This is a genomic window from Cupriavidus sp. GW823-FHT06D04, assembly GCF_058795055.1.
This window is the reverse complement of record NZ_JBXAHL010000010.1, coordinates 133,020-190,224: the sequence shown is the minus strand read 5'-3', so window position 1 is coordinate 190,224 and position 57,205 is coordinate 133,020. Positions and strand designations below refer to the sequence as shown.

Here is a 57,205-nt window from a genome sequence, read left to right as displayed (position 1 = left end):
TGGGGCCGCGCCCACGGTATCCGCCACGCGCTGCTGGCGCCGGGGCTGGTGGCAGGGCATGGCGGCGCGCCGCCGGGCTTCAGGCCGCATGGCAACGGCATGTGGCACCGCAGTTTGGTGCCGGCGGCCAAGGTGCTGGGCTGAACCGGCGCCGCCCGGCTGCCCGCACCGATCTCCTCCGATCTTTCCCTTTTCGCTTCCCCTGCTTCCTGCAATGACGGAATTCGCATTCCTGGCGGTTGCCGCCTTTCTCGCCGGCCTGATCGACGCGGTCGCCGGCGGCGGCGGCCTGGTACAGATCCCGGCAATGTTCTCGGCCTATCCCAATATCGCGCCGGCCACGCTGCTGGGCACCAACAAGATGGGCTCGATCGCGGGCACCGCCAACGCGGCGCTGCGCTACGGCCGCAGCGTGCGCATCTACTGGGGCGCGACCGCGCCCGCGGTGGTGGCGGCCCTTATCTTCTCGATGGCCGGTGCCTGGGCGCTGACCAGGATCCCGGCGGAGCCGCTGCGCAAGGCGCTGCCGTTCGTGCTGGTGGTGTTGCTGGTCTACACCGTGGCCAAGAGGGACCTGGGCACGGAACATGCGCCGACGTTGTCGGGGTCGCGCGAGCGCGTCGCGGCGCTGCTGGCTGGGGCTGCCATCGGCTTCTATGACGGCGTGTTTGGCCCGGGCACCGGCAGCTTCCTGATGATCGCGTTCGTGCGGGTGTTCGGCTATGACTTCCTGCACGCGGCGGCCTCGACCAAGGTGGTCAACCTTGCCACCAACCTGGCGGCGCTGCTGTTGCTGGCCAGCAAGGGCCATATCTGGTGGCAACTGGGCCTGGTGATGGCAGTGGCCAACATCGCCGGCAGCCAGGTGGGCAGCAAGCTGGCCCTGCGCCACGGCAGCGCCTTCGTGCGCAAGGTGTTTATCGTGGTGGTGAGTGCGCTGATCCTGAAGACCGCCTGGGACGCGTTCCTGCGCTGACGGCAGGCGGCGGGCGCGATGCGGGTTAATCCTCCCTTTTCGCACTAGGTCGCTGTGCTAGACTCGATCCGCATTCCCGACCGAGCGGTCGGTGAATAGCCGGAGCGCGCCTATCCGGGGGAGTGGTGCGGACGGGGAAATTGGGGAGCGGCCTCGCGTCGTTCCTGGTTGTAGCGCAGGTGCCGGCGATGTGCCTGCGTTGACCCGAGGGGTCGATCCAAGAACGGGCATCCGCCGGTGGACGCCGGACGGATGCCTTTCCGTTTCAGGAACCGAAGGAGACAAGATGGATTTCAAGCGCGCCAGCCTGCTGGCAATCGCTGCGGCGAGCCTGGTTGCCGGTGCAGCCCAGGCACAGGTCAAGGTCGGGGTGACGGTGTCGGCGACGGGTCCGGCGGCATCGCTGGGTATTCCGGAGAAGAACACCTTCACGCTGATGCCAAAGGAAATCGCGGGCAAGAAGATCGAGTACATCGTGCTGGACGATGCCTCCGACACCACCACCGCGGTCAAGAACACCCGCAAGCTGATCAGCGAAGACAAGGTCGACGTGGTGGTGGGTTCCACCGTGACGCCAAACTCGCTGGCGATGGTTGACGTGGTGGCCGAGAACGAGACGCCGATGATCACCATGGCCGCCTCGGCCCGCATCATCGAGCCGATGGACGCCAAGCGCGCCTGGGTTTTCAAGACGCCGCAGAATGACTCGCACATGGCGACCGCCATTGCCGAGCACATGACCAACAACAACGTGAAGACGGTGGCCTTCATCGGCTTCGCGGACGCCTATGGCGACAGCTGGGCGCAGGAATTTGCCAAGGTGGCGGAGCTGCGCAAGATCAAGGTGGTCGCCAACGAGCGCTTTGCCCGTACCGATACCTCGGTCACCGGCCAAGTGCTGAAGATGATGAGCGCCAACGCCGACGCCGTGCTGATCGCAGGCTCGGGTACGCCCGCGGCGCTGCCGGCCAAGACGCTCAAGGAGCGTGGCTACAAGGGCAAGATCTACCAGACCCATGGCGTGGCCAATGCCGACTTCCTGCGTGTGTGCGGCAAGGATTGCGAAGGCACCTTCCTGCCGGCTGGACCGCTGCTGGTGGCTGAGCAATTGCCGGACAGCAATCCGGTGAAGAAACCGGCCATGTCCTACAAGACTGCTTATGAGAAGGCCTTCGGCGGCCAGGTCTCGACCTTCGGCGGTCATGCCTGGGATGCGGGGCTGATCTTGCAGCATGCCATTCCCGAGGCGCTGAAGAAGGGTCAGCCGGGTAGCAAGGAATTCCGTAAGGCGTTGCGGGAGGCGATGGAGCAGACCAAGAATCTGCCGGTGTCGCATGGGATCATGAACATGAGTGCTACCGACCACCTTGGCTTCGATCAGCGGGCGCGGGTGATGGTGCAGATTGTTGATGGGAAGTGGAAGTTGCTGACTAAGTGACGGTTGGGGGCGGCGTGGTGCGATGCGGTTGGGTGTCGCTCGTGGCAAGCGCTGCTGTTTCGCCGGCGTAGCCGGCGAGTCACTTTTTGCCCGAGCGACAGAAAGTGACCAAAAAACGCGTCGCCTATGCGGCTCAATCAATTCCAGGGCGTTGGTCGTTCGCACGGTGGTGCTTGCCGTTGGGGCGTGGTTGCCCGTTCGACCCTGCTGCGCCATGTGAGTGTGGCGCAGTGCCTGCGTTAACCCACTATTGAACGATCCCCATGCAGGGTGTAGGCCGCCTGCTGCTAACGGCATCGCGGGGACGCCTACGGCTGCTACGCAGGCCCAAAATGCGGTGACGGCATTGGGCGCTTGCGCGGAGCGCAGCCGAAGGCGTTGATGCGATATCGCTGGACAGCCCACGCCCGCCACACGCCTCTCGTTAGGGCTTGTCCTGTACTTCCACAATGGACAATCCGTTTACTATTGCGTAAATCCCAAAGCGCATAGCACCCTGTCGGCCCCCATATGATGCAGGCAGGTATTTCCAAAAGACGGGGAGACAATGGACTTATCAATCGCTGCCATCCTGGCCCAGGACGGCATCACCTCGGGCGCGATCTACGCGCTGCTGGCGCTGGCCCTGGTGCTGGTGTTCTCGGTGACCCGGGTCATCTTCATCCCCCAAGGGGAGTTTGTTGCCTACGGTGCGCTGACGCTGGCGGCGATGCAGGCCGGGCACGCGCCGCAGACCAGCTGGCTGCTGCTGGCGATGGGGGCGCTGACCTTCGTCTATGAAACCGTCGCGGTGCTGCGCAGCGCTGAGTTGCGCCGCACGCTGGGCCAGCGGCTGGCGGTGCTGGCCGGCAAGTACCTGGTATTCCCGCTCGCGGTGCACTGGCTGGCGCAGCAGTATGGCGCGCAGCCGCTGCCGATGCTGGCGCAGATCGCGCTGACGCTGCTGATCATCATCCCGCTGGGGCCGATGTTGTACCGGCTCGCCTACCAGCCGCTGGCCGAAGCCAGCACGCTGGTGCTGCTGATCGTCTCGGTCGGCGTGCACTTTGCGCTGGTGGGGCTGGGCCTGGTGATGTTCGGCGCGGAGGGCTCGCGCACCAATGCGTTCTCGGACGCGCGCTTCGACGTGGGGGCGCTCAGCATCTCGGGCCAGAGCCTGTGGATCGTGGGCGTGTCGGCGCTGCTGATCGGCGCGCTGTACTTCTATTTCGAGCGCACGCTGCAGGGCAAGGCGCTGCGCGCGACCGCGGTGAACCGGCTGGGTGCGCGCCTGGTCGGCATCGGCACCACGCAGGCGGGGCGGCTGTCGTTCACGCTGGCCGCGGCGATGGGTGCGCTGTGCGGCATCCTGATCGCGCCGCTGACCACCGTGTACTACGAGTCGGGCTTCCTGGTGGGCCTGAAGGGCTTTGTCGGCGCCATCGTCGGCGGGCTGGTGAGCTACCCCGTGGCGGCGCTGGGTGCGCTGCTGGTGGGGCTGCTCGAATCCTATTCGTCCTTCTGGGCCAGCGCGTTCAAGGAGGTCATCGTCTTCACACTGATCATTCCGGTGCTGCTGTGGCGCTCGCTGACGAGCAAGCATGTCGAGGAGGAGGAATAAGCCATGACCATGCTGACCGACAAGCAGGCGGCGGTGACCAGTGCCGAGGCAGGCAGCCGTGCGCGGCTGAACCGCAACCGGGTCCTGGTGCTGGCTTTCATTGTGGTGCTGGTGTTGCTGCCGGCGCTGCCGACGCCGGAGTTCTGGATCACGCTGGGCAATTACATCGGCCTGTACAGCATCGTCGCGATCGGGCTGGTGCTGCTGACCGGGGTGGGCGGCATGACCTCGTTCGGGCAGGCGGCGTTCGTGGGGCTGGGCGCATACAGCACTGCGTACCTGACCACGCAGTTCGGGCTGTCGCCGTGGTTCGGGCTGCTGGTGGGGCTGGTGATCACGATGGCATCGGCCTATGTGATCGGGCTGATCACGATGCGCATGTCTGGCCACTACCTGCCGCTGGCGACCATTGCCTGGGGCCTGTCGCTGTTCTTCCTGTTCGGCAACCTGGAGTTCCTGGGCAAGTATGACGGCCTGAACGGGATCCCGGTGCTGTCGTTCTTCGGCATCGAACTGCAGTCGGGCCGCTCGATGTTCTACCTGATCTGGGCGGTGGTGCTGCTGGCCGTGCTGGCGATGCAGAACCTGCTGAACTCGCGCCCGGGCCGCGCCATCCGCGCGCTCAAGGGCGGAGGCGTGATGGCCGAGGCCATGGGTGTGAACACCGCGTGGATGAAGGTGGTGATCTTCGTGGTGGCGGCAGTGCTGGCGTGCGTGTCGGGCTTCCTGTACGCGCACCTGCAGCGCGCGGTGAACCCGACGCCGTTTGGCCTGAACTACGGCATCGAGTACCTGTTCATGGCCGTGGTCGGCGGCGTGGGCCATGTGTGGGGCGCGGTGCTGGGCGCGGGCATCCTGACCATCCTGAAGGATGTGCTGCAGGGCGTGCTGCCCAAGTTGCTCGGTGCCAACGGCAACTTCGAGATCATCGTCTTCGGCGTGCTGCTGGTATTGCTGCTGCAATACGCGCGCGATGGCATCTGGCCGTTCCTGCGGCGTCTGGTTCCTTCGGGTCCGCCGGTACTGGCGCCGGCGCAGGCCGAGGCCCTGGCCGTGCGCCAGAAGCCCGACGCCGGCGAACTGATCCTGGATGTGCGCGCTGCGCGCAAGGAGTTCGGCGGGCTGGTAGCGGTGAACGATGTCAGCTTCCAGGTGCGCGCGGGCGAGATCATCGGGCTGATCGGTCCCAATGGTGCCGGCAAGTCCACCACCTTCAACCTGGTGACGGGCGTGCTGCCGGTCACGCGCGGGGAGGTGCGTTACCGTGGTGAAGTGATATCGGGCCTGCCGTCGCGCGAGATCGTCAAGCGCGGCATCGGCCGCACTTTCCAGCACGTGCACCTGCTGCCGACCATGACGGTGCTGGAGAACGTGGCCATCGGCGCGCACCTGCGCGGCGATTTCCGCGCACAGGGCGGCGTCTCGGCCGCGATCCTGCGCATGAACAAGGCCGAGGAAGAGAAGCTGCTGTTCGAAGCGAAGCGCCAGCTTGAACGCGTGGGGCTGGCCGATTGCATGTATATGGAAGCCGGCAGCCTCGCGCTGGGCCAGCAGCGGATTCTTGAAATCGCGCGTGCACTGTGCTGCGACCCGGCGCTGCTGTTGCTGGACGAGCCGGCAGCGGGTCTGCGCTACAAGGAGAAGCAGGCGCTGGCCGAGCTGCTGCGCAAGCTCAAGGGCGAGGGCATGAGCGTGCTGCTGGTCGAGCACGACATGGACTTCGTGATGAACCTGACCGACCGGCTGGTGGTGATGGAATTCGGCACGCGCATTGCCGAGGGCGTGCCTGAGGAAGTGCAGAAGAACCCCGCGGTGCTGGAAGCCTATCTGGGTGGCGTGGAGTAAGGACCGGACATGAGCCTGATTCTCGAAGTGAAGGACCTCCACGTCCGCTATGGCAAGGTGGAAGCGGTGCACGGCGCCAACCTGAAGGTGGAGGCCGGCAAGATCGTCACGGTGATCGGCCCCAATGGCGCCGGTAAGTCGACCATGCTCAATGCGATCATGGGTGCGCTGCCGGTGACGGGGTCGTCGAACGGTTCGGTGAGCTACCTCGGCCACGACATGGCCGGCATTCCGGTGGAGGGGCGCGTTGCGCGCGGCATGTGCCTGGTCCCGGAGAAGCGCGAGCTGTTCGCGTCGATGACGGTGGAGGACAACCTGCAGCTGGGGGCCTTCCGCCGCAAGCGCGCCGGCGAGAAGAACTACCTGGACCAGATGGACGTGGTCTACGACCAGTTCCCGCGCCTGCGCGAGCGCGCACGCCAGGACGCCGGCACGCTCTCCGGTGGTGAGCGCCAGATGCTTGCGGTGGGCCGCGCGCTGATGGCAAAGCCGCAGTTGCTGATGCTGGACGAGCCCAGCCTTGGCCTGGCACCGCTGATCGTGAAGGAGATCTTCCACATCATCAGCAACCTGCGCCAGACCGGCGTGGCCACGCTGCTGATCGAGCAGAACGCACGCGCCGCGCTGCAGGTGGCGGACTACGGCTATGTGATCGAGACCGGCGATATGGCGATGGAAGGGCCGGCCGACGAGTTGGCGGCGAATCCGAAGGTGATCGAAACATACCTTGGATTGGCAAAAAAGGCGGCTTGATCCGCTCGGTTTTCGCCAGAGGAATGAGGGCCTGCGGATGCAGGCCCTTTTCTATTGGTGGTGTGAATAACTTTGGGGATAACCCAATTCCGAGGCGCTTCGGACGGGTGTCGGCACCGGTGCGCTGATGTAGGTACGCCAATATCCATTGGAATGATTTTTGCCAATCCAATTTACGGAATAACATCCATACAGATAATAATTTGCGGAATTTTATCTGTGGGATGAATGCAATTTTGCAGAATTTTTGTTCTGCAAGTCATCTGGTGAATAAAGTATTGGTGCCGCTGCCTGTATCTTTCGCTGCGGTCTCCAGCAGCCAATCCCGGAAGCAGGTCAGCGCCGGATGATCGCGCCGTTCCTTCGGCGCACACAGGAAATAGCCCCGTTGCAGCGAAATTGGCAGGTCAAACGGCGCCGTTACGCGTCCGGCGGCAATTTCGTCGCGTACCAGGCACCGCTGCAGCACGGCGACGCCCATGTCGGCGCGCACCGCCTGGATCAGGATCGAGACCTGGTCGAACGCTGTGGATAACCTTGGCGCAGCGTTGGGTACGCCGGCGGCCTGCAGCCAGTTTTGCCAGTTCGCCGGCGCGGTGGTGTGGTAGAGCAGGGGCTCGTCCAGCAACTCCGCGGGAGACTGCCAGCGGCCGGCCTCGCGCCGTGCCCGCGCGCGGTCCGGATGGCAGACCGGCACCATTTCACGTCCCACCACGTAGTCGACCTGCAGGCTCGGCCACTTGCTGGCTTCACCGGCCAGGATGGCGGCGTCCGGTGACGGGCCGGAGAGGTCCTCGTCGCGCTGGTACGGGACGAAGTCCAGCCGGATTTCCGGATGGCGGCGGTGGAAGTCCGGCAGGCGCGGCACCAGCCAGACGCTGGCCAGCGTGGGCACGATCGATAGTGTCAGGTGGTGCCGGCGGTCGCCGGCGCGCAAGGCGGCGCTGGCGTGCTCGATCGCGGCCAACGGCTCGGCCACGGCATCGAGCAATTGCTGGCCGGCATCGGTCAGCATCAGGCGGTGCGCATTGCGTTGCAGCAGCGGCTGGGCGAAGTGCGCTTCCAGCCGTGCAATGGCGCGGCTGACAGCACCTTGCGTCACGCACAGCTCGTCGGCTGCGCGCGTGAAGCTGCCCAGCCGTGCCGCGGCGGCAAAGGCGTGCAGTTCGGACATCGATGGGGAATGCAGCCGCATGGCGGGGAGGGCGGGGCCGGGGGGAAGTTACTACCGGAGCGGACGCCGCAAGAATGATCTTTGGTAATGCAAACGTGCAATATAGTCGTTTGTGCACAGCCGGTAAACGGCTGACACTCGCCCGGTTCATGCACATAACCAACAGGAGAAACCCCATGATCCGAGCCCGGATATCCCGCCGCCAGCTGCTGCTGTCCGGCACCGCTGCCGCGGCCACGCTGGCCTTTGCCGGCAGCGCCTTCGCGCAAGGCAACTACCCGACGCGCCCGATCCGCCTGATCGTGCCGTTTGCGGCAGGCGGCTCCACTGACCTGTCGGCGCGCCTGGTGGCCGAGTTTGCCGGCCGCGAGCTGGGCCAGACGATCGTGGTCGAGAACAAGGGTGGCGCCGGCGGCTCGGTGGGCATGGAGCAGGTGGCCAACGCCGCGCCGGATGGCTACACCATCGGCATGGCCACGGTCAGCACGCACGGCTCTAACCCCGCTGTATACCCGAAGCTCAAGTACGACCCGATCAAGGACTTTGCCCCGGTCACCAACGTGGTGTCGATGCCAAGCGTATTCACGGTGCACCCGAGCGTGCCGGCGAAAACCATGCAGGAGTTCATCGCGCTGGCCAAGGCCAATCCGGGCAAGTATTCGGTTGCCTCGCCGGGCACAGGGACCCTCGGCCACGTAAACCTTGAGAACTTCCAGATGCTGGCGAAGATCGAGCTGCTGCATGTGCCGTACAAGGGCGCCGGCCTTGGGCTCAATGATGCGGTGGCGGGGCAGGTCAATGCCATCTCGGACAACCTGGCTTCCGCGCTGCCTCACGTGAAGTCGGGCCGCCTGCGCGCGCTGGCGGTGCTTGGCGCCACGCGCTCGCCGCAGTTGCCAAACGTGCCCACCTATGCGGAACTGGGCTACAAGGAGATGGGCGACGGCGGTTGGTTCGGCATCGTCGCGCCCGCGGGCACGCCGCCCGCCATCGTGGCAAGGCTGAACCAGGCCATCCACAAGGCCATGCAGAACCCTGAATTCAAGCGCAAGGTGGAAGAGTCCGGCGGCACATTGGTGCCGACCACGCCGGAGCAGTTCAAGGCCCAGATCCAGCAGGCCATGGCGCGCTATGCCCGCGTTGCCAAGGCCGCCAACATCCAACTGGACTGACGCATGGCTGAAGCGAACCACCTGGCCGCCGCGCTGCCGCCGGTCATTGTGCGCCTGCCGGAAGGGGAGGTGCTACCGCTGGTGTGCGACTCGCCGCACAGCGGCACCGCCTACCCGGCCGACTTCGGCGCGGCGATCCCTGCCGCGCGCCTGCGCGGGGGCGAGGACACACACGTCGACGCTCTGTGGGAGGCCGTGCCCGCAGCAGGCGGTACGCTGCTGGCGGCGACTTTCCCGCGCGTCTATATCGACCCGAACCGGATGGCCGACGATATCGATCCGGCCCAGCTCGACGGCGTCTGGTCGACAGCGCTGGCCCCAGGGCCGAAAACGCAACTGGGCTACGGCCTGATCTGGAGCCGGATCGATGCCAGCACGCCGATCTATGACCGGCGCCTGTCCGTAGCGGAAGTGCAGGGCCGTATCGACGGCTACTACCGGCCGTACCATGCGGCGCTGGCCGAGGCCGTGGAGAGCGCCTACCAGCGCTTTGGCGCGCTCTGGCACCTGAACCTGCACTCCATGCCCAATAACGCCTACGAGCGGCTCAAGATCGACAGCCCACACCCGCTGGCGGACTTTGTGCTGGGCGACCGGGACGGCACCACCTGCGAGCCGGGGCTGGTCGACCTGGTCGAACGGGAACTGCGCGGCATGGGCTACACGGTGGCGCGCAACGACCCATACAAGGGCGTGCAGCTAATCGCACAGATCGGCCGGCCGGCCGAGCGGCGCAATAGCCTGCAGATTGAGATTCGGCGGCCGCTGTATATGGACGAGGTGACACGCGAGCGCAATGCCGGGTTCACCACCTTGCAGCGCGATCTTGGCAAGCTGACCGAGCAGGTTGCGGGCTACATCCGCGCGCAACTCTGAGGCGCTTGTTCCACGTGAAACATCCGGCCGGGCCATGTGCCCGGCCTTTTTGTTTCACGTGGAACATAACGTCGCTTTCAAGCGACTCGCCGGGTATCGCCAACGCCATGTTTCACGTGAAACATGGTTACCGTCGGAAAGCGGCTTGTCGATTGCCGCTATAATTTCGCATTCCCGTATTTTCCCGCCAGCCTCCCGGAGGAGGTGTCCCATGCTTTACCCAAAAGAATTCGATGTCATCGTCGTCGGCGGTGGCCATGCCGGCACTGAAGCTGCACTCGCCGCGGCCCGTATGGGCTGCCAGACGCTGCTGCTGACTCACAACATCGAGACGCTGGGCCAGATGAGCTGCAACCCGTCCATCGGGGGCATCGGCAAGGGGCACCTGGTCAAGGAAGTGGACGCCATGGGCGGTGCCATGGCCGCAGCCACGGACGAGTCCGGCATCCAGTTCCGCATCCTCAACTCCAGCAAGGGCCCGGCGGTACGCGCCACGCGCGCCCAGGCGGACCGCGTGCTGTACCGCAAGGCGATCCGTACGCGGCTGGAGAACCAGCCGAACCTGATGCTGTTCCAGCAGGCCGTGGACGACCTGATGGTGGAGGGCGACCGCGTAGTCGGCGCTATGACGCAGGTCGGCATCGCCTTCCGCGCCCGCGCGGTGGTGCTGACCGCCGGCACCTTCCTGGACGGCAAGATCCACGTCGGGCTGGACAACTACACCGGCGGCCGCGCCGGCGACCCGGCAGCGGTGTCGCTGTCGGCGCGCCTGAAGGACCTGAAGCTGCCGCAAGGCCGCCTGAAGACAGGCACGCCGCCGCGTATTGACGGCCGCACCATCGATTTCTCGGTGATGGAAGAGCAGCCTGGCGACCTGGATCCGGTACCGGTGTTCTCCTTTCTGGGCCGTCCGGAGCAGCACCCGCAACAGCTGCCATGCTGGATCACCCATACCAACAGCCGTACCCACGACATCATCCGTGGCGGGCTGGACCGCTCGCCGATGTACACCGGCGTGATCGAAGGGGTAGGGCCGCGCTACTGCCCGAGCATCGAGGACAAGATCCATCGCTTTGCCAGCAAGGAAAGCCACCAGATCTTCCTGGAACCCGAAGGCCTGACCACCAACGAGTTCTACCCCAACGGGATCTCGACCAGCCTGCCGTTCGACGTGCAGCTGGAACTGGTGCACTCGATCCGCGGGATGGAGAACGCGCATATCCTGCGCCCCGGCTATGCGATCGAGTATGACTACTTCGATCCGCGCGGGCTGAAGGCATCGCTGGAGAGCAAGGCGATCCGCGGCCTGTTCTTTGCGGGGCAGATCAATGGCACCACCGGCTATGAAGAAGCCGCCGCGCAGGGCCTGCTGGCCGGCATCAACGCTGGCTGCTATGTGCGCGAACGCGATGCGTGGACGCCGCGCCGTGACCAGGCCTACCTGGGCGTGCTGGTCGACGACCTGATTACCCGCGGTGTGACCGAGCCGTATCGCATGTTCACCAGCCGCGCGGAATTCCGCCTGAGCCTGCGAGAAGATAATGCCGATATGCGCCTGACTGAGGTCGGCCGTGAACTGGGCGTGGTCGACGATGCGCGCTGGGATGCCTTCAACCGCAAGCGCGACGCTGTTTCACGTGAAACAGAGCGCCTGAAGAGCACATGGGTCAACCCGGCCATGCTGCCAGCCGAAGATGCCATGCCGCTGCTGGGCAAGCCGATCGAGCGCGAGTACAGCCTGGCCGACCTGCTGCGCCGGCCCGAAGTCCGCTATGAAGCACTGATGGCGCTGCAGGGCGGCCGCCATGCCCCGGAAACGCCGCTGGACGCCGAGCCGATGCTGGCGGAGCAGATCCGCGAGCAGATCGAGATCGGCATCAAGTACCACGGCTATATCGCCCGCCAGGCGGCCGAGGTCGACAAGCTGGAAGCCAATGAGTCGACCCGCCTGCCGGAAGGGCTGGACTACACCGAAGTGCGTGGCCTGGGCTTCGAGGTCAGTCAGAAGCTGAACCAGCATCGTCCGGAAACGCTGGGCCAGGCCTCGCGCATTTCCGGCGTGACGCCGGCCGCGATCTCGCTGCTGCTGGTGCACCTGAAGAAGAAGGGGCTGGGGCGCATGCGCGCTGAGTCGGGCGCACCTTCCGGCAACTCCGAAGAGGCCGCCTGAGTGCCCGGTCCGCGACACACCATGACCGACGACGCCGCGCAGCGTCGTCGCCTTGAAGCCGGTCTGGCCGAGATCGGGCTGGCGCTGGCGCCGGCCCAGATCGACACCTTGTTTGCCTACCTGGCGCTGCTGCGCAAGTGGAACGGCGTCTACAACCTGACCGCAATCCGCCACCCCGATGAGATGCTTACGCATCACATGCTGGACTCGCTTGCCGCCGTGCCGGCACTGGCCGAAGCCGCGCGCGCCGCAGAGGTAGGCACGCCGGCGCGGGGCAGGGTATTGGACGTGGGCTCGGGCGGCGGCATGCCCGGCCTGCCGCTGGCCATCGCCTGTCCCGACGTGTCGGTGCTGATGGTGGACATCGTGCAGAAGAAGACCGCCTTCCTGACCCAGTGCCGTGCGCAACTCGGGCTTTCCAATGCCGCGGCGCATTGGGGGCCGGTAGAGAAGCTGGACGATGACGATGGCTTTGCCGTGATCACCTCTCGCGCGTTTGCCGAGCTGACTGACTTCGTGAACCTGTCGGGCCAGCTCCTCGCACCGCACGGCAAGCTGATCGCCATGAAGGGTGTTTATCCACAGGCCGAGCTGGACCGCATGGAAGCTGCCGGGCTGATGGCGCAATGGCAGGTCGATGCGGTGCCCCACATCACTGTGCCCGGGCTGGATGCCGAGCGCCACCTGGTGGTGCTGTCGCGGCGCGCAAGCGCCAACGCATGACGTACGCCGTGGCGCTGCGTGCAGCGCCACGAACTGCCAGCCCCGCGCTGGCCGGATGAATTGAAGCAGGAGCCTCAGTAGCTTATGGCCAAGGTATTCGTGATCGCAAACCAGAAGGGCGGGGTAGGCAAGACCACCACCACGGTGAACCTCGCCGCCGGCCTGGCCGCGCAGGACCAGCGCGTGCTGCTGGTCGACCTGGACCCGCAGGGCAATGCCTCGATGGGTTCGGGCATCGACAAACAGGCGCTGGAGCACAGCGTGTACCAGGTGCTGGTGGGCCTGGCCAGCATCAAGCAGGCGCGCCAGCGTTCCGAGACCGGCAGGTACGACGTGCTGCCCGCCAACCGCGAACTGGCCGGCGCGGAAGTGGAGCTGGTCGAGCTGGACCAGCGCGAGCGCCGCCTCAGGCAGGCCATCGAAGAGGTCAATGACGAATATGACTTCGTGCTGATCGACTGCCCGCCGTCGCTGTCGCTGCTGACGCTGAACGGCCTGTGCGCCGCGCACGGCGTGATCGTGCCGATGCAGTGCGAGTACTTCGCGCTGGAAGGGCTGTCGGACCTGGTCAACACCATCAAGCAGGTGCACGCCAACCTGAACCGCGACCTGCAGGTGATCGGCCTGCTGCGCGTCATGTTCGATCCGCGCGTCACGCTGCAGCAGCAGGTGTCGGCGCAGCTGGAATCGCACTTCGGTGAAAAGGTCTTCAAGACCCTGATTCCGCGCAATGTGCGCCTGGCCGAGGCGCCGTCCTATGGCATGCCGGGCGTGGCGTTCGATCCGTCATCGAAGGGCGCAAAAGCGTACCTGGATTTCGGCGCCGAGATGATCGCGCGCGTCAGGCAGCTGGGCTGAAGGAGAGGGCAAGCATGAGCACTGCAAAGAAAAAGGGCCTGGGCCGCGGCCTCGAAGCGTTGCTGGGCGGGCCGGCCGAAATCGTTGAATCGGTGAAGCAGGAGGGTGCGCCCACGGTGCTGCGCCTGAGCCAGCTGCAGCCGGGCAAGTACCAGCCGCGCACGCGCATGGATGAAGGCGCGCTGCAGGAGCTGGCCGCCAGCATCCGCGCGCAGGGCCTGATGCAGCCGATCCTGGTGCGCCGCGTGGCCGAGCCGGACCGCTATGAAATCATCGCGGGCGAGCGGCGCTTCCGCGCGTCCAAGCTCGCCGGCCTGGACAAGGTGCCGGTGCTGGTGAAGGACGTGGCCGATGAAGCCGCGGCCGCGATGGCGCTGATCGAGAACATCCAGCGCGAAGACCTGAACCCGCTGGAAGAAGCGCAGGGCATCATGCGCCTGATCCGCGAATTCAGTTTCACGCATGAGCAGGCGGCCGAGTCGGTCGGCCGTTCGCGCAGCGCGGTGTCGAACCTGCTGCGCCTGCTGAACCTGGCCGCGCCGGTGCAGACCATGCTGATGGCGGGCGACCTCGACATGGGCCACGCGCGCGCGCTGCTGGCGGTGGACGGCGCCAACCAGATCACGCTGGCCAACCAGATCGTGAACAAGCGGCTGTCGGTGCGCGAGACCGAGAAGCTGGTGGCCTCCACGCTCAAGCCGTTCGACCTGAAGTCGCTCAAGCAGAAGGGCGCCAACAACGTGCGCGACGTGGCACGGCTGGAAGAAGAATTGTCCGATGCGCTGGGCCTGGCGGTACAGATCAAGCTGGGCATGCGCGGCAAGGGCCAGCTCACCATCCACTTCAGCGACAACGACGCGCTGGAAGGCGTGCTCGTGCGCCTGCGCGAATCCACCGAAAAGCAGAAGGTCGCCTGAGGCAAGATGCGAAGGCGCACGTAACTTCGCGTGCGCAATTCGGTGCGATTAACGGACATTGCGGCGATGACTGTTGCGTGTACGCTGCAGTGGTCGTTCCAAGGGCAGGTATACGTACGGCGTGCCCGGTAATCCCTCATCATGCGCAGGGTTCGCTGCGCAATCCAATTACGTCAAACATCATTGCTGCGCAATTTTTGCGCGGCCATCATGCCATCGTGATGGCAACCGTTGTGCACAACGCACTGCAAGGTAAATGTAAGCGGATTGACGCCAATCAGTAGTTCCCCTTAAAATCGTGCGGTTTGAATTCTGGTCGGGCCGAAAAGTTCCGGCCTGGAATGAGGCAGGCAGGTAGTGGTTCAAGACCGTCAGCAGCGAGGCGCCGGGTCCCGTCAGGAAGATGACTGGGATGACTGGAAAGAAGGCGCAGAACGTGAGGAAGAGGCTGTCGATCCGCTGTCGCACGCCGAGGCGGTGACGCTGTTTGGCGAGCGCGCGTTGCGCCCTTCGCGCATGACCCCGGGCAAGGTTGTCCTGGCGCAGGTGTTGGTTTCCCTGCTGTCGGCACTGTGCTGGGCGCTGTTCGCGAAAGAGGCGGGGCCGTATGGGTGGTCGGCGCTGTTCGGCGGCATGGTGTGCTTCGTGCCGAGCGGATTCTTCGCCTTGCGCCTGTGGCTGGCGCGCGACCGGGCGTCGGTCGGCGGGCTGGTGCTGGGTGAGGCGATCAAGGTCTTCGGCACCGTGGCACTGCTGGTGCTGGTCGTGGTGCTGTACCGGGATCTGCGCTGGGTGCCGATGCTGGTCACGTTCCTGCTGGCGCTAAAGACATATTGGGTGGTGGCCCTGGCGATGCGCTAGGCCAGCCGCTCGAAAACGGTGCTTCACCCGGAGGTGGGGCACCGAAACGGAATATCAAGAGTTTTCCGTGACGGTTTCACCGCGGGTTTCATCGCAGTGACACCGGACACGGCCAAGGTTGGACCCCGCTTGCATCGCGGTGACCGGCGAATCCGCCGAAGGCAATGCAAGACGCGTACCGGGCGTTTGCCAGACAGTGGCGGCGCGCGGCCTGAAGATTTCGCAATATACCGTTCGTATCGACATGTCTGATGCTACCCAAGGCGCCGAACACGCGCTGACACCCTCCGGCTATATCGCCGAACACTTGCAGAACTTGAACTCGGTCGGCGGCAAGCAAGCGTCGGTGGTCGATTTCTCCGTGCTCAACTACGACACGGTGTTCTGGTCCGTGCTGTGCGGCGCCATCGCCGTGCTGTTCCTGTATGTCGCCGCGCGCCGCGTCACCGCCGGCGTGCCGGGCCGCTTCCAGGCCTTCGTCGAGATGATCGTCGAGATGGTCGACGACCAGGCCAAGGGCATCATCCACGGCGACCGTTCGTGGATTGCGCCGCTGGCGCTGATGGTGTTCTGCTGGATCACCATGATGAACGCGATCGACCTGATTCCGGTCGACTGGGTCACCGGCCTGAACAGCCTGCTCGGCGTCTTCCACATTCACCTTCCCCACCACCGCGCAGTGGCCACGGCCGACCTGAACGGCACGCTGGGCATGTCGTGCTCGGTGCTGGTCCTGATGATCTACTACAGCTTCAAGATCAAGGGTACGGGCGGCTTCATGCACGAACTGTTCTCGGCCCCGTTCGGCGCCAAGTGGTACCTGGCCCCGTTCAACCTGGTCCTGAACCTGATTGAATTCCTGGCCAAGGCCGTTTCGCTCGGCATGCGGTTGTTCGGCAACATGTACGCCGGCGAACTCGTGTTCCTGCTGATCGCGCTGCTGGGTTCCATCTGGACGTTCAGCGCCGACCTGTCCGCGCTGGGCTTTGTCGGCCACGTGGTGGCCGGCACGGTATGGGCGATCTTCCACATTCTGATCGTCCTGCTCCAGGCCTTCATTTTCATGATGCTGACGCTGGTGTATATCGGCCAGGCTCACGATCACCACTGATTTCCGGTTTTTGGTTTTTTGGTTTTTTGGTTCTAAGTCTCTCTAAATTAAAGGAGTCATCATGCAAGCATTTCTCGCCAACATCCAGGGTCTGACCGCCATCGGTATCGGCATCATCATCGGCCTGGGCGCTATCGGCGCCTGCCTGGGTATCGCCCTGATGGGTGGCAAGTACATCGAAGCCTGCGCACGTCAGCCTGAGCTGATGAACCCGCTGCAAACCAAGATGTTCCTGCTGGCTGGCCTGATCGACGCTGCATTCCTGATCGGCGTGGGTGTTGCAATGCTGTTCGCCTTCGCCAACCCGCTGCTGGCTGTCATCAAGTAATTCTTTTCGGTCTGCATGATGCTGACGGGCGGCGCGGGCCACTAGCCTGGCCGCCCTTGCGCATTTATCTGTAGTTTGATTACCGAAAGGAACACACCATGAATCTGAACGCAACGTTTTTTGCGCAGATGGTCGTGTTCTTCATCCTGTGGTGGGTTGTTGCCAAATTCATTTGGCCGCCGCTGGTGAAGGCGCTCGACGAACGCGCAAAGAAGATCGCCGATGGCCTCGCCGCTGCCGAGAAGGGCAAGGCCGAGCTCGAACTCGCCAACAAGCGTGTGGACCAGGCTATGGCCGAAGCCCGCACCGAGGGTGCACAACGCGTCGCTGACGCCGAGAAGCGCGCCCAGCTGACGGCGGACGAGATCAAGCAAAACGCCCAGGCAGAAGCCGCACGCATCATTGCCCAGGCCAAGGCCGAAGCAGACCAGCAGGTTACCCGTGCACGCGAAGAACTGCGTGACCAGGTTGCCGTGCTGGCCGTCAAGGGTGCCGAGCAGATCCTCAAGCGTGAAGTGAACGCGCAGGTCCACACCGACCTGCTCAATCAACTCAAGGCTGAGCTCTAATCATGGCTGAAACCGCAACCATTGCCCGTCCCTACGCTGAGGCGCTGTTCCGCGTCGCCAGCGAATCGAGCGCAGGCAATCTGGGTGCATGGTCCGAGCTGGTGTCGGAGATGGGGCAGGTTGCTGCCAATCCCGACATGAAGGCGGTAGCCGGCGATCCGAACGTTCCCGGCGAGAAGCTGGCCGAACTGTTCCTGTCGGTGCTGAAGTCCCCGCTGAATGACGAGGCTCGCCGCTTCGTCAAGCTGCTGGTGGATAACGGCCGCCTGACGGTGATGCCGGAAATCGCCGAGCAGTTCCATGTGCTCAAGAACGCCCGCGAAGGGTCGTCGGATGTCGAGATCACCAGCGCATTCCCGCTGGAAGGTTCGCAGTTGAACGACCTGGTCGCTGCACTCGAACGCAAGTTCGGCCGCAAGCTGTACGCGAAGGTGGCGGTGGACCCGTCCCTGATCGGCGGCGTGAGCGTCAAGGTCGGCGACGAAGTGCTCGACACCTCCGTGCGTACGCGCCTGGCTGCCATGCAAGCCACGCTGACCGCCTGACCGCACCGGCCGACGGATTGAAGAATTAGGAGCATTGTGATGCAACTGAACCCCTCAGAAATCAGCGAGCTGATCAAGACCCGCATCTCGGGCCTTGGCGCTGAAGCTGAAGTGCGCAACACCGGCACGGTGATTTCCGTGACCGATGGCATCTGCCGCGTGCACGGCCTGTCCGGCGTGATGCAGGGCGAGATGCTGGAATTCCCCGGCAACACCTTCGGCCTCGCGCTGAACCTCGAGCGCGACTCGGTCGGCGCCGTGGTGCTGGGTGACTACGAACACATTTCCGAAGGCGACACGGTCAAGTGCACCGGCCGCATTCTGGAAGTGCCGGTGGGCAAGGAACTGCTGGGCCGCGTGGTCAACACGCTGGGCCAGCCGATCGACGGCAAGGGCCCGATCAACGCCAAGGAAACGGACGTGATCGAGAAGGTCGCCCCGGGCGTGATCGCGCGTCAGTCGGTGAGCCAGCCGGTGCAGACCGGCCTGAAGTCGATCGACTCGATGGTGCCGATCGGCCGTGGCCAGCGTGAGCTGATCATTGGCGACCGCCAGACCGGCAAGACCGCCGTGGCTGTCGACGCGATCATCAACCAGAAGGGCAAGGGCATGTACTGCGTGTACGTCGCCATTGGCCAGAAGGCTTCGACGATCGCCAACGTGGTGCGCAAGCTGGAAGAGCACGGCGCGATGGAATACACCGTCGTCGTGGCCGCCGCCGCTTCGGACTCGGCCGCCATGCAGTACCTGGCTGCCTACGCCGGCTGCACCATGGGCGAGTACTTCCGCGACCGCGGCGAAGACGCGCTGATCGTCTATGACGACCTGACCAAGCAAGCCTGGGCCTATCGCCAGGTGTCGCTGCTGCTGCGCCGCCCGCCGGGCCGTGAAGCGTACCCGGGCGACGTGTTCTACCTGCACTCGCGCCTGCTGGAGCGTGCCGCGCGCGTGAACGCCGAGTACGTCGAGAAGTTCACCAACGGCGCCGTCAAGGGCAAGACCGGTTCGCTGACCGCGCTGCCGGTGATCGAAACGCAGGCCGGCGACGTGTCCGCGTTCGTGCCGACCAACGTGATTTCGATTACCGACGGCCAGATCTTCCTGGAAACCGACCTGTTCAACGCCGGTGTCCGTCCCGCCATCAATGCCGGTATTTCGGTGTCGCGCGTGGGTGGTGCTGCCCAGACCAAGGTGGTGAAGAACCTGGCCGGTGGTATCCGTACCGACCTCGCCCAGTACCGTGAACTGGCTGCTTTCGCGCAGTTCGCTTCGGACCTGGACGATGCCACCCGCAAGCAGCTGGAGCGCGGCCGCCGCGTGACCGAGCTGCTGAAGCAGCCGCAATACCAGCCGCAGCAGGTGTGGCAGCTGGCCGCGTCGCTGTTCGCCGCCAACAACGGCTTCCTCGACAACGTGGAAGTGAAGGACATTCTGCCGTTCGAGAAGGGCCTGCACGACCATCTGAAGACCAAGTACGCCGACCTCATCAACCGTATCGAAGAGACCAAGCAGCTCTCGAAGGAAGATGAACCCGCCCTGCGTGCCGCGATCGAGGATTTCAAGAAGTCCGCCGCGTTCTAACCGCGCAATTCTCCGATACCGCCGCCGCGCCTGGCTAACGCCGGCGCGGCGCTGGTTCGGACGGAGAGGAAAGTATGGCCGGAACGAAAGAGATTCGAACCAAGATTAAGAGCGTGCAGAACACGCGCAAGATCACCAAGGCGATGGAGATGGTCGCCGCATCCAAGATGCGCAAGGCGCAGGAACGGATGCGCAATGCCCGTCCCTATGCCGAGAAAGTGCGTAACATCGCGGCGCACCTGGCTTCGGCCAACCCCGAGTTCAAGCACCCGTTCATGCAGGAGCGCGAAGTCAAGCGCGTCGGCATGATCGTGGTCACGACCGACAAGGGGCTGTGCGGCGGTCTGAACACGAACGTGCTGCGTGCGGTGACCAACGAGCTGAAGAGCCTGCAGGGTCGCGGCGTGGCTGTGCAAGCCACTGCCATCGGCAGCAAGGGCATGCAGTTCCTGAGCCGCATCGGCGCCAAGGTGGCCTCGAATGTGGTGCAGCTCGGCGACACCCCGCACCTGGAAAAGCTGATCGGCGCGATCAAGGTCCAGCTCGATGCATTCACCAATGGTGAAGTCGATGCGGTGTACATCGCGTACACCAAGTTCATCAACACGATGAAGCAGGAACCGATGGTTGAGCAACTGCTGCCGCTCGCCGCCGACAAGCTGTTGCAGACGGAAGAAGAGAAGCGCGCCTACTCGTGGGACTACATCTACGAGCCTGACGCGCAGACCGTGGTGGAAGAGCTGCTGGTTCGCTACGTCGAGGCGCTGGTGTACCAGGCCGTGGCCGAGAACATGGCGTCCGAACAGTCGGCGCGCATGGTGGCTATGAAGGCGGCATCCGACAATGCCAAGAACGTGATCGGCGAACTGCAGCTGGACTACAACAAGACCCGGCAGGCAGCGATCACCAAGGAATTGTCAGAGATCGTCAGCGGTGCGGCAGCGGTCTGAAGCGTTAAGAATTCAAGCTATCGGAGATACGAAATGAGTATCGGAAATATTGTGCAGTGCATCGGCGCCGTGGTGGACATCGAGTTCCCACGCGACGCGATGCCGAGGGTGTACGACGCGCTGGTGCTGGAAGACAGCGGCGAAACGTCGTTCGCCGAAAAGGGCCTGACGTTCGAAGTCCAGCAGCAGCTGGGTGACGGCGTGGTCCGTACCATTGCCCTCGGTTCGTCGGACGGCCTGCGCCGCGGCATGCCGGTGAAGAGCACCGGCGCGCCGATCTCGGTGCCGGTGGGTCAAGGCACGCTGGGCCGCATTATGGATGTCCTGGGTCGCCCCATCGACGAAGCTGGCCCGATCGCTTCCGACGAGCGGCGCGCGATTCACCAGAAGGCGCCGAAGTTCGACGAACTGTCGCCTTCCACCGACCTGCTCGAAACCGGCATCAAGGTGATCGACCTGATTTGCCCGTTCGCCAAGGGCGGCAAGGTGGGTCTGTTTGGTGGCGCAGGCGTGGGCAAGACCGTCAACATGATGGAGCTCATCAACAACATCGCCAAGCAGCACAGCGGTCTGTCGGTGTTCGCCGGCGTGGGCGAGCGTACCCGTGAAGGGAACGACTTCTACCACGAAATGAAGGACTCGAACGTGCTCGACAAGGTGGCCATGGTGTTCGGCCAGATGAACGAGCCGCCGGGCAACCGTCTGCGCGTGGCACTTTCCGGCCTGACCATGGCCGAGAAGTTCCGCGACGAGGGCCGTGACATCCTGTTCTTCGTCGACAACATCTACCGCTACACGCTGGCTGGTACCGAAGTGTCGGCACTGCTGGGCCGTATGCCTTCCGCCGTGGGCTACCAGCCGACGCTGGCTGAAGAAATGGGCAAGCTGCAGGAGCGTATTACGTCGACCAAGACTGGCTCGATTACGTCGATCCAGGCCGTCTACGTGCCTGCGGATGACTTGACCGACCCGTCGCCGGCTACCACCTTCCTGCACCTGGACTCGACCCTGGTGCTGTCGCGTGACATTGCCGCTCTCGGTATCTACCCCGCAGTGGACCCGCTCGACTCGACCTCGCGTCAGATGGACCCGCAAGTGGTTGGCCAGGAGCACTACAACGTTGCGCGCGCCGTACAGCAGACCCTGCAGCGCTACAAGGAACTGCGCGACATCATCGCGATTCTGGGCATGGACGAACTGTCGCCGGAAGACAAGATGGCCGTGAACCGCGCTCGTAAGATCCAGCGTTTCCTGTCGCAGCCGTTCCACGTGGCCGAAGTGTTCACGGGTTCGCCGGGCAAGTACGTGCCGCTGAAGGAAACCATCCGTGGTTTCAAGATGCTGGTGGATGGCGAGTGCGATCACCTGCCCGAGCAGGCGTTCTACATGGTCGGCTCGATCGACGAAGCCTTCGAAAAGGCCAAGAAGCTCCAGTAAGCGGCGTCTTTCGCCTTCATGCGTCGTTGCGGCTGCCTTGCCGTAGTTAATCTACTGTCTGCGGCGGCCGCGCCTGGCACGAAGGCGAAATACTTGCTTCCCGGAAACGGGAAGCCAAAGCTTTCAGGAGAAAGGATCTGATATGGCAACCATTCTTGTAGACGTCGTCAGCGCGGAAACGTCGATCTTCTCCGGCCAGGCGAAGTTCGTGGCGCTGCCGGGCGAGTCGGGTGAACTGGGCATTCTGCCGGGTCACACGCCGCTGATCACGCGCATCCAGCCGGGTGCGGTGCGGATCGAGAAGGAAGACGGCAGCGAAGAGTTCGTGTTCGTTGCCGGCGGCATTCTCGAAGTCCAGCCCAAGCACGTCACCGTGCTGGCCGACACCGCTATCCGCGGTGGCGACCTGGACGAAGCCAAGGCGCGGGAAGCCAAGCGTGCTGCCGAAGAGCTGATGCAGAACCAGAGCAGCGATCTGGATCTGGCGCGCGCTCAGAGTGAGCTCGCCGTGGCGGCTGCCCAACTGGCTGCCATCGCCCGCCTGCGTCGTAAGAAGTAAGCAATTAGTCGGTTGTCGCGCTGTTGTTTTTCTGGCGCGACAATGAAAAAAGGCAGCCGATGGCTGCCTTTTTTTTGGGCGTGGCGATATGCTTTTGTCCTGCCTGGACAAAAAAAAGCGCGCGGGCCGGGGAGGCTCCGCGCGGACGGGAAAATCCCTTCGAGGGGTCAATTCGAAGGAACGGGTTCGGTCCAGGCCGACAATCAAGGCGCAACGGATATCCAATATCCGACCAGAGGCCGCAAAGGCCACGCGCTGCAACGGTCTACCTGGTGCTCCGGTCCAGCGGCGATCTGCTGGATCGGAAAATCGGTTATTGCTTCAAAAAGGCTTTCTTCACCACACCCCTTTAAGTCTGAACAGCCTTATTCACTGGGGCGCCACACGCCGCGGACAGCGGGTGTGTCAATGCATTGTGGGGGAAACTCCCCGGCATGGCAGTAACAAAATGTATCGTTTTGCAAGAAGTTGAAAGCCCGAGGTGCCAGGATCTGGCGTGTTCGGCATATTTTCACGCGTTCACGTCACGTTAACCGCAGAAAGGTGTCGTTGCATTATCTTTAATGACGCGATTTACGTGTTCGCTCCCCCACCAATCTCTGCGTGACAATTCCGGTTACGATTCAGGACGCCTGAGGCCTTCGAGTTGTTTTTGCATGTCCGCGGGCCCGCCCTTGTCCACCCGGAGACGCGATGCGCCCTGAGATGCAGCAAGCCATACAAGCCATGCTGGCGATGAAGACCGTGGCCGTGGTCGGCCTGTCCGACCGCCCGGAGCGTCCCAGCCATGAGGTAGCGGAATTCCTGCAGGACCACGGCTTCCGGATCGTGCCGGTCAATCCGCGTCATGCCGGCGAACGCATTTTGGGCGAGACCTGCCACGCCACGCTGCGCGAAGCCGCCGACGCTGCCGCGGCAGCAGGCAGCCCCATCGCGTGGGTCGACATCTTCCGCCGTGCCGAGGAAACGCCCGGCGTGGTCGATGAGGCCATCGCCGTTGGCGCACAGGGTGTCTGGCTGCAGTTGGGCATCGTCAACGACCAGGCAGTGCGCCGCGCTTCCGATGCCGGCCTGCTGGCGGTGCAGGATTGCTGCAGCAAGGTCGAGCTGACGCACCAGCTCGGGCTGGACTGATTCCCGTCAGGCACCGCTTCTACTTTCCGCTTTCCCTTCAGCCGCCAACCATGGCCATCGATCCGCAACTGCTTGCCTATTACCGCCGCCTGGCGGAGCGTTACGCCAATGCGCCCGCGCCGGCCGACATTCCCGCGCAGCGGGCCCGTTTCGCCGAGATCGCGGCGGCGTCGCTGTTGCCGGATCCGCCAGGCATCACGGTGCAGGACCTGGAGCTTGCGCTCGCTGGCCGCACGCTGGGCGCCAGGCTGTTCCGCCCGGCCGGCAAGACCGCGCCGCGGCTGGTGGTCTACTTCCACGGTGGCGGCTGGGTGATCGGCTCGGCGCAGACGCACCATACGGTTGCCGCCTTGCTGGCGGCCGACACGGGCTGCGCGGTGGCCAGCGTCGACTACCGCCTCGCCCCCGAGCACGCGTTCCCTGCTCCCTGCGACGATGCTGCCGAGGCCGTGCAGTGGTTCACCGCTCAACGCCAGGCACTCGGGCTGGCGACCGACTTCCTGGCCGTGGCGGGTGACAGCGCCGGCGGCCACCTGGCGGCGCAGGCAGCGCAGCAACTCAACAGCGGCGGCGCGGCGCGGGTCGATGCGCAGCTGCTGATCTATCCCGTGACGGCGCCGGTGCTCAGCACCGAAAGCTACCGCGCCTTTGCCGACGGTCCTGGCCTGACGCGTGACGAGATGGCCTGGTTCTGGGCCCAGTTCATCGGCGCCGAGGCCCTGGCGCAGGGCGCCGCCCATCCCGACCCCCGTGTGCACCTGATGGCCGCGCCGCCGGTGCGCCCGCCTGCCACCGTGCTGATGGTGGCCGCGCATGATGTGCTGCGCGACGACGGCTTGGCCTATGCCGACTTCCTGGTGCGCCACGACGCCCCGGTGATTACCATCGAGGCCGGCGGCATGACCCACGGTTTCGCGCGGCTGCAGCCCGATGCCGAACGCGCGCGCGAATGGATGCGGCGTGCCGCAGCGGCCTTCGCCGGGATGATCGACGACGTCTGAGCGGCATCCGCCCGCAGCCATCCCTTAGAATGGCGGTCTTACGAGGATGACCATGACCGCACTGCAGAACGATACCTTCCTGCGCGCGCTGCGCCGCCAGCCGACCGAATACACGCCGCTATGGCTGATGCGCCAGGCGGGCCGCTACCTGCCCGAGTACAACGCCACGCGGGCCCGCGCCGGCAGCTTTCTCGGGCTGGCCAAGAACCCGGCCTACGCCACGGAAGTGACACTGCAGCCGCTGGACCGCTATCCGCTGGACGCGGCGATTCTCTTTTCCGACATCCTGACCGTGCCCGACGCGATGGGCCTGGGCCTGTCGTTCGCGCAGGGCGAGGGCCCGCGCTTTGCGCATCCGCTGCGCACCGAAGCCGACGTGCAGAAACTGGCGGTGCCGGACATGGCGTCGCTGCAGTACGTCTTTGACGCGGTGAGCGAGATCCGCCGCGCACTGGTCCAGGACGGCCGCCAGCGCGTGCCGCTGATCGGCTTTTCCGGCAGCCCCTGGACGCTGGCGTGCTACATGGTTGAAGGTGGCGGCTCGGACGACTTCCGCACGGTCAAGGCGATGATGTACGGCCGCCCGGACCTGATGCACCGCATTCTCGAGATCAACGCCCAGGCGGTGACGGCATACCTGAATGCCCAGATCGAAGCCGGCGCACAGGCCGTGATGATTTTCGACACCTGGGGCGGGGCGCTCGCCGATGGCATGTACCAGGCGTTCTCGCTGGCCTATATGCGCCGGGTGCTGGCCGGCCTGAAGCGCGAACACGATGGGCAGCAGGTGCCCGCGATCGTCTTTACCAAGGGCGGCGGCCTGTGGCTCGAGGCGCTGGCTGACACCGGCGCCGACGCGATCGGGCTGGACTGGACCGTCAACCTGGCCGAAGCGCGCCGGCGCACCGGCGGGCGCGTGGCGCTGCAGGGCAATATCGACCCGACCGTGCTGTTCGCCCCCGAGGCCGCGATCCGCGAGCAGGTGCGCGGCGTGTTGGACAGCTATGCCGCCGCCGGGGGCAGTGATGGTCACGTATTCAACCTGGGCCACGGCATTTCGCAGTTCACGCCGCCGGAGAACGTCTCGGTGCTGGTGGATGAAGTGCATCGCCACAGCCGCAAGCTGCGCGCTGAGCAGAAGTGACGGTGACAGTATGCGGTCGGCCTGGCTGCTGCTGCGGCGCCCCGCGCTGCAGCGCGCCGGCGCGCCAGCGTACCCAGTGCTGCGGGAGCCGCGCCGCCGGACCCTGTCAAGTTAACTTTTTCGCCAGCATTCGCCAAAAAGGTGCTCGGGCCTGACTGGCGGCACTTGACTTATGCACACCGATAGGTTTGCCGCAGTGCGGGACAGGGTTTTTCCCTAACCTATCCGGGGGATGTTTGCAAGCCTTTGATTTTTAAGGCTTTGGAAGAATTGCAAAGGAAGGCCCGATGCCGGTGGATCCCTTGTTTCTCGGGGCTTTCCGGTCAGCCAGTGCGACTTTTCAACAAAGTTATCCACAGGGGCGGTGGAATAAGTGGAAAACCAGTCATCTATCATCGACTTAGGGCCACATTTGAAGTTTTACTTTAAGTTGATGTTGCGCCGCACACTAGATTTACACCCTCATTACGCCTGCCGCCCGTTGCACAAAGGTTGCGCAAAGGCGGTGCACCAGGAAGGGCCGCATGGCGCCAATTAGCGGCGCGCTCCCACTGATCGAGGGCAGCACGGCGGAGGGCGCCGTGATGCCGTCCGCCGCCGCCCAGCCGGTCATCCGGGTCGCGCTGGACACCCCCGCCGACGACTGCTTCGACTATCTCGCCACGCCCGAGGTCGCCCCGGGTGACCTGGTGGTGGTGCCGTTCGGCCGCCGCAGCATGGTCGGCGTGGCGGTGGCGTACGCCAACCACTCCGATGTGCCCGCCGACCGGCTGCGCCCGGTGGCGCAGCGCCTGGACTGGATGGCGCCGCTGCAGCCCGACTGGATCGAGCTGGCCGCCTTTGCCGCGCGCTACTACCAGCGCCGCCTGGGCGAAGTGATGCTGCCGGCCTTGCCGCCGGCCTTGCGTGAGGCCGAGAGCTGGTCAGGCCTGGCCCAGCGTGCCCGCACCGACGAATACCGCCTGTTGCCTAGGCATGCAGAGGCCTTGCTGGCTGCCGTGCCGCCACGCGCACGCAGCGTGCGCGCCCTGGCGCAGGCGCTGGCCGAGCGCGCCGCCGCGGCCGAGCCGCTGACGCTGGCCGACGCCCGCGTGCTGTGCGCAGCGGCACCGGCGCGGCTGGCCGAATGGCAGGCCGCCGGCTGGGTCGACGCCAGCCGCACCGCGCGCACCCTGCTGCCGACAGGCCCCGCCCAGCCGCCATCGGCCGCGCCGCCGCTGCACGACGAGCAGCGCGCCGCGGTGCAGGCCATTGCCGAGGCCGAAGGCTTTGCGCCGTTCCTGCTGCACGGGGTGACCGGCAGCGGCAAGACCGAGGTCTACCTGCATGCGATGCAGGCGGTGCTCGAACGCGACACCCAGGCCCAGGTGCTGATGCTGGTGCCCGAAATCAACCTGACCCCGCAGTTGCAGGCTCGCATCGCGGCGCGCTTCCCGCACCTGCCGCTGGCGGTGCTGCACAGCGGCCTGGCCGACCAGGAGCGCAGCCTGCAGTGGCTGGCCGCCCACCGCGGCGAGGCCCGCATCGTGCTGGGCACGCGCATGGCGGTGATGGCGTCGCTGCCGGCGCTGGCGCTGATCGTGGTCGACGAGGAACACGACACCTCCTACAAGCAGCAGGAAGGGCTGCGCTACTCCGCGCGCGACCTGGCGGTGTGGCGCGCCAAGCAGCGCGGCATTGCCGTGGTGCTGGGTTCGGCCACGCCGTCGATGGAGACCTGGTGGCGGGCCGGGCAGGGCACTTACCGCAAGCTGGTGCTGCGCGAGCGCGCCCAGGCCGAAGCGACCCTGCCGACGGTGCGCCTGGTCGACCTGAACCACGAGCGCCAGCGCCAGCGCACGCTGTTCGAAGGCTTGTCGGTGCCGCTGCTGGAAGCCATCGACGCGCGCCTGGCGCGCGGCGAGCAGAGCCTGCTGTTCCTGAACCGCCGCGGCTACGCGCCGGTGATTGCCTGCGACAGCTGCGGCTGGCTGTCGGGCTGCCCGCGCTGCTCGGCGTACCTGGTGCTGCACCGCCCAGAGCGGCGCCTGCGCTGCCACCACTGTGGCCTGGAGGCGCCGGTGCCGCATCACTGCCCGGACTGCGGCAATGTCGACATCGCGCCGCTGGGGCGCGGTACGCAGCGTATCGAAGAGGCATTGGCGGCGCGCTTCCCGCAGGCCCGCATCGCCCGCATCGACGCAGATTCCACGCGCCGCAAGGGCAGCGCGCAGGCCATGTTCGATGAAGTCCATGCCGGCGAAGTCGACATCCTGGTGGGCACGCAGATGGTGGCCAAGGGGCACGACTTCCAGCGCGTGACCCTGGTCGGCATCGTCCATCCGGACGCGGCCATGTTCAGCCACGACTTCCGCGCCGCCGAGCACCTGTTCGCCTCGCTGATGCAGGTGGCCGGGCGGGCAGGGCGGGCCGGCCTGCCGGGCGAGGTGCTGATCCAGACGCGCTACCCGGACACCCCGGCATTGCAGGCGCTGACGCGCCACGACTATGATGGATTCGCGGCCAGCCAGTTGCGCGAGCGGCGCCAGGCCGGGTTGCCCCCGTTCTGCTACCAGGTGCTGGTGACCGCCGAGCACAGCCAGCTGGAACGGGCGCTGCATTTCCTGGAAGTGGCGCGCCGGCATGCCGATACCTGCGCGCTGGCGGCCGAGGTGCAACTGCACGACCCGGTGCCGATGTCGATGGTGCGCATCTTCAACCGGGAACGTGCGCAGATGCTGGTGGAGGCCACCTCGCGGCCTGTGCTGCAACGCTTTGTGGCTGAGTGGGTACAGACTTTCGCAGATGTAGGGACGGAGGCAAAAGGGGTGCGCTGGCAGCTTGAAATCGATCCGTTGCGGATCTGAGCCGGCCAGCGTGGCAAAAAAAGGTGCAACCCTGGCATTAGGGTTTTCGATAGGGTTGCACTAGGTTGCACCTTGGTGATTTTCGGGAGTAAGATCGCGCCAGCTCACAGGCTGCGGCCGGTCGCGCGCCCGTGCCTGCCGGCATGGACGAGGTAGCACCGGCGGCGGCTCCAGTCTTTCGGAGAATTGCCCGCATGGCCACCACCACTCTCGGCGTCAAGCTCGACGACGCCTCGCGCGACCGCCTCAAGCGCGTTGCCCAATCCATCGACCGCACGCCGCACTGGCTGATCAAGCAGGCCATCTTCACCTACCTCGAGCAGATCGAGCGCGGCCACCTGCCGCACGAGACCGGCGCCGCCGGTAGCGCCGACGCGGATGGCGCCGACGGAGCTGAGCTGGTCCATGGCGATGCGCCGCAGCCGTTCCTGGAGTTCGCCCAAAGCATCCAGCCGCAATCGGTGCTGCGTGCCGCCATTACCTCTGCCTATCGTCGTCCGGAAACTGATTGCGTGCCGGTGCTGCTGGAGCAGGCCCGCCTGCCGCTGCAGCAAGCCGAGGCCGCCATCAAGATGGCCAAGACCCTGGCCACGCGGCTGCGCGAGCAGAAGGTCGGCACCGGTCGCGAGGGCCTGGTGCAGGGCCTGATCCAGGAATTCTCGCTGTCGTCGCAGGAAGGCGTGGCGCTGATGTGCCTGGCCGAGGCCCTGCTGCGCATTCCCGACAAGGCCACCCGCGACGCGCTGATCCGCGACAAGATCAGCGGCGCCAACTGGCAGTCGCACCTGGGCCAGAGCCCGTCGCTGTTCGTCAACGCCGCCACCTGGGGCCTGCTGCTGACCGGCAAGCTGGTCGCCACGCATACCGAATCGGGCCTGACCAAGGCGCTCACGCGCATCATCGGCAAGGGCGGCGAGCCGCTGATCCGTAAGGGCGTGGACATGGCCATGCGCCTGATGGGCGAGCAGTTCGTCACCGGCGAGACCATCTCCGAGGCGCTGGCCAACGCGCGCAAGTACGAGGCCGAAGGCTTCCGCTACTCCTACGACATGCTGGGCGAGGCCGCCATGACCGAGGCCGACGCGCAGCGCTACCTGGCCTCTTACGAGCAGGCCATCCACGCCATCGGCCAGGCCTCGCGCGGGCGCGGCATCTATGAAGGCCCGGGCATCTCGATCAAGCTGTCGGCGCTGCACCCGCGCTACAGCCGCGCGCAGCATGAGCGCGTGGTGGGCGAGCTGTACGAGCGCCTGAAGTCGCTGACGCTGCTGGCGCGCCAGTACGACATCGGCATTAATATCGACGCCGAGGAAGCAGACCGCCTCGAGATCTCGCTGGACCTGCTGGAACGCCTGTGCTTCGAGCCCGAGCTGGCCGGCTGGAACGGCATCGGCTTCGTGGTGCAGGGCTACCAGAAGCGCTGCCCGTTCGTGATCGACTACCTGATCGACCTGGCCCGCCGCAGCCGCCACCGCCTGATGATCCGCCTGGTCAAGGGCGCGTACTGGGACAGCGAGATCAAGCGCGGCCAGGTCGACGGCCTGGAGGGATACCCGGTCTACACGCGCAAGGTCTACACCGACGTGTCGTACATCGCCTGCGCGCGCAAGCTGCTGTCGGTGCCGGACGCGATCTACCCGCAGTTCGCCACGCACAATGCGCATACGCTGTCGGCCATCTACCAGATCGCCGGCCATAGCTACTACCCCGGCCAGTATGAGTTCCAGTGCCTGCACGGCATGGGCGAGCCGCTGTACGACCAGGTGGTTGGCGCCACCGCGGACGGCAAGTTCAACCGCCCGTGCCGCATCTACGCGCCGGTCGGCACGCATGAGACGCTGCTGGCGTACCTGGTGCGCCGCCTGCTGGAGAACGGCGCCAATACCTCGTTCGTGAACCGCATCGCCGACGACACCATCTCGCTGGACGAGCTGGTGGCCGACCCGGTCGCCGTGGTCGAGGCGATGCACCGCGACGAAGGCGTGCTGGGCCTGCCGCACCCGCGCATCCCGTCGCCGCGCACGCTGTACGGCAAGAGCCGTCCCAACTCGGCCGGCATCGATCTCGCGAATGAGCACCGGCTGGCCTCGCTGTCGTCGGCGCTGCTCGCCGGCACCAGCGAACGCGCCGTGGCCGAGCCGCTGCTGGGCGCCGAGGTGCCGCGCGCTGCCGACGCCATCACCGCGCCGGTGCTGAACCCGGCGGACCACCGCGACGTGGTCGGCCATGTCACCGAGGCCAGCCAGGTCGACGTCGACGCCGCGCTGCAGGCCGCCGTCAATGCCGCGCCGATCTGGCAGGCGACGCCGCCGGACGTGCGCGCGGCCGCGCTGGAACGCGCCGCCGATCTGATGGAAGCCCAGATGCAGTCGCTGATGGGCATCATCATGCGTGAGGCCGGCAAGACCTTCTCCAATGCCATCGCCGAAGTGCGCGAAGCCGTGGACTTCCTGCGCTACTACGCTGCCGAGGTGCGCCGCAGCTTCGACAATGAGACCCACCGCCCGTTGGGCCCGGTGGTCTGCATCAGCCCGTGGAATTTCCCGCTGGCGATCTTTACCGGCCAGGTGGCCGCGGCGCTGGCCGCCGGCAACCCGGTGCTGGCCAAGCCCGCTGAGCAGACCCCGCTGATCGCCGCCACCGCGGTGCGCCTGCTGCGCGAAGCCGGCGTGCCGGCCGGCGCGGTGCAGCTGCTGCCGGGCCGCGGCGAGACCGTTGGCGCCGCGCTGGTGGGCGATGCCCGCGTCAAGGGTGTGATGTTCACCGGCTCGACCGAAGTCGCGCGCATCCTGCAACGCAACGTCGCCGGCCGCCTGGACGCCGCCGGCCGCCCGATCCCGCTGATCGCGGAGACCGGCGGGCAGAACGCGATGATCGTCGACTCGTCGGCGCTGGCTGAACAGGTGGTGGGCGATGTCCTCAGCTCCGCTTTCGATTCGGCCGGCCAGCGCTGCTCGGCACTGCGCGTGCTGTGCCTGCAGGAAGACGTGGCCGACCGCGTGCTGGAAATGCTCAAGGGCGCCATGCAGGAACTGAACATGGCCAACCCGGACCGGCTGTCGACCGACGTCGGCCCGGTGATCGACGAAGAAGCGCGCGGCAATATCGTGCGCCATGTCGACGCCATGCGCGCCAAGGGCCGCCGTGTCCACCAGGCCGACCCCAACGCCGCGCAGGGCGCCAGCTGCCGCAACGGCACCTTCGTGCCGCCGACGCTGATTGAACTGGACAGCATCGAGGAACTCAAGCGCGAGGTGTTCGGCCCGGTGCTGCACGTGGTGCGCTTCCCGCGCGCGACGCTGGACACCATGGTCAGCCAGATCAATGCCACCGGCTACGGCCTGACGCTGGGCATCCATACCCGCATCGACGAGACCATCTCGCATATCGTCAGCCGTGCCCATGTGGGCAACCTGTATGTCAACCGCAATATCGTCGGTGCCGTGGTGGGCGTGCAGCCCTTTGGCGGCGAAGGCCTGTCGGGCACCGGCCCCAAGGCGGGCGGCCCGCTGTACCTGCACCGCCTGCTGTCGGTCTGCCCGCAGGATGCGGTGGTACGCAGCGTGCGCGCGTCGGAAGCAGGCGGCGGCGAGGCGGCCACGCTGCGCGACGAGGCCGCAGCGGCCTTCCAGGCCTGGGCCGCGGCCGAGCTGCCGGCGGTAGCCGCCGCCTGCGAGCGCCTGGCCGCGGCATCGCCCTCGGGCCTGACCGTGACGCTGCCCGGCCCCACCGGCGAGCGCAACACCTACACCCTGCTGCCGCGCGAGCGCGTGCTGTGCCTGGCCACGCAAGAGGCCGACCTGGCCCTGCAGCTGGGTGCCGTGCTGACCGTCGGCGCCGACGCCGTATGGCCGGAAAACCCTGTCAGCCGGGGGCTGTTTGCGCGCCTGCCTAAGGGCGTACAATCGCGCGTCCGCATGGTGGCCGACTGGACCGCGGCGGACATCGCTATCGATGCGGTGCTGCACCACGGCGACTCCGACCAGCTGCGCACGGTGTGCGAACAGGTGGCAGTGCGCCCCGGTCCGATCATCGGCGTGCAGGGCCTGGCGCAAGGTGAACCGAATATCGCGCTCGACCGTTTGCTGATCGAGCGCTCGCTCTCGGTCAACACCGCGGCCGCGGGCGGCAATGCCAGTTTGATGACGATCGGCTGAGGCAACCCTCGGACGTCGTCATGTCGAAGCGCGCAGCGGTGGCGGCGATCCCGCCCCGTTGCGCACAGGAAGCAAGGCGCGGCACTGCCAGGCCGCGCCAATATAACTGCCGGCAACGGCACCACATCGGCACCATTTGGGACCCAAGGAGATCTGATGAACTCGACATTCCACAAGACGGCAATGACCGTTGCCCTGACCCTGGCTGGCCTGACCGCCGCCTCGGCCGCGTTCGCGCAGGCCCAGGAAATCAAGCTGGGCTTTGCCGGCCCGATGACTGGCGGCCAGGCGCAGTACGGCAAGGACATGCAGAACGGCATCGTCCTCGCGATCGAGGACATGAACGCCACCAAGCCCAAGATCGGCGGCAAGGAAGTCAAGTTCGTGCTGGTCTCCGAAGACGACCAGGCCGACCCGAAGACCGGTTCGGTGGTGGCGCAGAAGCTGGTGGATAACGGCATCCAGGGCATGCTCGGCCACTTCAACTCGGGCACCACCATCCCGGCGTCGATGGTCTATAACCGCGCCGGCATCCCGCAGATCGCCATGGCGACCGCGCCGGAATACACCAAGCAGGGCTTCAAGACCACCTTCCGCATGATGACCTCCGACACCCAGCAGGGTTCGGTGATCGGCGCCTTCGTGGTGAAGAAGCTGGGCGCGAAGAACATCGCTATCGTCGATGACCGCACCGCCTACGGCCAGGGCCTGGCCGACGAGTTCGAGAAGGCCGCCAAGGCCGCCGGCGGCAAGATCGTGCGCCGCGAGTTCACCAACGACAAGGCGGTGGACTTCAAGGCCGTGCTGACCAACATCAAGCGCAGCAACCCGGACATCATCTTCTACGGTGGCGCCGAGACCCAGTCCGCGCCGATGGCCAAGCAGGTCAAGGAACTGGGCATGAAGGCCCCGCTGGTGTCGGGCGAAATGTCCAAGACCGACAACTTCCTGAAGCTCGCCGGCCCGGCTGCAGAAGGCACCGTGGTGTCGCTGGCCGGCCTGCCGCTGGACCAGATGCCTGGCGGCTCCACGTATGAGAAGAAGTACGAGAAGCGCTTCGGCTCGAAGGTGCAGACCTACTCGCCGTACGCCTATGACGGCGCCACCGCGATGATGTCCGCCATGGTCAAGGCCGGGTCGACCGATCCGGTGCGTTACCTGCCGGTGCTGGCCGCTACCAATATGCAGGGCGTGACCACCAAGATGCTGGCGTATGACGCGCGTGGCGACCTGAAGGATGGTGGTATCACTGTCTATAAGGTGGTGGGTGGCAAGTGGACGGTGCTGGAGACGGTTGGCGGGAAGTAAGCTGCTGGCTGTTGTTGCTGGTTATGGGAGACGCCGCCTTTTGGGTGGCGTTTTTCCTTTTGGGGGGGATGGCGCCACGGCGCCAAGCCCCCAAACAATTCCGTATCTCCCCCGTTGGCGCATAATCCCGCACTCGCACATTTTTTCAATCCATAGGAGCAGTACGTGTCCGAGCAGGAAGCCAGCTACGACCACGCCATCGGGCTAGCCAACCAGGGGCGCTTCACCGAAGCCCTGCAGATTGCCGACCAGCTGTCGCAGGCCCGCCCCGAGGTGGTTGATTTCGTCACGCTGCGGGCGCGGCTGCACTTTGACAACGGTGACGCCAACGCCGCGCTGGCGGTGCTGGACGAGGCGCTGGCGCGGCTTGACACGCAGCCGCTGCAGCCGCCGCACCGCTGGGCCTCGCGCGGGGTGATCGCGCACCGCTACGGCGCCATGCTGATGAGCCTGGGCCGCGATGCCGAGGCGCGCCCGTGGCTGCATGAGGCCGCGCAACGCAGCGGCCTGCTGACGGGCGAATGGGCCGCGCATTTCCACGCCGGCCTGGCTGCCCTGCGCATGGGCGACATGGCCGCCGCGGCGCGTTACTGGCATGACCTGATGGTCCGCAATCCCGACCTGGGCGCCGACGACATCGCACCGCTGGTGACGGACTACATCGCCCGGGCCGAGGCCGCCGGCGTGCCGGTGGAGCCGCTGATGCGCGTCTGCCTGGGCCGCGTGGCGCTGGACAACCCGCATCTGCTGGAGCTCGATCCCGCCGCCGGTGACACCGTGGCCGCCGACCAGGCCGCCCGTGTGCTGGCCGAGCACCCTGACCACCCCGAGGCGCGCCGCCTGCGTGCACCGCTGCGCCACGGCGTGGGCGACGTCCAGGGGGCACTGGACGACCTGGCGGTCTACCTGCGCCAGGTACCCGACCCGCAGAGCCAGGTACGCGAACTGGCCTGGCGCCACCAGCTGGCGCAGCGCGCCGACAGCACCCAGCCGGCCGATCGCGAGCCGTGGCTGCGCTTCACGCTGACTGACCAGTCCGACGACGGTGCCGGCTACTACCGCGCCGCCATGGCGCTGGGCGAGTTCATCGACGAGGTGCCGGCCGCCGAGGCCGCGCTGCGGCCGGTGCTGGTGCAGGCCGGCCGTGCCGGCGTGGCGCGCTTCGACCAGTACTTCGCCACCGGCCAGGGCGATGCCGCGGGGCACGGCGGCAATGCCGACCCGCATGTCTATTCGCTGCTGTGCCGGCTGTTGTCGCGCAGCCTGCCGGCCGACGCCGCGCACGTGGACGAGCGCATCGCGCTGCACCAGCAGGGCATGGCCGCCAGCGAGTTCATCGACCACTGGATCGACCTGCTCGACTGCCACGCCGACGCGGGCCAGCACCAGAAGGTGGCCGAGCTGGCCGGCGAGGTGCTCAACCGCTACCCGCTGGAGCGCAATCCGGCCGACGTGACCTGGGCCTTCAGCCGCATGATCGCGGCCTGGAAAGCCATGGGCGGCGCCGAGCCGACCGAGGCCGCGCGCGCCGCGATGATGCATATGGATGCCCGACTGGATGCGCTGCCGGTGGAAGCCCGCAGCGAGGCCGCGCACCCGATGGCGCATGCGCGCGCGCACTTTGCCGCGCTGCTGCAGGCGCAGGTGGCCGGCATGGACGAGCACGACCGCACCGATGCCCTGGCCGAGATCGAGGCCCAGCAGCGCCGCGCGCTGCTGGTGGAGGACGCCTGGCTGTACAACCGCTTCGGCCAGGTCTGGCGCGACGTGGGCGAGCCCGAGCGCGCGCTGCCGCTGTTCGAGCAGGCCGTGGCGCTGACCGAGGGCGATCCGCTGGACCAGGCCGGCCCGCGCGTGCAGCGCGGACTGGTCCACAACGCAGCGCGGCGCCACGATGCCGCGCTGGCCGACTTTGTCGCCGCCTTCGCCGTGCGTGACGACTGGGATGCCGAGGTGTACCTGCGTGCCGTGCAGTCGGCGCTTGGCCTGGACCAGCGTGAAACCGCGCTGGGGTATTTCGAGAAGGCCCGTGCCCGCAGTGCCGCGCAGGGCTCGACGCGCACTTTATATGCACAGGTGGAAGCCGCGCTGAAGGCAACCCGGCCGATGTGGAAAGTCTGGGGCGTCTGAAACGTCGCTCCGGACCCGCGAACGGTCTGACCATGTAAAGGATGTAAAAAACGCCATCTGTAGATGGCGTTTTTTACGCGCAGATGACAGAAGTTGTGCGCGTGTTTTGTGCGGTGTCGGACAATCACTGACATGGATTATGAAGTGCTTACATTACCATGTCGCCATGAATGGACTGAGCCAACTTTTTCCAAGCCTCCCGCTCGCGCCCGGCGGCCTGTTCTGGGTCGGGCTGGCGCTGGTCGGCGCCGGCCTGGCCGGTGAGCTGAGCCGGCGCTGGCTGCGCTGCCCGCGCATCGTCGGGTATGCCGCGGCGGGGCTTTGCGCCGGCATGCTGGGGCGCAGCATCGTCGACGAGAACATGATCAACCAGACCCGTATCCTGATCGATATGGCGCTGGCGCTGGCCTTGTTCGAACTCGGGCATCGCCTCTCGCTGACCTGGCTGCGCGCCAACCGCTGGCTGCTGCTGACCAGTGCCTTTGAAAGCCTGCTGACCTGGGGCCTGGTGGCGGCGGTGCTGCAATGGATTGGCGCCTCGCCCGGCGTGGCGATCCTGGCCGGCGGCATCGCGGTCAGCACCTCGCCCACCATCGTGCTGCAGCTCAAGAATGAGTTGCGCGCCGACGGCCAGGTCACTGAGCGCCTGATGGCGATGGCTGCGCTCAACAGCATCTACGCCGCCGCCATCGTGCAGGTCGCCACCGGCTGGCTGCATTCGGAATACGGCAACCTGGGCGCGGCGCTGCTGCATCCGCTGTACCTGCTGGTGGGCTCGTGCCTGCTGGCATGGGTGGTGGGCAAGCTCGGCCATGCCATCTATGACCGCATGTCGGCCGACGATCACTACAGCTTCCTGGTGCTGGTGGGCCTGGTTCTGTTCACGCTGGCGCTGACCCGGGTACTAAAATTGTCGATGCCGCTGACGCTGATGCTGGCTGGTGTCGTGTTCAAGCACCAGGACAACCAGCCGCATGTATGGCCGCCGCATTTCGGCAGCGCGGGCAGCCTGCTGATCATCGTCATGGTGGTGTCGCTGGGCTTGCCGCTGACGGCACAGGACTGGGCCGTGGGCGGCGTCTACGCCATCGCGCTGGTGGTGCTGCGCCATGTGGCCAAGCTGGCGGGAGTGGTGTCGCTGGGCTCGTTCTCGGGCCTGAGCCTGCGCCAGTGCATGGCCCTGGGGCTGGCGCTGGCGCCGATGTCGGGCCTGGCATTCCTGCTGATGCATGACGTGGCGCGCCTCTACCCCGGTACCGGCCAGCCACTGGCGGCCATCATCCTATGCGCGCTGGCCATCGAACAACTTTTCGGTCCGGTGATCGCGGCCTGGGCGCTGCGCTACGCAGGCGAAGTCCGCGTCGACATCCGGGCCAATGGAGGAGGGCGCTGATGTCGCTCGAACCGTTCAAGCACTCAGAAGCGCTGACTTTCGGCGTGGAGCTGGAACTGCAGCTCGTCAACCGGCATGACTATGACCTGGCGCCATTCGCGCCCGACCTGCTGCGCGCGCTCAAGGGCGCCGAGCATGCCGGCGACATCAAGCCGGAGATCAGCCCGTCCATGATCGAGATCAGCACGGGGATCTGCCACAGCTACCAGCAGGCGCTGGAAGAACTGACCGTGATGCGCGACCTGATGGTGGCGGCCTCGCGCTCGCTGAACCTGGGCATTGCCGGCGGCGGCACCCACCCGTTCCAGCAGTGGGCCGACCGTACCATCTCGGATTCGCCGCGCTACCAGTACATCTCCGAGCTGTACGGCTACCTGGCCAAGCAGTTCACCGTGTTCGGCCAGCATGTGCATATCGGCTGCCCCAGCGCCGACGAATCGCTGTTCCTGCTGCACGCCATCGGCCGCTATGTGCCGCACTTTGTGGCGCTGGCGGCATCCTCGCCCTATGTGCAGGGCGTGGATACCGGCTTTGCCTCGGCGCGGCTGAATTCGGTCGCGGCCTTCCCGATGAGCGGGCGTGCGCCGTTCCTGCTGACGTGGGACGCCTTCACCGCGTATTTCGAGAAAATGCGCAATACCGGCGTGATCGAGAGCATGAAGGACTTCTACTGGGATATCCGGCCCAAGCCGGAGTTCGGCACCATCGAGGTCCGCGTGATGGACACGCCGCTGACGGTGCAGCGCGCCTGCGATATCGCCGCCTATATCCAGATGCTGGCGCGTTACCTGCTGCTGTCGCGTCCCTTCATGCCGCAGGAAGACGATTACCTGGTGTACACCTTCAACCGCTTCCAGGCCTGCCGTTTCGGGCTGGAGGGGGAGTACGTGCATCCCAACGAACTGACGCGAATGCCGATCGCCGACCATATCCTGTCGATCTGCGACGCGCTGGTGCCGCACGCCGAGGCACTCGGCTCGCTGGAGGCGCTCGCCAATATCCGCGCGCTGGCCGAGCGCCGCGACGGCGATGCCGAGTGGCTGCGCCAGGTCGATGCCGATGCGCGCAGCCAGCGTGAAACGGTGCGCAAGGCGTGTGACCGGTGGGCTGCCTGAGCCTGCGCCGGGCTGCCCCCTGTCTTATTTGACGCTGTAGCCGCGCCCCTGCATGCAGGCGCCCCAAGCCTGGTAGTACGAGCCCATCGCCTGGCTGGTATTGGCCGCCGCCTGCTGGTTGGCCGCGTTCGCCTGGCGGCGCGACTGCCGGTGCGCCACGCCGCCCCCCACCGTACCCGCTGCAGCGCCGACCGCCGCACCCTTGCCGGCATCGCCTGCCATCGCGCCCACCACAGCACCCGCCGCGGCGCCGCCCGCGGCACCCCGTACCCGCTGGCCGCTCTGTGCCTGGGCCGGCGGTGGGGCGTTGGCGGCCTGTGCCGGATCCACGCCGGTCTGCTGCTTGGCCCAGCTGTAGCAGGTGCCGTCGTCGCTGGCCTGCTGTTGCTGGCTCTGGCCCTTGGCCGGATAGGCCATAGGCTTGTTCTGCGCCATGGCCTGGGCCGGGATCAGCGCCGGGGTCAGCGCGATGGCCGCCGCCAGTACGCCGAGGCCACGGTACAGCTTGCGATGCGGGCATTGCTTCATGATGATCTTCCCCCACGGGTGTCGGCTACGCGGCGCTGGATGCACCGACCGGTGCGCAAGTGGCGAGCCGTTCTGTGAAGGCCAGTATTTGCGGCCCGCAGGGGTATGTCAAATCAGCGTTTTGACGGCCTGATGTTATTTGTTTGTGGTGGGTGGCGGGGACAGCAGGAACGCGACCGCTTCCTGCCACCAGGCCGTGTCGACATGCCCGGTCCAGTCGTTATGCCCGGCGCCGCCGATCACCGCCAGCCGCCGGGGTTCGCCCAGCGACGCATAGAGCGCCTGGCCGAAGCGTGCCGGTACGATGGTGTCGCGTTCCGCGACCGCGACCATCACCGGGCGGCCGAAGCCTTTCAGGCTGGCCGCGCTGTCGTAGCGGTCGCGCAGCACCCAGCCGGCCGGTAGCCAGGGATAGTGATGCGAGGCTATATGCGCAAGCTTGTCCCACGGCGTGATCAGCAGCACGCCGGCGACGCTCTCGCGCTGGCGCGCCGCGGCCGCTGCGGCCACGCCCGCGCCCAGCGACTCGCCGATCAGCAGCAGCGGGCCGCCGAACTGGCGCCGGGCCAGCGCGATGGATTGTTCCGCGTCTGCCACGAAGCTGCGCTCACCCAGCGTGCCGGTGCGAGGGCCGTAGGCCGGATACTCGGCCAGGATCACGCGAAGGCCCAGCTTCGTCAGCGCGCTGGCGTAGTAGTCGCGATGCCCGGCGTGCCCGGCATTGCCATGAAAGACCATGGCGGTGGCGCGCGCCGGGCCGGCCGGCTCCGCGACCAGTCCGCGAAAGTCCTGCGGCCCCGGCCAGGCGCGCAGCCCGGGCGAGACCATGTCATCGACCGACGCCTTGTCCGGGAAGTAGAGGAAGTGATCCTGCAGCATGCTGATTCCGGCAAGCAGGACTAGTCCCGCGCCGAGCCAGCGCAGCACCCCGCGACAGACCGATCCAGTCCGCGGCGACACCAGCCGCGCTGGCGCCGGTGCCGGGACGATGGCAGGCATGGCAACGCGCTCAGGCGCCGGCGAACACCGGTTCGCAGCGCACCTCGGTCCTGACCGAGTTGGCGATAAAGCAGGCGTCATGCGCGGCGTGGTGCAGGGCATCGAGCTCTTCACGCGTGGGCTCGCGCTCGCCGCCAAACGTCACCTGCGGGCGCAGCGTTACCACGGTCATCGCCATCTGCCCGTCGGCGTTCCTTGCCATCACACCAGTGGCCGCATCGAGGTAGCGGTCGACGACGAAGCGCTGCTTCGCCGCCAGCGACAGGAACCACAGCATGTGGCAGCTGGACAGCGAGGCGATGAACATCTCCTCGGGATCGACCGCGCTCGCATCCGACATCGGCAATGGCACCACATGGGGCGACGACGATCCCGGGACTTCCGCGCCGCCGTCAAAGCGCAGCACATGCCTGCGGCTGTAGCGGTTGCCGGCGAAATCCTGCCCGTCGCGTTGCCACAGGACCTCTGCGGTGTATGTGGACATGCAAAGACTCCTAGCGTTAGGAAAACCTCAGGCGCCGTGCGGCACGCTTTCGCCGTCGCGCAGGCCCAGGCGCTGGTTGGCCGGCACGGCGACATCGATCAGCTTCGGGCGCGGCAGGTTCAGGTTGCGCATCATCTCGATGAACTCTTCGCGCGTGCGGCCGGCGACGCGGCTGTTGTGGGCGCGCTCCTGGCCGATGGTGGACGAGGTGCGGCCCTTGTAGTCGTGGGCCGGGTAGACCTGCGTGTCGTCGGGCAGCGCAAACAGCTTTCTGGTCAGGCTGTCGTAGAGCGTGCCGGCGTCGCCCGACTGGAAGTCGGTGCGGCCGCAGCCGTCGATCAGCAGGGCATCACCGGTGAAGACGCGGCGTACGATGCCGTCGGGCGTAGGCTCTTCCCACAGGTAGCTCATGCTGCCGGCGGTATGCCCCGGCGTATGGATGGCGCGCAGCACCTGCTTGCCGAAGGCGACAGTGTCGCCGTCGATCAGCTGCTTCTGGGCGGGCTTGATATCGCAGCCGGACGGCGCCGCCGTGTGCGCGCCGGTCTGCAGCGCAAGGTGGCCTGCCGAGGTGATGTGGTCGGCATGGGCGTGGGTCTCGACGACCCACGCGAGGTGCGCGCCGGTGTCTTGCAGCAGCGCCATGTCGCGTTCGAGCTGGTGGTCGACCGGGTCGATCAGCAGCGCGTCCCCCGTGGCGGCATCGATCAGCAGGTAGGTGAAGGTGGACGAGGTTTCGTCGAACAACTGGTGGAAGGTCTGCATGGCGGTCCTCTTCTTTTGCCATCGGGGAACGCCGCCATGATACGCCGCGCCATGCCGTTGGGCACTAGCAGCAGGGGTTGTCAGCACTCCACGATATTCACCGCCAACCCACCCCGCGCCGTCTCCTTGTACTTCGTCTTCATGTCGGCCCCGGTCTCGCGCATGGTCTTGATGACCGAATCGAGCGAGACATAGTGGGTGCCGTCGCCGCGCAGCGCCATGCGTGCCGCATTGACCGCCTTGACCGAGGCCATCGCGTTGCGCTCGATGCATGGGATCTGCACCAGTCCGCCAACGGGGTCGCAGGTAAGGCCGAGATTGTGCTCCATGCCGATCTCGGCAGCGTTCTCGACCTGCGCCGGGCTGCCGCCCTGTACCGCCGCCAGCGCGCCGGCGGCCATCGAGCAGGCCACGCCGACTTCGCCCTGGCAGCCGACCTCGGCGCCGGAGATCGACGCATTGAGCTTGTACAGCAGCCCGATCGCACCCGCGGTCAGCAGGAAGTCGACCACGCCTTGCTTGTTGGCGCCCGGCACGAAGCGGTCGTAGTAGTGCAGCACCGCGGGGATGATGCCGGCCGCGCCGTTGGTAGGTGCCGTGACCACGCGCCCGCCGGCGGCGTTCTCTTCATTGACGGCAATGGCGTACAGGTTGACCCAGTCCATCACCGAGAGCGGGTCCGACAGCGTGCGCTCGGCGCGCTCGGTCAGGCTGCGGAACAGCTCGGGCGCACGGCGCTTGACCCTGAACGGCCCCGGCAGCTCGCCGTCGGTGCGGCAGCCGCGCGCGACGCACGCCTGCATCACGTCCCAGATATGCAGCAGGCCGCTGGTGACTTCCGCCTCGCTGCGCCAGGTCAGCTCGTTCTCCATCATCAGCCGCGCGATGCTCTTGCCGCTGGCGCTGGCCATCTCGAGCATGTCCTTGCCGCTGCGGAACGGGTGCGGCAGCTGCTGCGCGGCATTGAGCACCTGTGTATTGGGTGCGCCCGCGGTCACGACGAAGCCGCCGCCGACCGACAGGTAGCGCGCCTCGCGCAGCGATGCACCGCTGGCGTCGAAGGCATGGAACTTCATGCCGTTGGGATGCTCGGCCATGGCCTCGCGCCGGTAGAAGGCGATGTGCTCCTTCTCGACGAAGGGCACAATATGCTTGCCCAGCAAGGACAGCTCGCGGCTCGCGCGCAGCGCGGCCAGGCGCGTGTCGATCGTATCGGGGTCGATGGTGTCGGGCGCCTCGCCCATCAGGCCGAGGATCACGCCCTTGTCGGTGCCGTGGCCCTTGCCGGTGGCGCCAAGCGAACCGTACAACTCCACGCGCGCGCTGGCCACCTGCGGCAGCAGGCCATCGCGCTCAAGCCCCTGCGCAAACATCAGGGCCGCGCGCATCGGGCCCACGGTATGCGAGCTCGACGGGCCGATACCCACCTTGAACAGATCGAAAACGCTGACTGCCACGGGAAGTCTCCAGGATGTCGATGGCCCGCGCAGGGCTCTTGTCGTTTTGCAGCCTTCGCTCAGAACGGGCGCCGCACGGCGCGGCGCCCTTCATATCGAGCATAGCGCTTTGGCGGGCGCCCAGTGCCGCGGGCGGCCCGTCCGAAGCTCAGTCGACCACGTAGTCGCTGACCGGCACGCAGGCGCAGAACAGGTTGCGGTCGCCGTACACGTTGTCGGCACGGCCGACCGGGGGCCAGTACTTCTGCGTGCGCAGCGATGCCACCGGGTACGCGGCTTCCTCGCGCGTGTACTTGTGGGTCCACTCATCGGCGGTCACGACCGCGGCGGTGTGCGGCGCGTGCTTGAGCGGGTTGTCGTCGCGGTCGAAGGTGCCGTCGGTAACGCGGCCGATTTCCTGGCGGATCGCGATCATCGCGTCGATAAAGCGGTCCAGCTCGTGCAGTGCCTCGCTCTCGGTCGGCTCGATCATCAGCGTGCCCGGCACCGGGAAGCTCATGGTCGGGGCGTGGAAGCCGTAGTCCATCAGGCGCTTGGCCACGTCTTCATTGCTGATGCCGGTGTCCTTCTGCAGCGGGCGCAGGTCCAGGATGCACTCGTGCGCGACCAGGTCGTGCTGGCCGGTGTACAGCACCGGGTAGTACGGCGCCAGGCGCTTGGCCACGTAGTTGGCCGCCAGGATTGCGTTCTCGGTGGCGGCGGTGAGGCCGGCCGAACCCATCATTGCGATATACATCCACGAGATCGGCAGGATGCTGGCCGAGCCGAACGGCGCCGCCGACACGCCGCCGATGCCGCGGTCGTCACGGCGGTAGCCGACGCTGTCCTGGTTGGGCAGGAAGTCCGCCAGGTGCGCACCGACCGCGACCGGGCCCACGCCCGGGCCGCCGCCGCCGTGCGGGATGCAAAAAGTCTTGTGCAGGTTCAGGTGGGAGACGTCGCCGCCGAACTGGCCCGGCGCGGCGGTGCCGACCATCGCGTTCATGTTGGCGCCGTCGACATAAACCTGGCCGCCGTGCTGGTGCACGATCTCGCAGATCTGCTGCACGCCCTGCTCGAACACGCCGTGCGTCGACGGGTAGGTGATCATGATAGCCGCCAGGTTCTTGCTGTGCTGCTCGGCCTTCTTCGCCAGGTCCTGCAGGTCGACGTTGCCGTCCTCATCGCAGGCCACCACCACCACCTTCATGCCGGCCATCTGCGCCGACGCCGGGTTGGTGCCGTGCGCCGACGACGGGATCAGGCAGATGTCGCGATGGCTCTCGCCGCGGCTGGCGTGGTAGGCGTGGATGATCAGCAGGCCCGCGTACTCGCCCTGCGAGCCGGCGTTGGGCTGCAGGCTGACCGCGGCGTAGCCGGTGGCGGCACACAGCATGGCCTCGAGCTGGTCGATCATCTCGCGGTAGCCCACGGTCTGGTCCAGAGGCGCGAACGGGTGGATCTGGCTGAACTCGGGCCACGTCACCGGGATCATCTCGCTGGTGGCGTTCAGCTTCATCGTGCACGAGCCCAGCGGGATCATGGTGCGGTCCAGCGCCAGGTCTTTGTCGGCCAGCATGCGCAGGTAGCGCAGCATCTCGTGCTCGGCGTGGTGCGTGTTGAAGACCGGGTGGGTCAGGTATTCGCTGGCGCGTGCCAGTGCCGCCGGGAAGGCGTCCTGCGCGACGGCCTCGAGCTTGTCGAAGTCCAGTTCGGCGGGCAGCGGCTTGCCTTGCGTGAACACTTCCCACAGCGCGACCACGTCGGCGCGGCTGGCGGTCTCGTCCAGCGAGATGCCGACGCGCGTGGCGCTGATATGGCGCAGGTTGATGCCGCGCGCGGTGGCCGCGGCATGGATCGCATCGGTGTTGAAGCCGGTTTCCAGCGTCAGCGTGTCAAAGAAGCTGGCGTTGGTGCGCGCGAAGCCCAGCGCCTGCAGGCCGGCGGCCAGCGTCGCGGTCAGGCGGTGCACGCGCTGCGCGATGCGCTTCAGGCCCTGCGGGCCGTGGTAGACGGCATACATCGAGGCCATCACGGCCAGCAGCACCTGCGCGGTACAGATGTTCGAGGTGGCCTTCTCGCGGCGGATATGCTGCTCGCGCGTCTGCAGGGCCAGGCGATAGGCCTTGTTGCCCTGCGCATCGATGGTCACGCCCACCAGGCGGCCCGGCATCGAGCGCTTGAAGGCGTCCTTCACCGCCATATAGCCGGCGTGCGGGCCGCCGAAGCCCAGCGGCACGCCGAAGCGCTGCGAGTTGCCCACGGCCACGTCGGCACCCCATTCGCCGGGTGCGGCGATCAGCGTCAGCGCCAGCAGGTCGGCGGCAGCCACCACCAGGCCGCCGGCCGCGTGCACGGCATCGGCGATGGCGCTGTAGTCGTTGACGTCGCCGTTCACGCCCGGGTACTGCAGCAGCACGCCGAAGGCGTTGGCCGCGGCGGCCTCGGCAGCGGGGCCGACCTTGACCTCGATGCCCATCGGCAGCGCGCGCGTGCGTACCACTTCCAGCGTCTGCGGCAGCACGTCGTCGGCCACGTAGAAGGTGTTCGAGTCGTGCTTGTTCACGCGCTGCAGCAGTGTCATGGCTTCGGCCGCGGCAGTGCCTTCATCCAGCATCGACGCATTGGCGATGTCCAGGCCGGTCAGGTCGGTGACCATCTGCTGGAAGTTCAGCATCGCTTCCAGGCGGCCCTGCGAGATTTCCGGCTGGTAAGGCGTGTAGGCGGTGTACCAGGCCGGGTTCTCGAAGATATTGCGCAGGATGACGCCGGGCGTGACGGTGTTGTAGTAGCCCTGGCCGATAAAGCTCTTCAGCACCTTGTTCCTGCCTGCCAGGCCGCGCAGCTTTGCCAGCGCGGCTTCCTCGCTCAGCGGCTCGGTGAACTCGCCCATCGGCATGCCGTCGCGGCGGCGGATAGCGGCGGGGATGACGGCGTCGATCAGCGCGGCGCGGCTGTCATAGCCGAGCACCTTCAGCATGTGCTGCTGTTCGGGAGTATCGGGGCCGATATGGCGGGCGGCGAAGGCGTCGCGCGCCTCCAGTTCGGCCAGCGTGGGCCGGGTTACTTGGGCGGCGTTCATGGGAAGCGGGGCGTTCATTGGCAAGAACCTCGTGGGGTGCGCGCCGGCCGGTGGTCAGCCGGGACGGCGCGCGTCAGTCTGCAGTGGCCGGTCCATCGTTGGACCGGCGCCGCCGGCGTCAGGCGCCGACGCTGGCCTTGTAGGCGTCGGCCGACATCAGGCCGTTGACGTCGTCGCCGTTGGCCGGCTTGAGCTTGAACAGCCACGCGTCGAAGGCGTCGGCATTGACGCTTTCCGGCGCGGCCGTGGCGGCCTCGTTGACGGCGATCACTTCGCCGGCCACTGGGGCGTAGATGTCAGAAGCGGCCTTTACCGATTCGACCACTGCCAGCGCGTCGCCGGCACCGACCGACTTGCCCACTTCGGGCAGTTCCAGGAAGACGATGTCGCCCAGCGCGTCCTGCGCGTGGTCGGTGATGCCGATGGTGAGCGTGCCGTCGGCTTCGACGCGTACCCACTCATGCGACTCGGTGTACTTGAGGTCAGCGGGGAAATTCATGGAGGTTCTCCGGATACAGATCTGTTTCTTGTTGGGTGATGCCTGCCCGGCAAGCGCCGGCAGGCGAGGGCGACCGTTGGTATGAGCCTCAGCTCACGAGTGCCTTGCCATTACGCACAAACGGCAGTTTAACCACAGTCGCGTTGAGTTTGCGGTCGCGGATCTCCACCTGCACGGTATCGCCCACGGCGACATCCTTCGGCAGGCGGGCAAAGGCGATGGACTGCGACAGCGACGGGCTGAAGGTGCCGCTGGTGATTTCACCGTCACCGGCCGGGGTGATCACTTTCTGGTGGGCGCGCAGGACGCCGCCTTTGTCACGCAGGATCAGCCCGAGGAATTGCTGGCGCGAACCGGCCGCGCCCAGTGCTGCCTTGCCGGTGAAATCGCGCTCGCTCTGCAGGTCCACCGTCCAGGCCAGGCCCGCATCCAGCGGCGAGGTGTTGATATCCATGTCCTGGCCGTACAGGTTCATGCCGGCTTCCAGGCGCAGGGTGTCGCGCGCGCCCAGGCCCGCCGGACGCACGCCGGCGGCGTTCAGCTTTTCCCAGACGGCGGCAACGTTTTCGGCCGGCACCACCAGCTCGAAGCCGTCTTCGCCGGTGTAGCCGGTGCGGGCCACCATGATCTCGCCGATGGCCGGGTCCTGGACCACGGCGGCGTTGAAGGGCTTGAGCGTGTCCGACGGCTGGGTCGAGGGGAAGGTGCTCCACACCGTGGTGCGGGCGTTGGGCCCCTGCACGGCGACGATGGCCAGAGGCTGCACGCCTGCAGGCGCAACATCTTCACGGCGCGGCGTGATGGTCACATCGCTGCCGGTGGCGGCATTGCGCGCGCGGATCCATTCGATGTCGCCCAGCGCGGTGCTGGCGTTGACGACCAGGCGGAAGCGGTCCTCGGCAAAAAAGTAGACGATCAGGTCGTCGATCACGCCGCCTTTCTCATCCAGCATGCAGGAGTAGAGCGCCTTGCCCGGGGTCTGCAGCTTGTCGACATTGTTGGCCAGCAGGCCGCGCAGGAAGCTGCGGGTATTGGCGCCGGTGAGGTCGACCACGCACATGTGCGACACGTCGAACATGCCGGCGTCGGTGCGCACGGCATTGTGTTCTTCGATCTGGGAGCCGTAGTTGACCGGCATGTCCCAGCCGCCGAAATCAACCATGCGGGCGCCGAGGGCGCGGTGGATGGCGTTGAGGGGCGTGGCCTGGAGCGTCATGGAATCCTCGGGGGCAATCTCGGTTGGCGAAAACAAAAAAGGGCCATCCGCCGCAACGCTCGCCGCGCCTGAATGTGGCGTAGCAATCCGCTGCGGCGGATGACCCCTCTGTCCTCGATACCTGAGAGATTACAAGGCGGATCCTGCAGGACCCCATCCTCGTGCGCCCCTTCGGTGGGCACGCTCGCCACGAATGGCGGGTGCCGCTCTCCAGAGTGCGGCATGCATCGTGTGCATATTGCATGCCGATCCGATCGGTCCGTGGTGCCTGAGAGTTTTCGGGTGATACCCCTTCGGCGGCGCAGGCGATGCGCGCTCTCCCGGTCGGATGCGCGCAATGTACGGGAGGCCCCGGCCTTTGTCAAACCGGCCAGGGAGCCTGCCGTACCTGTCGCTGCGGGTCTGGCTTACTTCTTCTTGTCGTCGGTGACAACGTTACCGATCACGCCGCCCACGGCCGCGCCACCCAGCGTACCCAGCGCACTGCCTTCGGTGAGGATGGCGCCGCCCACGGCACCCGCGCCCGCGCCAATGGCGGTATTACGCTGCTTCGGGGTCATGTCCGCGCAACCGGCAAAGGCCGCGACGGTCGCGCCGATCAGGGTCACCTTGGTCAAAGTCTGCAGGGTTTTCATTATTGGCTCCGGTGTGATGATTCAAGCATGTCACCCCTGCCGCGCAGGCCGGGGGGACATATCAGTTAGAGCGTTGCGTTGCGCGATTGGCTCCGGCCTTTACGAAGTGTTACGCCAGTGACACAACCGGCCCTGTCAACGCGGTTTGCGCTGACTGACCTGCCGCGGCCAGCGTGTTAACATCGTCAGCTTTGCCGCCGAGCCCGTTTTTGGGGTGCCGGCGTGTCCCGCCTGGCCTTCCGCTGTTCCTGCTGATTTCCCCGCCTCCAACCGCATCCCTCGCATGACCCATGGCCTGAACCCCGCCCAATCTGAAGCCGTCCGCTACCTGGACGGCCCTTGCCTGGTGCTGGCCGGGGCGGGCTCCGGCAAGACCCGGGTGATCACGCAGAAGATCGCGCATTTGATCGAGGACAAGGGTTTCGAGCCGCGCCATATCGCCGCCGTCACCTTTACCAACAAGGCCGCCAAGGAGATGCAGGAGCGTATCGGCAAGCTGATGGAGGGCAAGACCACGCGCGAGGGCAAGCGCATCCCGCTCAAGCAGCTGACGGTCTGTACCTTCCACTCGCTCGGGGTGCAAATCCTGCGCATGGAGGCCGAGCACGTGGGCCTGAAGCCGCAGTTTTCGATCATGGATTCGGATGATTGCTTCGGCCTGATCCAGGAGCAGCTGGGCACCACCGACAAGAAGCTGATCCGCGGCGTACAGGGCACGATCTCGCTGTGGAAGAACGGCATGGTCGATCCGGAGGCAGCGATCGCGCAGGCCGCCAATGCCGACGAGCACCAGGCCGCGCTGGTCTACCGCAACTACGTGGCAACGCTGCACGCCTACCAGGCGGTGGATTTCGACGACCTGATCCGCCTGCCTGCCGAGCTGTTCGCGCGCAATGAAGCCGTGCAACTCAAGTGGCAGAACCGCCTGCGCTACTTTCTGGTCGACGAATACCAGGACACCAACGCCTGCCAGTACCAGTTGCTGAAACTGCTGGCGGGTGGCTCGCACCTGCGCGCGCCGGCCTTTACCGCGGTGGGCGACGACGACCAGGCCATCTATGGCTGGCGCGGCGCCACGCTGGACAACCTGCGCGGGCTGCAGACCGATTTCCCGGACCTGAAGGTGATCAAGCTGGAGCAGAACTACCGCTCCACCGTGCGCATCCTGGAAGCGGCCAACGCGGTCATCGCCAACAACCCCAAGCTGTTCGACAAGAAGCTGTGGAGCGAGCACGGCATGGGCGACCCCATCGCCATCCACCCGATGAACGACGAGGAGCACGAGGCCGAGTCGGTGGTGTTCCGCCTGTCCGCGCACAAGTTCGAGCGCCGCGCGCAGTTCCGCGACTACGCCATCCTCTATCGCGGCAACCACCAGGCGCGGCTGTTCGAGCAGATCCTGCGGCGCGAGCGCATTCCCTATGTACTGTCGGGCGGCCAGAGCTTCTTCGACAAGGCCGAGATCAAGGACATCTGCGCCTACCTGCGCCTGATTGCCAACCCCGACGACGATCCCGCCTTTATCCGCGCCATCACCACGCCGCGCCGCGGCGTGGGCAACACCACGCTGGAAGCGCTGGGCACCTTTGCTGGCCAGGCCAAGGTGTCGCTGTTCGAGGCCGCGATGATGGGCGGCATCGAAGGCAAGCTGCAGCCGCGCCAGCTGGAGCCGTTGCGCATATTCTGCGAATCGATGGTGCGGCTGGCCGACCGCGCGGCCAAGGATCCGGCCACCGTGGTGCTGGACGACCTGATGGAAGGCATCCACTACGAGGCCTACCTGTACGACAGCTTCGACGAACGGCAGGCGCAGTCGCGCTGGACTAACACGCTGGAATTCCTGGACTGGCTCAAGCGCAAGGGCACCAAGCCAGAAGGCGCCGAGGGCGAGGAAGCCACCGGCTTCGACAATGCCGACGGCTTCGGCAGCGAAGGCAAGAACCTGCTCGAACTGACCCAAACCGTGGCGCTGATGAGCATGCTGGAAGGCCGCGAGGAAGACCCCGACGCGGTGCGGCTGTCCACGCTGCATGCGTCCAAAGGGCTGGAATATCCGCACGTGTTCCTGGTCGGCGTGGAAGAGGGCATCCTGCCGCACTGCCGCGAAGACGAGGACATGAGCGACGAAAAGATCGAGGAAGAGCGGCGGCTGATGTATGTCGGCATCACCCGCGCGCAGCGCAGCCTGCATGTCAGCTGGTGCAAGAAGCGCAAGCGCGCGCGCGAGACCTACTCGTGCCAGCCTTCGCGCTTTATCGGCGAGATGAAGCTGGAGGAAGCGCCTGCGCCAGTCGATGAAACCCCGGCGATGAGCCCCAAGGACCGGCTCGGCGCGCTCAAGGCACTGCTGGGAACCGGCGGCAAGACGGCCCCGGGCTGAACGGGCGCTACAGTCCCGATACAAAGGCCTGCGAGGCTGACAAGACGCCGGGCGCAGGCGTCCCTAGTATGGCGGCTGTGCTGCTCGCGCCGTGTGCGCGGGTGGCGCCGCGGCAGGCCCGCCCGGTCTGCCTGCTGCGCCGGACGTCTCGTTCGGAACTTCCCTGTTATTCGGCCCCCGGCGCGCGAGCGTGCGGGGGCGTTTTTTTGCCGCGGCCGCGAACCTACCGCTGCGGTCCGCCCGGCGGCATCATCATCGCGCCCGCGGGCGGCAAGCCCATCCAGCGCGCGGCTTCGGGCGCGGCGCGCAGGCGCCGGCGCTGGGCCGGGTCGAGGCTGTCGTCCAGCGCCAGCCAGCGTTCGCGCACCGCGCGGCGGTCCTGCTCCAGCGCATCGTGCAGTCGGTCCATGGCCTGCGCGCGCGGCCGCAGCGGTGCGTCGGGGGTTTCGTCGGCCGTCTCGCGCAGCAGGCGCGCGTGCAGTTCCAGTGCATGGGCCTCGGCTTCGCGAGTGGCGCTGCGTGCGGCCTGCCAGAGCTTGGCCTGCGCGGCACTGAGTCCCAGCGACTCGGCGGATGCCGGCGCGGAGGGCGGTGGCGGCATCGCCCCTGTCGGCGGCGGGCCGGATTGCAGCGCGCTGGCCGGCGTGGCCAGCAGGCACGCGGTGCACAGCGCCAGCAGGGAAGCGGCGGTGCGCAGGCGGGTCGGCGGAAATGGCATAGCGTTCTCCTGTGATGGCAGACACCGTCGTGGCAACGTGCCGCGCGATGCCCGCGGTTGGCTCGGGTCAATGCCGGTCCATGCTAGGGAAGGCCGCATGCCAATGCTTGAGCACTTGGTCAGGCCCGTACTGCAATCCCGTACAAAGCATGGCTGGCCGGCAAGGCTGCGTATCAGGGCTGATACAAAGCCGGCATAGTGGGGGCATCGCGGGCTGGTAAAGTTGGGCACCGCATGCCCCCGGCACCGGCCCTTGCTACCGGTATATGCCGATCCCTTCGCTTATGGAATTCACCCCCACGCTTCCCATCCGCCTGCTGATCGTCGACGACGATCCCCAGATCCGCGCCATGCTGGCCGACTACCTGTCCACCTTCGGCATGCAGGCCGACGGCGTCGAGGGCGGTGCCGAGATGCGGCAGGCGATGGCCGCCACGCGCTACGACCTGGTGATCCTTGACCTGTCGCTGCCCGGCGAAAACGGCCTGGCGCTGTGTCGCGAACTGCGCGCGCGCACCGAAGTCGCGGTCATCATGCTGACCGCGCGCGCTGAGTTGGCCGACCGCGTGGTCGGGCTGGAAGTTGGCGCAGACGACTACGTGACCAAGCCCTTCGAGATGCGCGAACTGGTGGCGCGCATCCACACCGTGCTGCGCCGTATCCGTGGCCACGGCGCCGACGCGCGCCAGGGCGCGGCGCCTTCCGGGCATGAGGTGCGCTTCGGCGACTGGCGCCTGAACACCACGCTGCGCCAGCTGGTCGACCGCGACGAGGTGGTGGTGCCGCTGTCCAATGCCGAATTCCGCCTGCTGCTGGCCTTTGTCGAACAGCCCAACCGCGTGCTCGACCGCGAACTGCTGATCAACCAGGCGCGCGGCCGCGGCCTCGATGTGTTCGACCGCAGCATCGACCTGCTGGTGTCACGGCTGCGCCAGAAGCTGCGCGACGATCCGCGCGACCCCACGCTGATCCGCACCGTGCGCGGCGTGGGCTATGTCTTTACCGCCACGCAGGAAGGATGAACGCGAATGGGCCGGCTGGCGCGCCATGATTCGATGTTCGTGCGACTGTTCGTGGTGATGGCTGCCATCATGCTGGCCATGCACCTGCTTGGCATGACCGTGATCGAAAGCCTGTTCCCGCGGCCGGGCAGCGAGCGCGTGCTGCGTGACCGCCCCGGCGGGCCGCCGCCCCGGCCCGAGGCGTGGCCGCCCGGGCCGCGGCCGGAAGGCGCGCCCGCCGGGGTGTCCGGCGAACGCATGCCGCCCCGGCCGCCGCCGCGCTGGCCCTGGCCGCCGCACTTGGGCCTGCTGTTCCAGGTGGCGGCGATTGTGGCCGCTTCGTGGGCCGGCGCGCGCCTGCTGGCGCGCCCGGTGCAGGAGTTGGCCAGCGGTGCCGGCCGGCTGGCGCAGGACGTGCACGCCGCGCCGCTGGACGAGCGCGCCGGCCCGGCCGAAGCGCGTGCCGCGGCGCAGGCGCTGAACCATATGCAGCAGCGCATCCGCACGCAGCTGGCACAGCAATCGCGTTTCCTGGCGGCGGTGTCGCACGACCTGCGCACGCCGCTTACGCGCATGAGCCTGCGCATCGAGCGCATGGACAGCGCGGATGTCCGTGACGTGCGCTACCGGCTGCGCCAGGACCTAGCCGAGATGAACGGCCTGATCGATGCCACGCTGTACTACCTGCGCGACCGCGACGAAGCCGGCGGCCCGCGCCAGCGCGTGGATGTGCTGGCGCTGCTGCAGGCGGTGGTCGACGATGCCGCCGAGACCGGCCACGAGGTCGCGCTCGGCGGCCAGGCGCAGCCGCTGCTGGCGTGCCCGTCCGAGCTGCGGCGCGCGGTGGTGAATCTGTTGGAAAATGCGCGGCGCTACGCCGGCGCGGCCAGCATCGTGCTGACCGACAGCCCGCAGCGGGTGCTGATCGACATCTGCGACAACGGCCCCGGCATCCCGCCCGACGAGCTGCCGCGCGTGCTCGAGCCGTTTTACCGCGTCGAATCCTCGCGCAGCCGCGCCACCGGCGGGGTCGGCATGGGGTTGTCGATCGCGGCCGACATTGCCGCGCGCCATGGCGGCGAGCTGACCCTGAGTAACCGCCCTGAAGGCGGCCTGCGCGCGCGCCTGTCCTTACCGCGCGGCTGACGCCGCCAGCGTGACGTACTGCGAGCCGCGCTGCCCGTGCGTGAAGTCGAGCGAAAAATCGCCCACGTCCACGCGCCCCTGCAGCGCCCGCCGCATCTCGGCCGCGCCGCTGCCGCGCAGGCCAGCCAGCGCGCGCGCCAGCCACGCCGCGCCGATATAGCCGGCCAGCGTGGCCGGCGACGGCGGCTCATCCAGGTATTGCTTCATGCGCGCCACGTGTTCCTTCACCACCCGCAGCGTGGCCTGTTGCGGCCCGGGCGCGACCTGGGTCAGCACCATGCCCCCGCTGTAGCCAGCGCCCAGGATCTCGCGCGCGGCGGTGGCGCTGACCGACGACAGCCCGACCAGGAAACCGTACCAGCCCTGCACCGCCAGCGCGCGGCCGAGCCCCGCGTAGGCAAGGGTATCGCCCGCCACGATCACCGCGCCCGGGCGGGTGGCGGCGATGCGCCGGGCGGCGGCATCGGGATTGGCGTCGAGCGGCACCGCGCGCGCGCCGGTCTGCGCCTCAAGCCGGGCCAGCGAGGGGGCAGCGAAGTCCGGCGCCAGGGCCAGCGCGATGCTGGTCAGGCCATAGCTGCGCAGCTGACGTACCGCCGCGTCCAGTTCGGCCTGGTAGTCGGCGCGGGTGAACCAGACGTTGTCGGCCGTCAGCCCAAGGCCCGATAGCGGCGCCACGATCTGGACGCCGCGCCGGCCCAGCTCGGCCGATGCGGCCAGCGCCGGCAACAGCCGGTCGCCGGGGCCGAACAGCAGCTCGGCGCGGTCGGTATCGGCCAGCGACACCGCCTGCGCCAGCGCGCGGTGCGGGTCGGGATCGGCATCGCGGACGACGTGCGCGATGCGCACCGGGCCGTTGCCGGCGTTGACGGCGTCAAACATGACCTTGGCCCCGGCCAGGTAGTCGCGCGCAAGGTCGGCTTGTGCGCCGCCGCGGTCGAGCAGGTGGCCGACCACGACCGTGCGGCGCGCCTGCGCCTGCGTCTGCGACAGCGCTGGCCAGGCGGGCAGGGCCAGTGCCGCGCCGGCGGCGGCAAGTAGGCGGCGCCGTTGCCGGGCCGGCGCTGCCAGGTGGCTGCGCAGCGGTGGGTACGGCGGAAACATCGGAGTCTGGTCGGGAGTTGGCATTGCAGGGGCAGGTGACGCGCAGGCCGGCGGTGGCGCGCAGCGTATCCGCCACACATGACACCAATGTGACGCCCGCCGCCCGCAGGTCCAAGGCCCGCGCTTGACGGCGGTCAACGCGCCAGCGGCGGTGCGGCCCTACGATGGGCCGTCACACACCCATACCCCCGCGCCCCCATGACCCCGTCTGCCATGACCTCCCCTGCGCCCGACCGCCGCGCGCTATCCGACTTCCGCGCGCTGGCCGGCCGCCTCGACGGCAACGGCCCGCGCTATACCTCGTACCCGACGGCCGACCGCTTCCGCAGCGGCCCCGACCTGTCGCTGTACCACGACGCACTGGCCGCCTGCCGAGCCGATGCGCCGGCGCCGCTGTCGCTGTACCTGCATATCCCGTTCTGCGAGAACATCTGCTACTACTGCGGCTGCAACAAGATCATCACGCGCGACCATGGCCGCAGCGCCCGCTACGTCAACTACCTGGGCCGCGAGATGGCGCTGGTGGCAGGCCGGCTCGGGCCGCGCCGCCAGGTGCTGCAGTCGCACTGGGGCGGGGGCACGCCGACCTTCCTCGACCCTGACGAGATGCGCCGCGTGATGGCGCTGCTGCATGAGCATTTCGAGCTGGCGGCCGAGGGCGAGCATTCGATCGAGATCGATCCGCGCCGCGTCGACCACGCCCGCATGGCGCTGCTGGCCGAACTGGGCTTCAACCGCGTCAGCCTGGGCGTGCAGGATTTCGATCCTGAGGTCCAGCAGGCCATCCATCGCATCCAGCCCTTCGAAGAGACCCGCGCCGTGGTGGATGCCGCGCGCACGCTGGGTTTCCGCTCGGTCAGCCTGGACCTGATCTACGGCCTGCCGCACCAGACCGCGGCGCGCTTTGGCCGCACCATCGAGCAGGTGCTGGCGCTGCGTCCCGACCGGCTCTCGGTCTATAGCTACGCGCACCTGCCGCATGTGTTCAAGCCGCAACGCCGCATCGACGAAAATGCCTTGCCGCCCGCCGGCGAGAAGCTCGACATCCTGGTCTCCACCATCGAGCGGCTGACCGCCGAGGGCTACGTCTATATCGGCATGGACCATTTCGCGCTGCCCGACGACGACCTCGCCGTGGCCCAGCGCGAAGGGCGGCTGCAGCGCAACTTCCAGGGCTACTCCACGCACGCCGGCTACGACCAGGTCGGGCTCGGCATTTCCGCGATCGGCGCGATCGCGGGGCGCTACGTGCAGAATGCGCGCACGCTGGACGAGTACTACGGCGCGCTCGACCACGGCCGCCTGCCGCTGGCGCGCGGCGTGGCGATGAACGCCGACGACCACCTGCGGCGCGAGATCATCGGCGACCTGATGTGCAACGGGGTACTTGATATCCCGGCGCTGGAAGCGCGCCACGGCATCCGCTTCAGCACGGCCTTTGCGCCTGAGCTGGCCGACCTCGCCGCACTGGGCGCGGACGGGCTGGTGCAATGCGCGCCGGAACGCATCACCGTGACGCCGCTGGGCCGGCTGCTGGTGCGGCGCGTGGCGATGGTGTTCGACCGTTACCTGCGCGAGGATGCCGCGCGGCCCGCGGACGCTGGTGCCCGGGCCGCTGCCGCCAACGATGGCGCGCAGCCGGTGCGCTTCGTGCCGCGGTACTCGCGCGTGGTGTAGCGGCCGCGCAGGCGGTACGGACGAAAAAAAGCCCGCGCACATTGCGCGGGCTTTTCGTTTGCAGCGGAAGGACTTACTTGGCGGCGCTGGCCATATAGTCCGAGGCGGCGATCACGTCCGCGTCCGGGCCAGCGTAGCCACCCTTGGGCGGCATCACGCCCTTGCCCTTGAGCGCAAAGTTGTGGACCGCGTCCATGCCTTCCTTCAGGCGCGGCGCCCAGGCGGCCTTGTCGCCGAACTTGGGCGCACCGGCTACGCCGGCGGCGTGGCAGGCGGCGCAGACCTGCTCGTAGACCTTCTTGCCCACGTCGGCCGAAGCGGCCGGCGCAGCAGCGGGTGCGGCGGCAGCAGCTGCCGGGGCCGCAGCAGCGGGCGCTGCCGGTGCAGGCGCGGCAGCGGCGGCCGGAGCGGCGGCTGCTTCAGGGGCTGCGGCGGTCGCCGGCGCGGCGGCAGCCGGGGCAGCCGGCTCCGGGAACTTGGCGCCGCCGGCATCGGCCATGTAAACCACGGCACGGGCCAGTTCGTAGTCGGCGTAGTCGTCCGGCGTGGTGCCGGCGCGCGCGGCCATCGCGCCCTTGCCGTTCATCACCGACTTCATCAGGCCGTCAAAGCCCTGGCCGATGCGCGCGGCCCAGTCGCCGGCGTTGGCATACTTGGGTGCACCCGCGGCGCCGGTAGCGTGGCACGCGGCGCAGATTTCCTTGTAGACCTGCTCGCCCGTCTTGAAGACGCGCGGCGCGTTGGGATCCTTGATTTCGAGCGAGGCAACCGGCTTGATGCGGTCGTTGACGGCTTCCGCCGTGGTGGCAACTCCGGCGCTTTCCGTCGAGCCGTGTCCGACAAAGTTGACCAGCAGAATGATCA

Annotated in this window: 47 protein-coding genes and 2 riboswitches (2 of these 49 only partly in view); of the genes, 34 read left to right on the top strand and 13 right to left on the bottom strand. The window is 66.8% G+C overall.

The genetic code is table 11. The features are described 5' to 3' along the window. The 6 genes from AC1Q7H_RS15615 to AC1Q7H_RS15590 form a co-directional block, all read left to right on the top strand. Positions 1 to 144, top strand: partial view of a hypothetical protein gene (locus tag AC1Q7H_RS15615; RefSeq protein WP_249221213.1) — the 3' end only. Its footprint begins 393 nt before the window's first position; only the last 144 of its 537 coding nucleotides appear in the window; the start codon falls outside the window, past its left edge; it ends in the stop codon at positions 142 to 144. Positions 145 to 214: 70 nt separating this feature from the next. Beyond that, positions 215 to 976: a sulfite exporter TauE/SafE family protein gene (locus AC1Q7H_RS15610; RefSeq protein WP_153954223.1), complete on the top strand. Its 762-nt coding sequence runs from the start codon at positions 215 to 217 to the stop codon at positions 974 to 976. Between the two features lie 286 nt (positions 977 to 1,262). After that, on the top strand, positions 1,263 to 2,414 hold the full coding sequence (locus tag AC1Q7H_RS15605) for an ABC transporter substrate-binding protein (protein ID WP_013958402.1): 1,152 nt from the start codon (positions 1,263 to 1,265) through the stop codon (positions 2,412 to 2,414). A gap of 547 nt (positions 2,415 to 2,961) precedes the next feature. After that, complete coding sequence (locus tag AC1Q7H_RS15600) at positions 2,962 to 4,014, top strand: branched-chain amino acid ABC transporter permease (RefSeq protein WP_013958401.1); 1,053 nt, start codon at positions 2,962 to 2,964, stop codon at positions 4,012 to 4,014. A gap of 3 nt (positions 4,015 to 4,017) precedes the next feature. Further along, positions 4,018 to 5,859 carry a branched-chain amino acid ABC transporter ATP-binding protein/permease gene (locus AC1Q7H_RS15595; RefSeq protein WP_492379560.1) on the top strand — a complete coding sequence of 614 codons (1,842 nt, stop codon included), beginning with the start codon at positions 4,018 to 4,020 and terminating at the stop codon, positions 5,857 to 5,859. A gap of 9 nt (positions 5,860 to 5,868) precedes the next feature. After that, positions 5,869 to 6,612 carry an ABC transporter ATP-binding protein gene (locus tag AC1Q7H_RS15590; RefSeq protein WP_211980430.1) on the top strand — a complete coding sequence of 248 codons (744 nt, stop codon included), beginning with the start codon at positions 5,869 to 5,871 and terminating at the stop codon, positions 6,610 to 6,612. Positions 6,613 to 6,871: 259 nt separating this feature from the next. Here the strand turns inward: AC1Q7H_RS15590 and AC1Q7H_RS15585 are convergent, their stop codons facing one another. Beyond that, on the bottom strand, positions 6,872 to 7,807 hold the full coding sequence (locus AC1Q7H_RS15585) for a LysR substrate-binding domain-containing protein (protein ID WP_153954225.1): 936 nt from the start codon (positions 7,805 to 7,807) through the stop codon (positions 6,872 to 6,874). A 155-nt stretch (positions 7,808 to 7,962) separates the two neighbouring features. Between AC1Q7H_RS15585 and AC1Q7H_RS15580 the strand changes: the two genes are divergently transcribed. The 24 genes from AC1Q7H_RS15580 (at position 7,963) to AC1Q7H_RS15465 (ending at position 38,671) form a co-directional block, all read left to right on the top strand. After that, on the top strand, positions 7,963 to 8,958 hold the full coding sequence (locus AC1Q7H_RS15580; protein ID WP_035825589.1) for a tripartite tricarboxylate transporter substrate binding protein BugE: 996 nt from the start codon (positions 7,963 to 7,965) through the stop codon (positions 8,956 to 8,958). A 3-nt stretch (positions 8,959 to 8,961) separates the two neighbouring features. Continuing rightward, positions 8,962 to 9,834: an N-formylglutamate amidohydrolase gene (locus AC1Q7H_RS15575; RefSeq protein WP_211980428.1), complete on the top strand. Its 873-nt coding sequence runs from the start codon at positions 8,962 to 8,964 to the stop codon at positions 9,832 to 9,834. Positions 9,835 to 10,045: 211 nt separating this feature from the next. After that, positions 10,046 to 12,004: a tRNA uridine-5-carboxymethylaminomethyl(34) synthesis enzyme MnmG gene (gene mnmG / locus AC1Q7H_RS15570; protein ID WP_211980427.1), complete on the top strand. Its 1,959-nt coding sequence runs from the start codon at positions 10,046 to 10,048 to the stop codon at positions 12,002 to 12,004. 21 nt (positions 12,005 to 12,025) lie between these two features. Next, positions 12,026 to 12,727: a 16S rRNA (guanine(527)-N(7))-methyltransferase RsmG gene (gene rsmG / locus AC1Q7H_RS15565; protein ID WP_013958394.1), complete on the top strand. Its 702-nt coding sequence runs from the start codon at positions 12,026 to 12,028 to the stop codon at positions 12,725 to 12,727. 84 nt (positions 12,728 to 12,811) lie between these two features. Beyond that, on the top strand, positions 12,812 to 13,585 hold the full coding sequence (locus AC1Q7H_RS15560) for a ParA family protein (RefSeq protein WP_013958393.1): 774 nt from the start codon (positions 12,812 to 12,814) through the stop codon (positions 13,583 to 13,585). A 14-nt stretch (positions 13,586 to 13,599) separates the two neighbouring features. After that, positions 13,600 to 14,502: a ParB/RepB/Spo0J family partition protein gene (locus AC1Q7H_RS15555; RefSeq protein WP_153954229.1), complete on the top strand. Its 903-nt coding sequence runs from the start codon at positions 13,600 to 13,602 to the stop codon at positions 14,500 to 14,502. Positions 14,503 to 14,859: 357 nt separating this feature from the next. Then, entirely contained in the window at positions 14,860 to 15,363 is a 504-nt protein-coding gene (locus AC1Q7H_RS15550; protein ID WP_211980426.1) for an ATP synthase subunit I, read from the top strand. A gap of 244 nt (positions 15,364 to 15,607) precedes the next feature. Continuing rightward, the gene (gene atpB, locus AC1Q7H_RS15545) at positions 15,608 to 16,474 is read left to right on the top strand and encodes a F0F1 ATP synthase subunit A (protein ID WP_026201048.1); all 867 of its coding nucleotides are present in this window, start codon (positions 15,608 to 15,610) and stop codon (positions 16,472 to 16,474) included. Between the two features lie 61 nt (positions 16,475 to 16,535). After that, the gene (gene atpE, locus AC1Q7H_RS15540) at positions 16,536 to 16,802 is read left to right on the top strand and encodes a F0F1 ATP synthase subunit C (protein WP_013958389.1); all 267 of its coding nucleotides are present in this window, start codon (positions 16,536 to 16,538) and stop codon (positions 16,800 to 16,802) included. Between the two features lie 98 nt (positions 16,803 to 16,900). Then, positions 16,901 to 17,371, top strand: a complete 471-nt coding sequence (locus AC1Q7H_RS15535; RefSeq protein WP_013958388.1) for a F0F1 ATP synthase subunit B — start codon at positions 16,901 to 16,903, stop codon at positions 17,369 to 17,371. Positions 17,372 to 17,373: 2 nt separating this feature from the next. Beyond that, positions 17,374 to 17,916, top strand: a complete 543-nt coding sequence (locus AC1Q7H_RS15530; RefSeq protein ID WP_035825604.1) for a F0F1 ATP synthase subunit delta — start codon at positions 17,374 to 17,376, stop codon at positions 17,914 to 17,916. Positions 17,917 to 17,955: 39 nt separating this feature from the next. Next, entirely contained in the window at positions 17,956 to 19,497 is a 1,542-nt protein-coding gene (gene atpA / locus AC1Q7H_RS15525) for a F0F1 ATP synthase subunit alpha (RefSeq protein ID WP_013958386.1), read from the top strand. A 74-nt stretch (positions 19,498 to 19,571) separates the two neighbouring features. After that, positions 19,572 to 20,447, top strand: coding sequence for a F0F1 ATP synthase subunit gamma (gene atpG, locus AC1Q7H_RS15520; protein ID WP_211980425.1), 876 nt, complete (start codon positions 19,572 to 19,574; stop codon positions 20,445 to 20,447). 33 nt (positions 20,448 to 20,480) lie between these two features. Continuing rightward, the gene (gene atpD, locus AC1Q7H_RS15515) at positions 20,481 to 21,884 is read left to right on the top strand and encodes a F0F1 ATP synthase subunit beta (RefSeq protein ID WP_211980424.1); all 1,404 of its coding nucleotides are present in this window, start codon (positions 20,481 to 20,483) and stop codon (positions 21,882 to 21,884) included. A gap of 142 nt (positions 21,885 to 22,026) precedes the next feature. Next, a complete protein-coding gene (locus AC1Q7H_RS15510) occupies positions 22,027 to 22,443 on the top strand; it encodes a F0F1 ATP synthase subunit epsilon (RefSeq protein ID WP_013958383.1) in 417 nt (138 codons plus the stop codon). Between the two features lie 693 nt (positions 22,444 to 23,136). Beyond that, positions 23,137 to 23,577, top strand: coding sequence for a CoA-binding protein (locus AC1Q7H_RS15505; protein WP_013958382.1), 441 nt, complete (start codon positions 23,137 to 23,139; stop codon positions 23,575 to 23,577). 50 nt (positions 23,578 to 23,627) lie between these two features. Further along, positions 23,628 to 24,578, top strand: a complete 951-nt coding sequence (locus tag AC1Q7H_RS15500) for an alpha/beta hydrolase (protein WP_211980423.1) — start codon at positions 23,628 to 23,630, stop codon at positions 24,576 to 24,578. A gap of 52 nt (positions 24,579 to 24,630) precedes the next feature. Continuing rightward, positions 24,631 to 25,722 (top strand): uroporphyrinogen decarboxylase, encoded by a 1,092-nt coding sequence (hemE, locus tag AC1Q7H_RS15495; protein ID WP_211980422.1) that lies wholly within the window; start codon positions 24,631 to 24,633, stop codon positions 25,720 to 25,722. 524 nt (positions 25,723 to 26,246) lie between these two features. Further along, positions 26,247 to 28,568, top strand: coding sequence for a primosomal protein N' (locus tag AC1Q7H_RS15490; protein ID WP_249221212.1), 2,322 nt, complete (start codon positions 26,247 to 26,249; stop codon positions 28,566 to 28,568). A gap of 194 nt (positions 28,569 to 28,762) precedes the next feature. Next, entirely contained in the window at positions 28,763 to 32,725 is a 3,963-nt protein-coding gene (putA, locus tag AC1Q7H_RS15485; RefSeq protein ID WP_211980421.1) for a trifunctional transcriptional regulator/proline dehydrogenase/L-glutamate gamma-semialdehyde dehydrogenase, read from the top strand. Between the two features lie 156 nt (positions 32,726 to 32,881). Further along, a complete protein-coding gene (locus tag AC1Q7H_RS15480; protein ID WP_013958377.1) occupies positions 32,882 to 34,033 on the top strand; it encodes a branched-chain amino acid ABC transporter substrate-binding protein in 1,152 nt (383 codons plus the stop codon). 165 nt (positions 34,034 to 34,198) lie between these two features. Then, positions 34,199 to 36,163: a tetratricopeptide repeat protein gene (locus AC1Q7H_RS15475; protein ID WP_492381463.1), complete on the top strand. Its 1,965-nt coding sequence runs from the start codon at positions 34,199 to 34,201 to the stop codon at positions 36,161 to 36,163. 166 nt (positions 36,164 to 36,329) lie between these two features. Then, the gene (locus tag AC1Q7H_RS15470) at positions 36,330 to 37,556 is read left to right on the top strand and encodes a cation:proton antiporter (RefSeq protein ID WP_013958375.1); all 1,227 of its coding nucleotides are present in this window, start codon (positions 36,330 to 36,332) and stop codon (positions 37,554 to 37,556) included. Beyond that, positions 37,556 to 38,671 (top strand): YbdK family carboxylate-amine ligase, encoded by a 1,116-nt coding sequence (locus AC1Q7H_RS15465; RefSeq protein WP_013958374.1) that lies wholly within the window; start codon positions 37,556 to 37,558, stop codon positions 38,669 to 38,671. The genes AC1Q7H_RS15470 and AC1Q7H_RS15465 overlap by 1 nt, the downstream gene beginning before the upstream one ends. Positions 38,672 to 38,695: 24 nt before the next feature. Here the strand turns inward: AC1Q7H_RS15465 and AC1Q7H_RS15460 are convergent, their stop codons facing one another. The 9 genes from AC1Q7H_RS15460 to AC1Q7H_RS15420 form a co-directional block, all read right to left on the bottom strand. Beyond that, positions 38,696 to 39,199 (bottom strand): YMGG-like glycine zipper-containing protein, encoded by a 504-nt coding sequence (locus AC1Q7H_RS15460; RefSeq protein WP_492381462.1) that lies wholly within the window; start codon positions 39,197 to 39,199, stop codon positions 38,696 to 38,698. A 135-nt stretch (positions 39,200 to 39,334) separates the two neighbouring features. Continuing rightward, positions 39,335 to 40,198 carry an alpha/beta hydrolase gene (locus AC1Q7H_RS15455; RefSeq protein WP_492381461.1) on the bottom strand — a complete coding sequence of 288 codons (864 nt, stop codon included), beginning with the start codon at positions 40,196 to 40,198 and terminating at the stop codon, positions 39,335 to 39,337. A gap of 10 nt (positions 40,199 to 40,208) precedes the next feature. Beyond that, positions 40,209 to 40,682, bottom strand: coding sequence for an OsmC family protein (locus AC1Q7H_RS15450; protein WP_211980418.1), 474 nt, complete (start codon positions 40,680 to 40,682; stop codon positions 40,209 to 40,211). Between the two features lie 27 nt (positions 40,683 to 40,709). Continuing rightward, positions 40,710 to 41,447 (bottom strand): MBL fold metallo-hydrolase, encoded by a 738-nt coding sequence (locus AC1Q7H_RS15445; protein ID WP_013958370.1) that lies wholly within the window; start codon positions 41,445 to 41,447, stop codon positions 40,710 to 40,712. Positions 41,448 to 41,527: 80 nt separating this feature from the next. Then, positions 41,528 to 42,904: an L-serine ammonia-lyase gene (locus AC1Q7H_RS15440; protein ID WP_211980417.1), complete on the bottom strand. Its 1,377-nt coding sequence runs from the start codon at positions 42,902 to 42,904 to the stop codon at positions 41,528 to 41,530. Between the two features lie 148 nt (positions 42,905 to 43,052). Continuing rightward, positions 43,053 to 45,983 carry an aminomethyl-transferring glycine dehydrogenase gene (gcvP, locus tag AC1Q7H_RS15435; protein WP_492381460.1) on the bottom strand — a complete coding sequence of 977 codons (2,931 nt, stop codon included), beginning with the start codon at positions 45,981 to 45,983 and terminating at the stop codon, positions 43,053 to 43,055. A 100-nt stretch (positions 45,984 to 46,083) separates the two neighbouring features. Further along, positions 46,084 to 46,464, bottom strand: coding sequence for a glycine cleavage system protein GcvH (gene gcvH / locus AC1Q7H_RS15430; RefSeq protein WP_010812169.1), 381 nt, complete (start codon positions 46,462 to 46,464; stop codon positions 46,084 to 46,086). Positions 46,465 to 46,552: 88 nt separating this feature from the next. Next, on the bottom strand, positions 46,553 to 47,680 hold the full coding sequence (gene gcvT / locus AC1Q7H_RS15425) for a glycine cleavage system aminomethyltransferase GcvT (protein ID WP_013958367.1): 1,128 nt from the start codon (positions 47,678 to 47,680) through the stop codon (positions 46,553 to 46,555). A gap of 98 nt (positions 47,681 to 47,778) precedes the next feature. Further along, a riboswitch (glycine riboswitch) is annotated at positions 47,779 to 47,904 on the bottom strand. 21 nt (positions 47,905 to 47,925) lie between these two features. Beyond that, a riboswitch (glycine riboswitch) is annotated at positions 47,926 to 48,013 on the bottom strand. Positions 48,014 to 48,087: 74 nt separating this feature from the next. Beyond that, positions 48,088 to 48,315 carry a YMGG-like glycine zipper-containing protein gene (locus AC1Q7H_RS15420; RefSeq protein WP_013958366.1) on the bottom strand — a complete coding sequence of 76 codons (228 nt, stop codon included), beginning with the start codon at positions 48,313 to 48,315 and terminating at the stop codon, positions 48,088 to 48,090. A 283-nt stretch (positions 48,316 to 48,598) separates the two neighbouring features. Here AC1Q7H_RS15420 and AC1Q7H_RS15415 point away from each other — a divergent pair, with 283 nt between their 5' ends. Continuing rightward, positions 48,599 to 50,695, top strand: a complete 2,097-nt coding sequence (locus tag AC1Q7H_RS15415; protein WP_041228241.1) for a UvrD-helicase domain-containing protein — start codon at positions 48,599 to 48,601, stop codon at positions 50,693 to 50,695. A gap of 223 nt (positions 50,696 to 50,918) precedes the next feature. Here the strand turns inward: AC1Q7H_RS15415 and AC1Q7H_RS15410 are convergent, their stop codons facing one another. Next, entirely contained in the window at positions 50,919 to 51,413 is a 495-nt protein-coding gene (locus tag AC1Q7H_RS15410) for a hypothetical protein (protein ID WP_211980415.1), read from the bottom strand. Positions 51,414 to 51,697: 284 nt separating this feature from the next. Between AC1Q7H_RS15410 and AC1Q7H_RS15405 the strand changes: the two genes are divergently transcribed. Both AC1Q7H_RS15405 and AC1Q7H_RS15400 read left to right on the top strand, forming a co-directional pair. After that, positions 51,698 to 52,435: a response regulator gene (locus tag AC1Q7H_RS15405; RefSeq protein WP_492381459.1), complete on the top strand. Its 738-nt coding sequence runs from the start codon at positions 51,698 to 51,700 to the stop codon at positions 52,433 to 52,435. 6 nt (positions 52,436 to 52,441) lie between these two features. Next, on the top strand, positions 52,442 to 53,560 hold the full coding sequence (locus tag AC1Q7H_RS15400) for a sensor histidine kinase (protein ID WP_211980413.1): 1,119 nt from the start codon (positions 52,442 to 52,444) through the stop codon (positions 53,558 to 53,560). On the opposite strand, the gene AC1Q7H_RS15395 is transcribed toward AC1Q7H_RS15400, so the two are convergent. Further along, complete coding sequence (locus AC1Q7H_RS15395; protein ID WP_211980412.1) at positions 53,546 to 54,688, bottom strand: ABC transporter substrate-binding protein; 1,143 nt, start codon at positions 54,686 to 54,688, stop codon at positions 53,546 to 53,548. The two genes, AC1Q7H_RS15400 and AC1Q7H_RS15395, sit on opposite strands and share 15 nt — an antisense overlap. A 174-nt stretch (positions 54,689 to 54,862) precedes the next feature. Between AC1Q7H_RS15395 and hemN the strand changes: the two genes are divergently transcribed. Next, positions 54,863 to 56,341 carry an oxygen-independent coproporphyrinogen III oxidase gene (hemN, locus tag AC1Q7H_RS15390; RefSeq protein WP_492381458.1) on the top strand — a complete coding sequence of 493 codons (1,479 nt, stop codon included), beginning with the start codon at positions 54,863 to 54,865 and terminating at the stop codon, positions 56,339 to 56,341. Between the two features lie 73 nt (positions 56,342 to 56,414). Here the strand turns inward: hemN and AC1Q7H_RS15385 are convergent, their stop codons facing one another. Next, positions 56,415 to 57,205 carry the 3' portion of a c-type cytochrome gene (locus AC1Q7H_RS15385; RefSeq protein ID WP_211980411.1) on the bottom strand. It continues 103 nt past the right edge of the window, so 791 of the gene's 894 nt are visible here — the last part of the coding sequence; its start codon lies off the right edge, out of view — the gene reads right to left on this strand; it ends in the stop codon at positions 56,415 to 56,417.

What these genes read in the sequence shown, in the direction of transcription:
- AC1Q7H_RS15455 (WP_492381461.1), bottom strand. Translation starts at nt 40,198, where the DNA reads ATGCCTGCCATCGTCCCGGCACCGGCGCCAGCGCGGCTGGTGTCGCCG.
- AC1Q7H_RS15480 (WP_013958377.1), top strand. Translation starts at nt 32,882, where the DNA reads ATGAACTCGACATTCCACAAGACGGCAATGACCGTTGCCCTGACCCTG.
- AC1Q7H_RS15460 (WP_492381462.1), bottom strand. Translation starts at nt 39,199, where the DNA reads ATGAAGCAATGCCCGCATCGCAAGCTGTACCGTGGCCTCGGCGTACTG.
- atpG (WP_211980425.1), top strand. Translation starts at nt 19,572, where the DNA reads ATGGCCGGAACGAAAGAGATTCGAACCAAGATTAAGAGCGTGCAGAAC.
- AC1Q7H_RS15420 (WP_013958366.1), bottom strand. Translation starts at nt 48,315, where the DNA reads ATGAAAACCCTGCAGACTTTGACCAAGGTGACCCTGATCGGCGCGACC.
- AC1Q7H_RS15400 (WP_211980413.1), top strand. Translation starts at nt 52,442, where the DNA reads ATGGGCCGGCTGGCGCGCCATGATTCGATGTTCGTGCGACTGTTCGTG.
- AC1Q7H_RS15585 (WP_153954225.1), bottom strand. Translation starts at nt 7,807, where the DNA reads ATGCGGCTGCATTCCCCATCGATGTCCGAACTGCACGCCTTTGCCGCC.
- AC1Q7H_RS15445 (WP_013958370.1), bottom strand. Translation starts at nt 41,447, where the DNA reads ATGCAGACCTTCCACCAGTTGTTCGACGAAACCTCGTCCACCTTCACC.
- AC1Q7H_RS15610 (WP_153954223.1), top strand. Translation starts at nt 215, where the DNA reads ATGACGGAATTCGCATTCCTGGCGGTTGCCGCCTTTCTCGCCGGCCTG.
- AC1Q7H_RS15535 (WP_013958388.1), top strand. Translation starts at nt 16,901, where the DNA reads ATGAATCTGAACGCAACGTTTTTTGCGCAGATGGTCGTGTTCTTCATC.
- gcvH (WP_010812169.1), bottom strand. Translation starts at nt 46,464, where the DNA reads ATGAATTTCCCCGCTGACCTCAAGTACACCGAGTCGCATGAGTGGGTA.
- AC1Q7H_RS15580 (WP_035825589.1), top strand. Translation starts at nt 7,963, where the DNA reads ATGATCCGAGCCCGGATATCCCGCCGCCAGCTGCTGCTGTCCGGCACC.
- atpD (WP_211980424.1), top strand. Translation starts at nt 20,481, where the DNA reads ATGAGTATCGGAAATATTGTGCAGTGCATCGGCGCCGTGGTGGACATC.
- AC1Q7H_RS15395 (WP_211980412.1), bottom strand. Translation starts at nt 54,688, where the DNA reads ATGCCAACTCCCGACCAGACTCCGATGTTTCCGCCGTACCCACCGCTG.
- AC1Q7H_RS15555 (WP_153954229.1), top strand. Translation starts at nt 13,600, where the DNA reads ATGAGCACTGCAAAGAAAAAGGGCCTGGGCCGCGGCCTCGAAGCGTTG.
- hemN (WP_492381458.1), top strand. Translation starts at nt 54,863, where the DNA reads ATGACCCCGTCTGCCATGACCTCCCCTGCGCCCGACCGCCGCGCGCTA.
- AC1Q7H_RS15560 (WP_013958393.1), top strand. Translation starts at nt 12,812, where the DNA reads ATGGCCAAGGTATTCGTGATCGCAAACCAGAAGGGCGGGGTAGGCAAG.
- AC1Q7H_RS15605 (WP_013958402.1), top strand. Translation starts at nt 1,263, where the DNA reads ATGGATTTCAAGCGCGCCAGCCTGCTGGCAATCGCTGCGGCGAGCCTG.
- atpE (WP_013958389.1), top strand. Translation starts at nt 16,536, where the DNA reads ATGCAAGCATTTCTCGCCAACATCCAGGGTCTGACCGCCATCGGTATC.
- AC1Q7H_RS15575 (WP_211980428.1), top strand. Translation starts at nt 8,962, where the DNA reads ATGGCTGAAGCGAACCACCTGGCCGCCGCGCTGCCGCCGGTCATTGTG.
- rsmG (WP_013958394.1), top strand. Translation starts at nt 12,026, where the DNA reads ATGACCGACGACGCCGCGCAGCGTCGTCGCCTTGAAGCCGGTCTGGCC.
- gcvP (WP_492381460.1), bottom strand. Translation starts at nt 45,983, where the DNA reads ATGAACGCCCCGCTTCCCATGAACGCCGCCCAAGTAACCCGGCCCACG.
- AC1Q7H_RS15405 (WP_492381459.1), top strand. Translation starts at nt 51,698, where the DNA reads ATGGAATTCACCCCCACGCTTCCCATCCGCCTGCTGATCGTCGACGAC.
- mnmG (WP_211980427.1), top strand. Translation starts at nt 10,046, where the DNA reads ATGCTTTACCCAAAAGAATTCGATGTCATCGTCGTCGGCGGTGGCCAT.
- hemE (WP_211980422.1), top strand. Translation starts at nt 24,631, where the DNA reads ATGACCGCACTGCAGAACGATACCTTCCTGCGCGCGCTGCGCCGCCAG.
- AC1Q7H_RS15530 (WP_035825604.1), top strand. Translation starts at nt 17,374, where the DNA reads ATGGCTGAAACCGCAACCATTGCCCGTCCCTACGCTGAGGCGCTGTTC.
- AC1Q7H_RS15500 (WP_211980423.1), top strand. Translation starts at nt 23,628, where the DNA reads ATGGCCATCGATCCGCAACTGCTTGCCTATTACCGCCGCCTGGCGGAG.
- putA (WP_211980421.1), top strand. Translation starts at nt 28,763, where the DNA reads ATGGCCACCACCACTCTCGGCGTCAAGCTCGACGACGCCTCGCGCGAC.
- AC1Q7H_RS15595 (WP_492379560.1), top strand. Translation starts at nt 4,018, where the DNA reads ATGACCATGCTGACCGACAAGCAGGCGGCGGTGACCAGTGCCGAGGCA.
- AC1Q7H_RS15410 (WP_211980415.1), bottom strand. Translation starts at nt 51,413, where the DNA reads ATGCCATTTCCGCCGACCCGCCTGCGCACCGCCGCTTCCCTGCTGGCG.
- AC1Q7H_RS15450 (WP_211980418.1), bottom strand. Translation starts at nt 40,682, where the DNA reads ATGTCCACATACACCGCAGAGGTCCTGTGGCAACGCGACGGGCAGGAT.
- AC1Q7H_RS15470 (WP_013958375.1), top strand. Translation starts at nt 36,330, where the DNA reads ATGAATGGACTGAGCCAACTTTTTCCAAGCCTCCCGCTCGCGCCCGGC.
- AC1Q7H_RS15490 (WP_249221212.1), top strand. Translation starts at nt 26,247, where the DNA reads ATGGCGCCAATTAGCGGCGCGCTCCCACTGATCGAGGGCAGCACGGCG.
- AC1Q7H_RS15600 (WP_013958401.1), top strand. Translation starts at nt 2,962, where the DNA reads ATGGACTTATCAATCGCTGCCATCCTGGCCCAGGACGGCATCACCTCG.
- atpA (WP_013958386.1), top strand. Translation starts at nt 17,956, where the DNA reads ATGCAACTGAACCCCTCAGAAATCAGCGAGCTGATCAAGACCCGCATC.
- atpB (WP_026201048.1), top strand. Translation starts at nt 15,608, where the DNA reads ATGTCTGATGCTACCCAAGGCGCCGAACACGCGCTGACACCCTCCGGC.
- AC1Q7H_RS15590 (WP_211980430.1), top strand. Translation starts at nt 5,869, where the DNA reads ATGAGCCTGATTCTCGAAGTGAAGGACCTCCACGTCCGCTATGGCAAG.
- AC1Q7H_RS15510 (WP_013958383.1), top strand. Translation starts at nt 22,027, where the DNA reads ATGGCAACCATTCTTGTAGACGTCGTCAGCGCGGAAACGTCGATCTTC.
- gcvT (WP_013958367.1), bottom strand. Translation starts at nt 47,680, where the DNA reads ATGACGCTCCAGGCCACGCCCCTCAACGCCATCCACCGCGCCCTCGGC.
- AC1Q7H_RS15415 (WP_041228241.1), top strand. Translation starts at nt 48,599, where the DNA reads ATGACCCATGGCCTGAACCCCGCCCAATCTGAAGCCGTCCGCTACCTG.
- AC1Q7H_RS15505 (WP_013958382.1), top strand. Translation starts at nt 23,137, where the DNA reads ATGCGCCCTGAGATGCAGCAAGCCATACAAGCCATGCTGGCGATGAAG.
- AC1Q7H_RS15465 (WP_013958374.1), top strand. Translation starts at nt 37,556, where the DNA reads ATGTCGCTCGAACCGTTCAAGCACTCAGAAGCGCTGACTTTCGGCGTG.